Below are 40,881 nucleotides of genomic sequence, written 5' to 3'. Positions count from 1 at the left end.
CAACCCCGGCGGCCCCCGGCGCCCGGGGGGCCGGGGGCCCGGGGGGGGGGGGGGCCCCGGGGGGGCCCCCGCGGGGGGGGGGCCCCGGGGCGGGGGGGGGGGCCCCGGGGGGGGGGCCCCCGCCCCGCTGGTCACGGCCGGCCCTCTCGGACCGGGAGCGTCACAGGACTTCGTCCTGGAACACCTGCATGCAGGCGAGGCAGTGCCGGTCCGTCGATTCACCTCCGTGGACATCCTCCTGCTTCGCCATTCCGCACATCGTCCAGCTCTTGTCCGCCACCAGGACGTGCCACACCCAGGATCCCGAGGCGTCGGCGCCCCGCCACATCTCGTGCATGATCAACTCCCTCCAGGTCGACGCGGAGGACGCTTTCATGGGAGCACGGCGCGCGCGGGAGGGCCTGTGGGGGCGTCCGGCCGGGTGACCCGTCGCGGATTCGGGCAGGATGAGGCTTACGGCCGACGGGGAGGGTTCTGGCGTGAGTTACGGACTGCAGGCAGTGATCGCGGGAGAGGAGCTGCTGCGTGCCGGGGCACGGGACGTTCCCGGTGCGAAGGTGGCATCTCTTCGTCAGGGCCTGTCGCTGATGCCGATCACGGACGAGGTCTTCGACGCCGTCACGGACGGGAGCACCGAGCGGGCTCTGGGTTTCTGGCGGCTGCCGGGAGGATTCGAGGAACTGCTCGCCCGGTGGTCGGCCGCCGGTCCGGTCGCCTATGTGGAGGCGGACTATTTCGGCGGTGTCGGCAGGCAGCGGGCCGCCGTCTGGGCCGGCGGGGCCCTGGTGCTGGGCCCGCTGGACGTTCCGGCAAAGAAACGGTTCTCCCGGACCGTCAGCCCGATCTCGCAGGCGCTTCGGCGGCTCGGCGCGAGAAGGAGTCTGGGCGAGGACGAGTTCGACGCCGTGGGGCTGGACCGGCACCGGGCCAACGAGCACTGGATCGCTTCCGGGAGCCGCTGAGTCCGGGCGGAACCGCCCCCGAGGCGCCCGGTCCGCGACGCGGTGCGTACTGCCGGCACCGAGCGGACGGTGCCCCGGTCGACGGCATCCCAGTCGACGGCATCCCGGTCGACGATGCCGCGGTCGACGGCGTCCACGCAGGCGGGAGTCCGCCCGTTCGACGGCGGAGTCCGGGGGCTCGCGCGACACTCGCCGACATCGCGCGGCGGACCGGCTCCGCGCCCCAGGCTCCGGCCGTCAGGGCCGGAGCCGCTTGCGCAGTACGGGCTTCGAGGCGCGCTTCCACACCGCCGGCAGTTCCCGCTCCCTGTCGGCCGCGACGGCCTCCTGCCTGCCGTACAGCAGACCCCAGGTGAAGCCGGTCTCACTCGCCGTCCGGGCCGCCACGGCGAGGTCCCTGATCGTGTCACGGGCCACCACGCTGTCCTGGTGGTCGCCGAGCACCCGCTGCACCGACTTGGCCCGTTTACCCAGACGCTTCGCCGGTTTACCGAGGGCAGGGCGGGCCACCTCCGCCGCATAGCGCACCTTCTTCGCCGCCTTGCGGGCCTCGTGCAGGGCCGTGTCACGCCGGGGTCCGGGCGACAGGGCCAGGGCGGTGGTCATGCGGTCGGCCAGGCGGTCGAACTCCTTGAGGACGGCCCTGGCCATGACCTTGTCCGCCTTCCTGCCGGCCCCGGCCCGCAGCGGAGGCCGCTCCACGAGCGCGGCGAGGGCGTCGAGCAGCGCCCGGTAGCGACGCGAGCCCAGAGCGTCCAGAGTGCGCTGGTGCGCTTCGCTCATGCCGGCGACGTCCCACACCTGCAGCCGTGCGGTCACGGGGCCGAGGACCAGTTCCCCGGGCAGGGCATCGACGCCGTGGGTGAGACGTTTCATCAGCACTTCGTGATCACGCTCGACGCCCAGTTCACCGCCCAGCCACTTCAGCTCGTCACGGACGGCGTCGGTGACCTCGCGGTCGAGGACGGACCGGTAGGAGCGCAGACAGCTGCGCAGACGACGGCACGCGACGCGCATCCTGTGCACCGCGTCGGGCCGGTCGCGCCGTACGGCCGGGTCGAGGGCGGTGAGGGCTTCCACCTGTTCTCGCAGATAGGCGAGAACAGGCTCGCCCGCCGGACCCGCCTCCCCCGCGGACCCGTCCGCCCCGGCGGCCGGGGCGGCCCCGGTCTCGGCGAGCGCCCGGGCGAACTTCGACGACGACCGCACGAGGACGAGCCCCTTCCCGCGCAGCTCCGCGTCCACGGCGTCCAGGAGCGCCGCGTCAGCGGTCTCCTCGGCCAGTTCCACCTCCACCTCCCGCCACGCCGTCCGTGCGCCCTTCGCGCGCAAGGACTCCGCGCGGACCGCGTCGACGCTCAGTTCCGCGCGGCGAGCGCCCTGCGCGTCCATGAGATGCCACACCTCCCGGTGGGTGCGGACGCGGACCACAGGGGTCAGCTCCGCTCCACGGGTGCGGGACATGCTCAGGTCGAGCATCGCGCCCGGGACGTCGTCGGCCGGGGCGGACCGGATCTCCTCCCGACTGTCGCCCGGCAGGGGCAGCTTGAGATGCCATCCCGCGTCGGATCCGCCGCTCCTGCGACGCAGTGTCACCGAGGAACCGTGCAGGCGAAGGTCCTCGGTGTCGTAGTAGACCGCATCCAGTTCTCGCGCGCTCGGGCCGACGACCGACCTGACGCCGTCCACCCGCTCCAGCTCGGACAGCCAGGAGAAATCGGCTGAGGAAGGGACCTCGTACTTTCGCTCTGTCTCACGCATCGACCTGACCATGATGTACAGGTAGGCCCGACCCGCCGATCAAAACACCGCCCGGCGAAGACGCCCTTCTCCGTCCCGCCGCGCCCGCCCCGGGCCGAGCGCGGCGGAGAGCCCCTGCCGCGGCTCCCGCACCCGGCCGGGGACCCCCTCCGGGACAGGTGCGGTACCGCTCCTGTCCCTCGGCCGTACTCTCGTCACCGCCGGACGGGGCGAGCCGGACTGGGGGCGCCTCCGGGGTCGCCGAACGGGGCGGATCCCGTCGGCGGGCCGCGCGTCCTCGGGGTGGTGCGTCAGCACGGACGGCGGCCCCTGCCACGCGCCGCCGTGGACGCTGCCGGCCCGGACGACGGCCATGCGCAGGGCGATGACGGCAACCGGGCGGCGGGCCCGGCCGTCGTGCAGTGTGAGGGCCGGGCCCGCCGTCCGTGAGCGTGGGGCGATCCGTCCGGATCAGCCGGTCGTGTCCGGGCGGTCGAAGGTCTGCGTCAGGTGGGACACGGGCGTCCTGCTCGCCGCGGTCTCGACCTTCATGTCCGCCGCCAGGTCGACGGAGATGCAGTCGGTGGGGAGGGTGTAGGTGGTGTTCGGCTCGTCGCTCCAGACCCAGCCCAGATGGCCGGACCACGAGGTCCAGGCGCCGTCGGGCCGGGTGCACTTCACCGAGCCGCTGATCGACCATTCCACCGGCAGGCGCACTCCGGAGAGGGTCCAGCGCGGCGGGGTCATCACCAGGCTGCCGGTGGCGAAGTCGAAGCCGGCCGACGCCGCCGACGCCTCGACGGCCTTGGGCAGGGTGAAGGAGACCCGCGGGCCCGCCTTGGTGCTGATCGGGTTGGTCGTGGTGACCTGGACGGTGACCTTGACCGGGGTGGCGGGATCCACCTCCCGTGCCTCGGACAGCAGGCGGCTGAGCGACACCGAGACGCTGGTGGCCGTGGTGGGTCCGAGGTTCAGGGAGGAGCCGTCCGGGAGGCTGAGCGTGGTCCGGTAGGTGGGGCGGCCCGACGTGGCGGACGCCGCGGGCCAGGACACCTTGAACGTGGTGCCGGACAGGGCCGGGACAGGGGTGACCGGGGAGGCGTCGTTCAGGCAGCCGGCCGTTCTGCCGAGCTTCTGGAAGCCCGTGCGGTCTCCGGGGCTGAGCCTGGTCACGCCCAGGATCACCGGGTACATGACGGAACCCTTGTAGTTCACGTGGTCGAGGCCGAAGACGTGCCCGAGTTCGTGGAGGTACAGGCTGCTGCGCTTGGCGGCGGTCATCTTCACGACGTGGTTCTTGTCGAAGACCGCCGCACCCGCGTAACCGCGCAGGATCCGGTAGTTGTCGGGGACGCTCTGCAACGCGAACCCGCCCATGCCCGCGGTGCTGCCGCCGGGCAGCATCCGGGACTTGCCCTTGCCCGTGCCGGGAGTCGCGAACGCGAGCACGACCGAGGCACGCGAGGAGCCCACGTCGTCAGTGCGCTGCGGGATCGTGGTGGTCGTGCCGGCGTACTCGATGCGGGCTCCGCCCAGAGCGCTCGCGATCACCGCGGCCGCGGCCTTGACCCGGGTGAGTTCGGCGGACGGCATGCCGTTGAGGTTCACCTTGTAGGTCAGCCTGGCGCAGGGGTTCCAGCGTCCCGGAGGGTTGCCGGGAATCAGGAAACGGTAGGCGGAGCTCGGTGCGGTGACCTGGGGCGCGACGCCCTCCCTCGGCGTGGCGATCCGCACGCGCGGTACGTCGATGCCATGGATGCCGGCGACCGGAACGGGCCGGTGGGCCGGCGCGGTGGCCGCGGTCGCGGGCGCGGACGGCACCAGCAGGCCGGCCGCGGTGGCCGCGCTGAGTCCCGCCAGGGACAGGACGCGTATCAGGCGCATCGTGGGCGATCTCCTTGCATGGGAGGCCACAGATGAGTGGCAGTTACAACGATTTGGCGGGCGATCGGCCCGCGGCACTCCCGTGCGGAGGCACCGGCGGGCTGCCCGGCGATCGCACACCGGGCCTCCACATGTGATCAATCTGTGAAGGCGATCTTCATATCATGATCACGTGCGCGCGAGAAGTGGTCTGACCAGGAGAAACAGGCCGTGCTCGGCCGCCATCGCCCGGCACACCGCTCGACGTGTCGAGCGGTGTGCCGGGCGGGCGGGCCCCGGCGGACAAGGTCCTCGGGACCGAGGCGTCACGGGCACACCGGACTGCGCGAACGGTTCGCGGCCGGCCGGGGAAGACCAAGTCCCGGCGGACCGGCGCCCCTTGCGGTCAGGGTGACGCGGCGGATTCGCTGCCCGGAACGACTCGGGTCCGGCGGCTCGGCCGGCATCCGGACCGGGCCGCGGCGTGCGGATCGAGCTCGTCGGCGCATACGTCAGAGCGCCCCGGGGTACGGTGCCGGCTTCTCCTGTCGGCCCGTGTCCCCGGGGCGCCCCGTACGGGTGCCGCCGGATCAGACGTTGCGGCGGTACTGGCCTCCGACCTCGAAGAACGCGTCGGTCACCTGCTGGAGGGAGCAGACCCGCGCGGCGTCCATGAGGACCGCGAAGACGTTGCGGCCCTCCATGGCCGCGCTCTTGAGGGCCGCCAGGGCCTCGTGCGCGGGCTCCTGGTGGGCGGACTGGTAGCCGTGGACGCGGTCCAGCTGGGACTGCTTCTCCGCCTCGGTGGCGCGGGCCAGCTCGATGACACCCGGTTCGGCGGTGTCGGCATTCGGGTTGCGGAAGGTGTTGACGCCGATGAGCGGCAGGGTGCCGTCGTGCTTGCGCTGCTCGTACAGCATCGACTCGTCCTGGATCCGGCCGCGCTGGTAGCCGGTCTCCATGGCGCCGAGCACGCCGCCCCGTTCGCTGATCCGCTCGAACTCGGTGAGCACGGCCGCCTCGACCAGGTCGGTGAGCTCGTCGATGATGTACGAACCCTGGAGGGGGTTCTCGTTCATCGCCAGGCCCCACTCCCGGTTGATGATCAGCTGGATGGCGAGGGCGCGCCGGACGGACTCCTCCGTCGGGGTCGTGACCGCCTCGTCGTAGGCGTTGGTGTGCAGGCTGTTGCAGTTGTCGTAGATGGCGATGAGGGCCTGGAGCGTGGTGCGGATGTCGTTGAAGTCCATCTCCTGGGCGTGCAGGGAGCGGCCCGAGGTCTGGACGTGGTACTTGAGCTTCTGGGAGCGCTCGTTGGCCCCGTACTTCTCCTTCATGGCGACGGCCCAGATGCGCCGGGCGACCCGGCCGAGGACGGAGTACTCGGGGTCCATGCCGTTGGAGAAGAAGAACGACAGGTTCGGCGCGAAGTCGTCGATGTCCATGCCGCGCGCCAGGTACGCCTCGACGTAGGTGAAGCCGTTGGCGAGGGTGAAGGCGAGCTGGCTGATGGGGTTCGCGCCGGCCTCGGCGATGTGGTAGCCGGAGATGGACACCGAGTAGAAGTTGCGGACCTGGTTCTGGATGAACCACTCCTGGACGTCGGCCATCATGCGCAGCGAGAACTCGGTGGAGAACAGGCAGGTGTTCTGGCCCTGGTCCTCCTTGAGGATGTCGGCCTGCACCGTGCCGCGCACGCCGGCGAGGGCCCTGGCTCGCAGCCCGGCCGCCTCCTCTGCGGTCGGCTCGCGGTCCTCGGCGGCGCGGAAGGCGTCGAGCTGCTGGTCGATGGCGGTGTTGAGGAAGAACGCCAGGACGGTCGGGGCGGGCCCGTTGATGGTCATGGAGACCGAGGTGGTCGGGGCGACCAGGTCGAAGCCGTCGAAGAGGGCCTTCATGTCGTCGAGGGTGGCGACGGAGACGCCGGAGGTGCCGACCTTGCCGTAGATGTCGGGGCGCTCGTCGGGGTCGCGCCCGTAGAGGGTGACCGAGTCGAACGCGGTGGACAGGCGGGTCGCGGGCTGGCCCTCGGACAGCAGCCGGAAGCGGCGGTTGGTGCGGAACGGGTCGCCCTCGCCGGCGAACATGCGCGCCGGGTCCTCGCCGTCCCGCTTGAACGGGAACACGCCCGCGGTGAAGGGGAAGTGGCCGGGCAGGTTCTCGCCGCGCCAGAACCGCACGAGTTCGCCGTGGTCGGCGTAGCGGGGCAGGGCGACACGGGGGATCTTGTTGCCGGAGAGGGACTCGCGCACGAGCTTGGTGCGGATCTCCTTGTCGCGGACCTTCACGACGAGTTCGTCCTGGGCGTACGCCTCGACGACGGCGGGCCAGCCCTCGATCTGCTCGGTGACCTCGTGCGGGAGGGCACGGCGGGCGCCGTCGAGCAGGGACTCCACGCCGCTGTCGTCGGAGCCGGCCTCGACGAGTTCGTCGCGGACGGCGGCGAGGCGCTGGACGCGGCGGGCGGCCTCGGCCAGGACGAGGGTCTCCGAGTGGTACTTGCGGACGGTCTCGGTGATCTCGGCGAGGTAGCGGACCCGGTCGGAGGGCACGACCTGGCGGATGCCGGAGGAGTGCCGGACGTCGACCGCGGGCAGGGTGCCCTCGGACAGCGGCAGGCCCTTCTCGCCGAGCAGGGACCTGAGGTGCTGGTAGAGCGCGGTGACGCCGTCGTCGTTGAAGGTGGCCGCGGAGGTGCCGTAGACCGGCATCTGCTCGGGGCGCATGCCGAACGCCTCGCGGTTGCGGATGAGCTGGCGGGCGACGTCGCGCATGGCGTCGAGGGCGCCGCGCCGCTCGAACTTGTTGATCGCCACCACGTCGGCGAAGTCGAGCATGTCGATCTTCTCGAGCTGGGAGGCGGCACCGAACTCGGGCGTCATCACGTACAGGCTGGTGTCGACGAACGGCACGATGGCCGCGTCGCCCTGGCCGATGCCGGGGGTCTCGACGACGACCAGGTCGAAGCCGGCGGCCTTCACGACGTCGATCACGTCGGCCAGGTGCTCGGGCACCTCGCGGCTGCCGCGGGTGGCCAGGCTGCGGAAGAACACCTGACCGCCGTCGAGGGAGTTCATGCGGATGCGGTCGCCGAGCAGCGCGCCGCCGCCCCGGCGGCGGGTCGGGTCGACGGCGATCACGGCGATGCGCAGCTTGTCCTGCTGGTCGACGCGGAACCGGCGGACGAGTTCGTCGGTGAGCGAGGACTTGCCGGAGCCACCGGTGCCGGTGATGCCCAGGACGGGCACCTGCCGTGCCGCGCCGGCGGCGCGCAGCTCGTCGAGGAACGAGGCGGGCAGCTTGCCCAGCTCGGCCCCGGTGACGGCGCGGGCGACGGCGAACCGGTCGCCGGCGAGGACGGCGGCCGCCTCGGCGGGCTTGGTGTCCCACAGGTCGAAGTCGCAGTCGGCGACCACCGAGTTGACCATGCCGGCGAGGCCCATGCGCTGACCGTCCTCGGGCGAGAAGATCGTCACTCCGCTCGCGCGCAGCCGGGAGATCTCCTCGGGCACGATGACGCCTCCGCCACCACCGACGACCCGGACGTGGTCCGCGCCCTGGGCGCGCAGCGACTCCACCAGGTACTCGAAGTACTCCACGTGTCCGCCCTGGTAGGACGAGACCGCGACGCCGTGCGCGTCCTCCTCGAGCGCCGCGTCGACGACCTCCTTCACCGACCGGTTGTGCCCGAGATGGATCACCTCGACGCCCTGGGACTGGAAGATCCGCCGCATGATGTTGATCGAGGCGTCGTGGCCGTCGAACAGGGCCGACGCGGTGACCAGGCGAACGGGATGCACGGGGCGGTGCAGATCACTCATGGGGCCCTCCGGACCAGACACTGGAGCTGTAGCTACGAGAGATACTAGGACGTCCTACTAAATGACAAGAGGTCACCCCGGTGTGACCAGGAGCACAACAACGGCGCGGGATTCCGCCGGACCGCGCGGTTCCGCCCCGGCCGACCCTACGGCCGACGCCGGGGCGACCCGGGCAGCGCAACACCGGAGTCCCGGAACGCACCACGCGCTCCGGCACCCGGGGATCCGCGCCGGGGCGCGGGCGGACCCGGCTCCCCGGCGCCGCCCGCCGGGACCGGTCGGCGCCGCGCACGTCCGTGCGGGGAGGGCGGCACCTCGGACACCGCTTCGGCCGCGGACACGCGGGCACCCCCGCGGGTGACGCGGATCAGGGGTGACGGCCGGAACACGCCCGCGGGCCGCGGCGGGCCGCGCTCAGCGCGGCCCGAAGGTGAGCGCGGGAGTCGAGGGCCGGCTCAGACGGAAGCGGGCCGGGCGACGAAGGCACGCTCCAGGAGGGCGTAGAGGGTGTCCCGCTCCTCGCCGTCGAGCCTGTCCAGCCCGGCGCGGGTGGTGTGCATCTTCCCGCGGATCACGTCGATGACGTGTTCGCCCTCGGCGGTGAGGACGACGTTCTTGACGCGCCGGTCGGTGGGGCTGGGCTCGCGCCGCACCAGACCACGCTTCTCCAGCCGGTCGACGATCCCCGTCATGTTGGAGGCGTCGCAGGTCAGGACGGCCGCGAGGACGCGCATGGCGGCGGGCCCCCGGCGCAGCACATTGAGCGTCTTGCCCTGGCTGGCCGTGAGGTTCTCGCTCGCCGCGGCCGCCGTGAAGTCGCCGTAGTAGGCGGCGAGCGACACCGAGAGCAGCTCCATGAGCCGAGCCGTGTCGACACCGCTGGTTCCTGTCATACCGGTCACCCTACGCCCGGAAGCTTGACCATCTCAAGTATTGAGGTCTAACGTCAGGGCGATTACTTGAGGTTCTCAAGCATATCGATTCTCAAGGATCGCTGTTCTCAAGCATTGCCGTTCTCAAGCTTCGCGGTTCTCACACAGTTAGGGCAGAGCTTCCGTGTCTCACTCCCACCCCGCGGCGTCGTCCAGGTCCTCCGGGCACACCGGGATCGTCCTGGTGCTCGGGCTCGCCGCCATGGTCGTCTCGATGATGCAGACCCTGGTCGTCCCGATCCTGGGAATCATCCAGAGCGATCTGAAGGCCACCACGGCGAACGTCAGCTGGGTGACCACGGCCACGCTGCTGTCGGCAGCCGTGTTCACCCCGCTGCTCGGCCGCTTCGGTGACCAGCACGGGAAGAAGCCCACGCTCGTCGGTGTGCTGCTCGTGATGATCGCCGGTTCGGTGCTCGCCGCCACCACCACCTCCCTGACCTGGCTGATCATCGGGCGGGTGATGCAGGGCGCGGCGACCGCGATCTTCCCGCTCGCCCTCTCCGTGCTGCGCGAGGAGATCAGGCCGGAAAAGCTGCATGGAGCGATGGCCCTGGTCAGCGGCACGCTCGCGTTCGGCAGCGGGCTCGCCCTGGTCGGTGCGGGCCTCCTCACCCAGGGTTCCGACCCCGACTACCACAGGGTCTTCTGGCTGGCGGCCGCGCTCGCCGTGGTGGCGCTGGCGGGTGTGCTGTTCGTGGTGCCCGCCTCCCGCGCGAAGACGGGGGGCCGCACGGACTGGCTGGGCGCGCTGACCCTCGGGATGCTGCTGGTGCTTCTGCTGCTGCCCATCTCGCAGGGGCACGAGTGGGGCTGGACGTCCGGCCGTACCCTCGGCTCCTTCGCCGGCGCGGTCGTCATGACGGGCGTGTGGGTGCTCACCGAGAGCCGGGTCAAGGAGCCGATGGTGGACATGAAGATGTTCGTCCACCGGTCCGTCCTGTTCACCAACCTGGCGGGGCTGCTGCTGGGATTCGCGATGTTCACCCACTTCATCGGCGTCTCGTACCTGGTGCAGATGCCGGAGGACCTCGTCGGTTACGGCTTCGGCGCGTCGGTGCTCGCCGCGTCGGTCGTCTATCTGCTGCCGACCACGCTCGTCTCCCTCGTGGGCGCCCAGTTCGGCGGTGTGCTGGTGGGCAGGCTCGGCGCCCGCGTCACGCTGACCGCGGGCGCCTGCTTCGGGGTGCTCGGCTTCACCTGGCTGACCGCCGCGCACGACACCAGTGCCTCGGTCATCGGCGCGGGCATGCTCATCGGTCTGGCGATCAGCTTCGGTTACGCCTCGATGCCCGCGCTCATCGTCGCCAGTGTCCCGGCCGAGCAGACCGGCATCGCCAACGGCATCAACTCCATCTCCCGCTCCGTCGGCAGCGCCGTCGCGAGCGCCGTGATCACCTCGCTCCTGGCGTCGAAGACCGTCGCGCTGCCCGCCGGGATGCCCGCCCTCCCCCAGGAGGGCCAGTTCACCCTGAGCTTCGCCATCGCCGGAGCGGCGTTCGTCCTGGTCGCCGCCGTCGCCCTCGTCGGGCTCAGGAAGGCGCAGGTCTCCCGTACTCCCGCGCCGCGGAAGGCCGCCGTGTCCGAGCCCGCGGAACACGCGCAGACCGAGCCGCAGGCCGAGCCCGTGTGACCGGGCCGGCTGTTCGAACCCCGACCGGGGCGAGGCGGTCCGTACACACCGGTACGGACCGCCTCGCCCGCGGAATCCGCCACCAGCAGAAGGGCACACCCATGATGAATTCCCCGGACCGCAGCGGCGGACCGGCTCCGGTCGACCACCGCGCGGCGATCGCGGCGGAGACCGCCCGGTTCGTCGCGACGCTCAGGAACGCCGACCTGACGACTCCGGTGCCCACCTGCCCCGGCTGGACACTGGCCGATCTGGTCAGGCACACCGGCAGCGTCCAGCGCTGGTTCTCGGCGCTCCTGCACGCACGTGTCCAGGAACCTCCGCGAAGCCGTGAGGTGGACCTGGATCTCCCGGACCGGCAGGACGGATACGCCGACTGGCTGGCCGAGAGCGCGATCGTGGCCGGGAACGCCTTCGCGGCCACCGATCCCGGCCTGCCCATGTGGGCCTGGGGCGTCGACCAGCACGCCCGCTTCTGGGCACGCCGGATGCTCTTCGAGACCCTGCTGCACCGGGTCGACGCCGATCTGGCGCTCGGTCTGCGGCCCGTGATCGACCGGCCGGCGGCGGTCGACGGGATCGACGAGTTCCTCGTCAACCTGCCCTTCGCCGCCTTCTTCGCGCCCAAGGTCGCCGGCCTGCGCGGTCCCGGCCGCACCGTCCGTTTCCGGGCGACCGACGGCGACGGCGACTGGCTCGTCCGCCTGCGGCCCGACGGCTTCGGCCTCGACACGGCTTCCTCGGCGGCCGAGGAGGCCGACGCGACCGTCCGGGGAACCGCGGCCGATCTGCTGCTGCTCGTCTACGGCCGTCTGCGCCTCGACGCGGAGGCCGTCGCGCACGACGGGGACAAGGACCTGCTGGCCCTCTGGTTCGCCAACTCCGCGTTCTGAGTCAGTGCCGGTCGGGCGGGTCGGCACGGGTCCGGAGGAGCTGTCGGCAGTGGTGCACGTACCGCTCGGCCTCCCGCACGGCGGACGGGACGTCGTCGAAAGGCGCTGCCGCACGAGCGGGTGGCGGCGCGGCCCCGGCCGCGCCCCCCGGTGTGCGCCGGCGGCGCGGCGCGTGGGCGGCCCGTCCCCGGACGCCGTGGAGGACGGCCGCCCGGCCGATCAGGACGGCGGCGACGAGTGCTGCGGCAGCCAGTGCGGCGGCTGTGTGCTGGTCGGACATGGTTCTGATGCGCTTCCGTGCGGAGGGGACGGGGCGGGCTGGATCGAGGTCCCCCGAAAAGCGGATGTCACGCCTGCGGGGAGGCGAGTTCCACGACGGTGATGTCCGACGGGGCCCCGACCCGGACGGGCGGGCCCCAGGCACCCGCACCGCGTGTCACGTACAACTGCGTGTCGCCGTAACGGTCCAGACCGGCGACGGTCGGGTTGGTCAGCTCCGCGACGAGGTTCCCGGGCCACAGCTGGCCTCCGTGGGTGTGGCCGGAGAGCTGCAGGTCGACCCCGAACCTGACGGCCTCGTGGACCATGACCGGCTGATGGGCCAGAAGCACGGTGGCCCGGGACGGGTCCCGGTCGCCGAGCGCCCGGTCGTAGTCGGGGGCGTCGTGATGGTCCTCGCCGGTGATGTCGTTGACGCCGGCGAGGACGAAGCCGGGCATGCCGACGTGCTCGTTGCGCAGGGGGTGGACACCGAGCTCGCGCACGCGGTCCACCCACTCCTCGACACCCGAGTAGTACTCGTGGTTTCCCGTGACGAAGTACGAGCCGTCCCGCGCCCGGAGCCCGGCGAGCGGTTCCGCGGCAGCGCCGAGGTCACGCACCGAACCGTCGACGAGATCGCCGACCACGGCCACCAGATCCGGCTGTGCGGCGTTGACGGCGTCGACGATCCGCCGGGTGTGCGCACGGCCCAGGACGGGGCCGAGGTGGATGTCGCCGACGAGGGCGATGCGGTAGCCGTGGGCGCTGCGGGGCAGTTTGGCGAGCGGCACGGTGATCCGCTCGACCCTCGGCCCCCGCAGCACGCCGTGCATACCGGTGCCGACCGTACCGACCGCGGCGGCCGCCGCCGCGCCGCCCACCACCCGGGAGACGAACAGCCGGCGGCTCACGTCGGGGCGCCGGACGGGCTCCGCGGCGGTGGACGGTTCCTCGATGACGGCGGCGGGTTCCTCCGTCGCGGCGGACGGTCCCTGCTCGGCGGTACCGGCGTCGGCGGCCGGGGACCGCGGGCCCTCACGGCCGCTCGCACGGCGTTCCAGAGCCCGCAGCAGCAGCGGCCGGGCCGCCTCGCCCACCAGCAGGGCCAGCACCAGGTAGAGCAGAAGGGCCAGCCAGAGGTATCCGGGCCAGGCCAGGATCTGCTGGAGCCGGAACGGGGCGCCGGCCTGGCCCGCGACCAGGGCCCCGAGCGACACCAGGCAGAGCACGGCGACGGCGGCACCCGCCCGTCGGGCCGCACGGGACCGGGTCGTCATGTCCCGCACCAGCCGGCGCCATACGTACCAGTGCGCCCCGGAGAACAGAACGACGATCACCGCAGCCACGACCACCAGCACGACTCTGTCCTCATTCCGCGCACGACGCCCGCGAGGTACGTGTCTCAGGCGCACGTCCGCGGGAGATGAGGCGGACGAGCCTCATCTCCCGCGAGTCTGCAGCGGAAGGCCGGCGTGAGGCAGAGAAACCTTTTCCTGGTACCGGCGCCACCAGGCTGTCCCTGCCCCGGGAACCCGCCGGTCAGTAGTAGTGCTTGCGTCCGGCGACCGCGTGTCCCATGGAGCCCATGACCCACAGGACGGCGCCGACGACCGCCAGGATGAGGCCGATCGTCCACAGGATCGACACGCCCGTGAGGAATCCGATGATGAGCAGGATGACGCCGATGAGAAGCATGACAGCCTGGCCTTTCTCCTGGTCGGCCGCCGACGGACCTCGCTGACAGCAGTGCCCGCGACGGGAGGTGCACGAGCACCTGTGCACCGACTTCCCCGATCCGCCCGGACGACGCATGGTGGGCGGCTGTCACTCATACGGTCGTACCGGAGGACAGGACGGCCCACACGGTGTGACCCGTGCTGTCGTGCCGGTGGCCCCACTCGCCCGTGAGGGCGTCGATCAGCAGCAGTCCGCGGCCTCCCTCGCCGAAGGCGAAGGAGGGATGTCTCCAGTGAGCCCGTACCAGGTCGGCGTCGAAGCCGTGTCCCGCGTCCGTGACCTGGATCCTCAGCACCGGGTGGCCGGCCCGCTCACGCAGCGCGAGCGCGACCCCCACGGGTCCCCTCCCGTGGCCCAGCGCGTTGACCGACAGCTCACCGACGACGAGTACGGCGTCATCGGCGAGACGGCCCAGGCCCCACCGGCCCATCTGCTCGCGGACGTCGTGCCGTACGGCGCGGAGACTGCCGGCCGACGTGACGGCGAACATCACATCTGCGTACATGACGGTGTCTGGGCACATCATGGCGTGCCACCTTTCCGAACCCACTCCTTTCTTCGGCCGCGCAGCCGGGGACGGATGCACCCGTCGCGCCGGCCGAGCCGCAGGGCGAGCCGGCCGAGGAGGATCCGGACGCCGATGTCGCCCTCGTCGCCGCCGGCGAGCAGCGTCACCGTGCGGCCGGCCGGGTACCGGGAGGCGACGCCGTCCGAGCCCTGGTGGTGCCGGGTGTCCCAGCGGCTGACGGCGGGCCTGGTGCCCTGGAGCTGCCGGTACCGGTTCATGAAGCACCAGCCCGCGTCGGGTCCGAGGCCCTCGGCGGTGCGGCGCAGGGTGTTCCCGAGCAGCCCCGGGTCGGTGCAGATGCCCATGGCGGCGGAGTCCACGTCGTCACGGGCGAACTCCGCCCAGTGCTTGACCATGGCTCCGGGCACACCCTCGGACTCGCCGTCGCCCGGGCCGTACTCCTCGATCACCACCGGCCGCGGGGAGATGCCGAGTTCCCGTTCGAGGGGCCGGTGGAAGCGGGTGAGGCTCTCGGGCACGCCGCCGGGGCCGGGGCTGTGCCGGCCGATGACGTCCGGGAGGGTGCCGGTGTTCCTGGCGTCGACCAGGAAGGACCGCATCCGCGGCTGCCGGTCGGGGGACGGCGGCTGGAAGCGGCGGGCGCCGATTCGCGGTTTCCCTACGTTTCCACCGGTAAAAACCGGTAAAAAGAGAGGCTGTTTCGCGCCATGGCTCCATAGGCATCGACATGCGCCGACACCACACGGGCCCGAGGCCCGACCACCGACGCGCGCGGCGGCCGGCGGGCGCGGCAGGCGCGACGACCGGCGCGCGCGGCGCGGTCCGTGAGGCGCGGCGCCTCACGGACCGGGAACGGGGCGAGAGCCCCCGGGGCGCTCCCCTAGGGCGCGAAGTACTGCTCCAGCCGGCTGAGCAAGGCCGCGAACGCCGGTGTCATGGTCGTGTCCGACCGGGTGAGAACCGTGGAGCGACCGCCGTCCTCGACCGTGATCGTGTAGCTCATCGCGTCGCGGGCACGGCCCGGCCCCTGCTCCTCCCCCGCCTCCGCGGAGGCTTCCGCGACGAGCCGGGCCAGCTCCGCCGCGGCGGCCTCGGGCAGGTCGTCGCTGTCCAGCACCCGGGGCGGGAGGCCGAGATTGACCGCGGCCGCCTGCCCGCCGTGTTCCGCCAAGGTCACCTTCATCGTGCGCGTTCTCCTGACAGGCCGGACGGTTCGCCTCTTCGGCCCGGCGATCGTGCGGGGACGGGCCCGCGCCCTGTGCCGGTGGTCACCTGCGCGCCTTCAGCGAGGCCATCTCCTTGGCCAGCCCTGACATCTGGGTGTTCAGCACATCGACCTTCTTCGTCAGGGCCGCCACGCCGTCCCCTTGTTCCCCGTCGCCGTTCCAGCGGGGCGAGAAGCTGCGCGTACGGGCGACGCCGACCGGGACCCCGCTGATGTGGATGCCCACGTCCTGCCACGCCGCCAGCACCGCCGTCTGCTCCGTGCTGCCGGAACCGTACAGCTCTTCGGCCTTCCGGTAGGTGGTGTCGGCGAACTCCTGGAACTGGGTCTCCTGGCCCGACGCCTTCAGCGACTCGTACCAGATGAGCCCGGCGGCCTTCCACGCGTATCCGCCGATGCGCACCGCCGTGAGGTAGAAGGCCTTGTTGGGGATGCCGGAGTTGATGTGCACGCCGCCGTAGTCCCCCTCCTCCGTGTTCGGCAGATGCACGTAGTCGTTCATGTGGTCCGGCTGAGGGTCCTTGCCGTAGGGGATGTTGTCGTACGCCTCTCCCGGGGACTTCATCGACCTCAGAGCGTCCGCGCCGATCCCCGGGGTGAAGATCTCGGCCCCGATCAGCCAGTTCGCCGCCTCGGCCGACTGGTTCAGCGACCACTGCTCGACCAGTGACCCGAAGACGTCCGACATCGACTCGTTCAGGGCTCCGGGCTGATCGTGGTAGGAGAACCCGGCGGTGAAGTCGGTGACTCCGTGGGCCAGCTCGTGGGCGATCACGGTGAGCGATCCGGTGAAGTCGCTGAACTTCCTTCCGTCTCCGTCACCGAAGACCATCTGCCGTCCGTCCCAGAAGGCGTTGTTGTACTTCACGCCGAAGTGGATGTATCCGTCCAGACGCATCCCCCGGTCGTTGAGCGAATTGCGCCGGAACACCTGCTGGTAGAAGTCGCGGGTGGCCCCGAGGCCCTCGAACGCCCGGTTGGCGGACGCGTCGGACGCCTCCGGCCCGTCCTCCGACCTCACGATCTCGGCGAGGGGCAGGAATCTGGTCCTGTTGCAGTCGAAGACGGTCCGTCGGCCGTTGCCGGGGACGGCGGCGCCGGCGAGGGACGCCCAGACCGTTCGTTCGCCCCGCATCCGCGTCGTGGTCAGCAGGGTGTCGAGGGCGGCTTGGCGCACCTCACTGTCATCGCTCTTCAGGAGCTGGTGCAGGAGATGCGGGGGGAGGATGCAACTGACGCGGCCGGTCCTGTTCATGAGGTGCCTCCTGCGCAAGAGGAGCAGCGGCGTTTTCCGCACGTTCGAGGTCGGGGAGCCGGGCCGTGGCCGGACGTTCCGGGCCCGGCACGGCCCGCCCCCGGGAACCGCGGGCCTTCGTGTCCGGCGGCTCGCGGCGGTGTCCCTCCGCGGAAGACCTCGGGCAGCGCCTCCGGGGCCGCCCGGGCGAGCGGGACCGACGGTTCCGGACAGTCGTTCAGATCTCCCGGGATCACGAGGAGAGGGGATCCCGGGCCCGAACGGATCGGGTGGATACGTGGCCGGGCCGAAGGGACGGGAGGTGTGCACCGTGAAGAGGCTGCGCCCTGTGCGTCGGTGCCCACCGGCCCCCTTTGTCCAGCAGCAGGCCCACGCGTGTGTCTCCAGTCTCCCGCCGCCCGCAGCGGCTGGCAAACGCAGCGCGAACCACGCCCCGGCCGCTCCGACTTGGCACACCCGCCCCTGTCGCACGGAGCACCGGCCGCCCTGACCGTGCGTGTCCGCGGCGGCCGGAGCGGCGTGCTCCCCTGTCCCGGTGAGCTATCCCGACGAACGAAGTGCCGTGATGCTCTCGGCGAGGGTCCGGCGGCACATGGCGAGATGTTCGGCGCCGTAGCCGCGCGGACCGCACTCGACGACGAGCAGCAGCCCGAAGTAGAGCCGGTAGAGGGCCAGACGGTGCCGGAGGGCGTCGGTGAAGTCGAGGCTGCCGCCCGCTTCGGTGTACCCGGCCGCGAAGTCGCCGGCCGGGCCCGTGTCGCCGCCGAAGGCCAGGGAGACCAGTTCGGCGGCCGGGTCCGCCCACAACGCACGCTCGTGGTCGATGATTCCGGTGATGCGGGCGGGCCCGGCCCCGCCGGGGAGATCGATGAAGATGTTGCCCGGCCACAGGTCGAAGTGGACCAGCCGGGGCTCGGTGACCTCGTCCAGCGCGTACGCGCCGTCGGCGACCAGCTCCCGGACCGCGCCGGGGGTGACGCCGATCGGAGAGCCCCAGCGTGCGGCGTCCTCCAGAAGAGCCTCCACCATGGCGCCGAAAGCCGTTCGCCAGTCGGCGGCGGAGAGCGACGACTCCTTTGCCGGGTAGCCGAACCGGCCGTCGTCGGGGGCCAGCGTGTGCAGGCGCGCGGTGATCCCGCCCAGCTCCCGGCGCAGTGCCGACGCGCGGTCCGGGGAGAGCCGGCCGGCCGCCTTGTCCCAGGGCGTGCCGCCGAGGACCGACAGGACCAGGAGTTCCTCCCCGGCATGCAGCAGGGCGGGGGCCGGTACGCCCGGGCCCGGCAGGCCGGCGATCCGGTGGTAGACCATCGCCTCGGTCGCCATGATGCCCTGCTCGTAGCGCAGCACGGCGGCGTCGGCGGGCGGGGCGAGCTTCACTATCGCGGGGCGTCCGTCGTCGAGACGTACGCGGTACGCGGTGTTGAACCAGCCGTCGGTCAGCTCTCCCTCGACCCGGCATCCCGTGCCCATGGACGCGTGCAGCAGCGCGCCGAGTTCGTCCGGGGACATGCTGCGCTTGGTACGGCTCTGCATGGAGGCACTCTCAGGACGGCCGGCGATGGAAGCGCTCCCATGATGCCGGGAAGTCACCTCCCCGTCCAGGGATCAAGGGCGCGACGGCCGGGCGGACCCGCCGTACGCCGGTGCACGTCGGCACGGATGCCGGGGTGGCGCGCGGCTCCGCGAGCGGCGGGGCGGGCCGGCGGGGCAACCCCGCAAGGAGGCGGCGCCACTGACGCACCCTCACGTGATCTGCGCCTCACGGGCAACCCGGTCCGCACGGACGGCGTCTTGACCGACAGCAGGCGACGCCCTGACCCCTGGGCCAGGGCGTCTTTTCCGACGCACTAGACACACCGTGTATACACAATATGTATACATCTCGCGTATACATGCCCTGTATACGCGCGGTGTCGGCCCGGTGTGCAGCACGACCGAAAGGCATCGATGTACGGCAAGGCATTCGCCCCGGAGTACCAGGGCGCACTCACCTCCCTGTCCGTCAACTCCTCGCTGACCGACGTACTGGCCGCCGGAACCGAGCGGTTGAGAGCGGCGGAGCGGGACGGGCAGCCCGGCGAGGCGGCGCGTTCCGGGCTCGCGGTGGCCGAGGCGCACCGCAGGCTGGGCCGTGTCGAGGAGGCCGAGCAGGCGTGGAAGGCGAGTTACCGCGCGGCGCGCGAGGCCGGGGACGTGGCGGCGATGGCCTGGGCGCTGTGGAGCGGGGGCACCCTGGCCCGGCAGCGCGGGGCTCTCGCCCTGGCCCGGCGACTGCTCGGGCTCGCGGCCGACCTCGGCGAGCGTGGCGGCGACGTCGTCGTCCGCGGCTACTCGCTGGCGGGGCTGGCCGAGACCGGCCGCATCCAGGGCGACTACGAGGCCGTGGGCAGGCTGCACGAGCAGCTGCTGGCCGAGGCACGGCGACGCGGCGAGGCGCGGCACACGGTGTGGGCCCTGGAGGGCATCGCGCAGATGCACCGCAACACCGGCGGCTACGACACCGCGTACGACCTGTTCGAGGAGGCGGCGCGGATAGCCGAGGGGGCCGACGACCGGCGCGGCCACGCCTGGGCGCTGCGCGGACTCGCCGACGTGGTGTCCGTGCGCGACGGGGACGCCGAGCGCGCGCTGGCCCTGCTGTCCGAGGCCGAGACGACGTGCCGGGAGATGAAGCTGTCCAGCGCTCTGGCCTACAACCACAAGATGCGCGGCAACGTGCTGTACCGCGCCGGGCGGTACGCCGAGGCCCGCGCGCTGTACGAGCAGGCGCTGGCCGAGTTCCGTGCCATGCGCGAGCCGCGTGGGGAGGCCCTGTCACGGCTGGGACTGGCCAAGTCCCTGGCCCGGCTGGGCCGCGACCGCGCGGAGACCGCCGCCGAACTCGCCGACCTGGCGTCGACACTGGACCGCATCGGCCTCCGGCACGCCCGGGAGATGGTCGCGCGGGCGCAGGAGGAGTTCGGTGCGGGGCCGGACGGGGACCGGGCGGGGGACACGGACGCGGGCACGGATCCAGCTCCGGGCACAGGTGCAGGTACGTGCGCGGACGCCGGTGCGGATGCCGCTGCCGGCCCTCACTCCCCCGCGGAGGTCGCGCGGTGACGGCGGCCTCCTTCACGGCGTCGGCCGACGCTCCCGCCGTCCTGGACCGCTGCCGGACACTGGTGCGGCCCGCGCTGGCCGCGGCCGTCGCACGGCTGCACCCCTGGGTCGGCGAGATGGCCGCCTATTCGTTCGGCTGGTGCGAGGCGGGCGGTGCACCGGGTGTCGCGCAGGGGGCCGCGCCGGGCGGCAAGGGCGTACGGCAGGCGCTGGCCGTGCTGGGGGCCGAGGCGGCGGGTGCGCCCGGGCGGGCCGGAGTGGCGGCCGCCGTCGCGGTGGAACTGGTGCACGCCTTCTCCCTGCTGCACGACGACATCATGGACGGCGACGCCACCCGGCGCGGGCGTCCGGCCGTGTGGAAGGCATACGGCACCGGATCCGCGGTCCTCGCCGGAGACGCCCTGTTCGCCCTGGCCGTCGAGACGCTCGCCGCGGAGCCGGCCGGTCCCGGCGCGGTGCGGACCCTGTCCGCGGCATTGCGCGACCTGGTGTGCGGGCAGGCCGACGACCTGCTGTTCGCCGCGCGTCCGTGGACCGGGCCGGAGAGAGTGACGCCCGGGGAGTACCGGGTCATGGCCGAGCACAAGACCGGGGCGCTGCTGGGCTGTTCCGCCGCGCTGGGCGCGCTGCTCGGCGGTGCGGACCCCGGGACGGCCGCCGCACTGGACCGGGCGGGGCGTCATCTCGGGGTCGCCTTCCAGATCGCCGACGACGTGCTGGGGATCTGGGGCGATCCCGCCGTCACCGGAAAGCCCGTCCACGGTGACCTGCGGGAGCGCAAGAAGACCTTCCCGGTGCTGGTGGCTCTCGGCACGCCCGCGGCCGGCCGCCTCGCTCCCCTGCTGGACACCGACCCCCAGGGGGCCGCGGCACTGATCGAGGAGGCGGGCGGACGGTCGGCGGCCCTGGCCGAGGCACGGCGGCACCTCACGGCCGCGGAAACGGCACTCGCGGGGGTGCCGCTGCGGGCGACGACGGCCGACGAGCTGCGCTCTCTGATCGCCTTCCTGGTGAACCGGGAAGTGTGACGCGGCGCGGGCCGTCGCGAGCGGGTCCCGTCGCCCCGGGGTTCCGCGCCGGGTCGGGCTGAAAGAGCCGGGCCAGGCTGAAAGAAACGTGAGGGGTGCGGACAGGAAGGGGCGTGGAAGCGATCCAGGAACAGGAGCCTGCCCGGACACGGGAGAGGCGGTACGAGGCATTGGCGCGCGTGGTGGCGGCGCCGTTGCACCGCTATCTGCTGCGGCGGGCGGAGGCCGGGCAGGTCGACGACGTGCTCGCCGAGACGATGCTGGTGCTCTGGCGCCGTCTGGACGAGATGCCCGGCATGCCGGAGGGGGCCGCGCCGGGGGCGGACGACGTGCTGCCGTGGTGCTACGGCGTCGCCCGGGGCTGCCTGGCCAACGCCCGCCGGGCGGAGCGCCGTCGGCTGCGTCTGGTGGAACGGCTGACCCGGGCCGCGTCACCTTCCCCTCCGGCCGACCCGGGCGATCACGGGGAGCTGCACGACGCTCTCGGCACGCTGGGCGAGACCGACCGTGAGGTGGTGCTGCTGTGGGCGTGGGAGGAACTGAAGCCCCGTGCCATAGCCGAGGTGACCGGGCTGAGCCCCAACGCGGTGAGCATCCGCCTGCACCGGGCCAAGAAGAAACTGGCTGCGGCTCTGGAACGAAAGAACGGCGGGCCCGCCGGACAGGCAATGGGTGAAGGAAGGAGCGACCGGTGAACGAGGACGAACTGCTCGCGCGGCTCCGGGCCGCCGACCCGGCACTGGTGCACGAGGCTCCTGCGCCCGACGTCGACAGGCTCCTGGAGGCCACCATGACCACCTCGCACGTTCCCGCCGGACCCCGCGTCCGGCAGCCGATCCGGCGACCCCGCCTGCTGGCCGCCGCGGCGGCCGCGGTCCTGGCCGCGGCAGGACTCGCCGCCTGGCAGGCGGCGAGCGGGTCCCCCGGCTCCGCCCCGTCCGCCGCGCCGCTCGTCCTGACCGTCTCGGACACCGGCGGCGGCACGAAGTGCGCGGCGCCCACCGTCGGCCTCCTGCGCACCAGCACCACCGCGTTCGAGGGCACGGTCACGTCCGTCGCCGACGGACAGGTCACCCTGCGGGTGGAGCACTGGTACCGCGGGGAGGACGTCACCACCGTGACGCTGCGGCAGGCGCGGGAGACGGAGAGCGGCACGTTCACGGCCGGCGACAGCTACCTGGTCGCCGCCAGGGACGGCAGGGTCGAGATGTGCGGCGGGACCACCTGGGCGGAGCCGCAGATGCGTGACCTGTACCGGGAGGCGTTCCCGCCGCAGCGATGACCCGGAACGCCGGATCGATCGCCCCCTTCAGGGCCCGGCAGAGCGCGGCGTCCGGTGCCGGGCGCGACACCTGGGAGGCCGCCGACGAGGTCGCCCCGCCCGGGGCGCACGACCGCAACCGCCCCCGCCCACCGGCTGTGCGCGCTGGGCACGGTGCCTCCCGAGCCGGGCTCGGACCGGGCTCAGTCCGGGCTCAGTCCGGGCTCAGTCCGGGCCCGCGAGGGCGGCGGCGCGATCGCGGCCGAGGTGCGGCAGCCGCCGGCCGAGGGACGGGGCACACCGCTCGCGGACCTGCCCCGTCCCATGGCCCTCGACAGCGTGGAGCTCACGGACGGCACCTTCGTGCCCGGCCTCCTCCGCGAGCCCGGTGCCCTCGGCGGAGTCCGCGGGATCACCTCGTCCGGAGGCCGGCGCGCCGCCCGCCTCGCTTCCGCCAGCGCCGGTCAGACGAAGGAGGCGAGCCCGTCGAGGAAGCGGTCCACGTCCTCGGAGGAGTTGTAGGGGGCCAGTCCCGCGCGCAGGGCGGGGTCACGGAGCTTCAGCGCGGCGAAGGGTTCGTGGGCGTAGAACGACCCGGCCGGCGCCACCACGTCGCGCGCGGCCAGATGCACCTGGGCCTCGTGGGCGTCGCGGTCTTCGAGGGTCATCAGCAGGGTCGGGGTGCGGTCGGGGGCCTTCGAGTGCAGGGTGACGGCGTCGCCCAGGGACTCCAGGCCCTCCTGGAGCCGTGTGCGCAGTGCCAGTTCATGCGTGTGCACGGACTCCAGCGAGCGCGTCAGGCGCTCCCTGCGCGAGGTCCCGGTGCCCGGGTCCAGCGCGGCGAGGAAGTCGACGGCGGCGGTGGCGCCCGCGAGGATCTCGTACGGCAGCGTGCCGAACTCGAAACGCTCCGGCACGGCGTCGGAGGACGGCAGCAGCTTGTCCGGGCGCAGGGTCTCCAGGAACTCGGGGGCCGCCGTGAGAACCCCGCAGTGCGGTCCGAGGAACTTGTACGGCGAGCAGACGAACAGATCGGCCCCGAGCGCGGGCACGTCCACGAGATGGTGCGCGGCGTAGTGGACGCCGTCCACGTACACCAGGGCACCGGCCTCGTGCGCCCGGTCGGCGATCCGGCGCACGGGCGGCTTGGTGCCCAGCACGTTCGAGGCCGCCGTGACGGCGACCAGCCGGACCCGGGAGGTCAGGGCCCGCTCGTACGACGCGAGGTCGAGCTCCATGGTCTCCGGGTCGATCTCGATCCAGCGGACCGTCACTCCGGCCCGCTCGGCCGCCTGGATCCAGGGGCGGACGTTGGCGTCGTGGTCGAGGCGGCTGAGGACGATCTCGTCGCCCGGGTTCCAGCCCTTGGCCAGGTGGCGGGAGAAGTCGTACGTCAGCTGAGTGGCGCTGCGGCCGTGGACGACGCCGTTCGCGGGCATGTTCAGCAGATCGGCGTAGGCGGCGCGGAAGTCCGCGACGGCGCGTTCGGCGTTGAGCTCGGACCGGCTGACGGTCCCCCGGTTGGACAGCGGGGCGGTCATCGCCGCGGCGACGGCGTCCGCGACGGGCCGGGGGGTCTGCGTTCCGCCCGGCCCGTCGAAGAAGGCGAGGCCGGAGGCGAGGGAGGGGAAGTGCGCCCGCAGGGCGGCGAGGTCGAGGGCCATGGTCTCGGCTTTCTGTCGGGCGGGGTCTCCCGGGTCGTGGTGCCTTTACTCTGGCGTCCGCCTCGCTGCACGTAAAGCGACGGATCTTGAAGAGAGAGTTCAGGGATCATGAAGCCCCAGCCCGATCTGAAGCTCCTGGCCACCTTCCTGGCCGTGGCGCGCCACGGTTCCATGGCCGAGGCCGCGGCGGAACTCGGCTACGTGCCCTCGGCGGTGTCCCAGCACATCGCCGCGCTCGAACGCGAGACGGGCGTCGAGCTGATCGTCCGGCGCCCCGGCAGCAGGCTGGTCTTCACCGCGGCCGGCCGCTCCCTCGCCCGGGCGGCCAGGACGCTCTTCGACGCGACCGCGCGCTTCCAGGACACCGCGCACGGCATCGCGAACCGCGAGATCGCGGAACTGCGGGTGGGGACCTACCCCAGCGCGATGACCTACCTGCTGCCTCAGGTCCTGTCGGCCCTGAGGATCCGGCGCCCGGGGCCCCGTGCCCGTCTCGTCGTGGTGGAGACCGACGAGGGCGTGCCGAGGGTCACCTCGGGCGACATCGACCTGCTCGTCGCCTACCGCTATCTCCCCGAGGACCCGCCCGCCCCGTCCGAGGCACTCGCGATCACGGTCCTGGGGCGTGAACCGCTGCTCCTCGTCGCGGGCGCCGACCCCGGGCGAGGCCGTCCCGTGGAGCTGGCCGAGTGCCTGGAGCGGGAGTGGGTCTCGGGCCATGCGCACAGCCCCGACCGGCGGCAGTTGCACCGCTGGGCCGGAGAACTGGGCATCGCGCTCCAGGTGACGCTGGAGACCGAGGACCTGCACAGCATGCTCGCCATGATCAGGGCGGGCCTCGCGGTCGGACTGATCCCGGCCACGCTGCTCGGGCAGGGACACGGCTCCGGTGTCGAGCAGGTCGTCCTGCCGCCCGGGGTCGCGCCGCTCCACCGGGAGATCCTCGCCGTCAGCAGATCCGGCCCCCACCCTCCGGTCGTCGACGACCTGGTCACGCTCCTGGCCGAAGCCGTGGAGGACGCGCAGAGGCCGGAGGGCTTCGACGCCGGGTGATCACACGGCGGCCGCATGACGCGACGGGGCGGAGCGTCAGGACTAGCGTGGAAGCGAACGGGGACGAACCGACACGGCACCACGGACGGGACGCCTTCTCCCGTCCGGCCGAGGGGCCCCGGCGGTGCCGGACGGCAGGTGACGCCATGATGAGCACGGCCGGTTCGGCCGGCGCCGAGAACCATGACCACGACGTCGTCGTCGTCGGAGCGCGCTGCGCGGGCGCGCCGACCGCGATGCTGCTCGCCCGGTACGGACACCAGGTCCTCGTCGTCGACCGGGCCACGTTCCCGAGCGACACGATCTCCACCCACCTCATCCATCCTCCCGGCCTGGCGGCCCTGGACCGGTGGGGACTGCTGGAGAGGGTGGTGGACACCGGGTGTCCGCCCATCGACACCTACAGATTCGACCTGGGGCCGTTCGCCCTCACCGGGTCCCCGGCGGGCGAGGGTTTCGAGGCGGCCTACGCACCACGCCGTACGGTGCTGGACAAGCTCCTGGTCGATGCCGCGGCCGAGTCCGGTGCCGAGGTGCGCGAGGGGTTCACCGTCGAGGAGATCCTGTTCGACGGTGACACGGTGACAGGGATCAGGGGCCACGGCCGGGACGGCGGGTCGTCCGTCCATCGTGCCCGGATCGTGGTGGGTGCGGACGGCCTCCACTCCTCGGTCGCCAGGGCGACGGACCCGGTCGCCTACGCGGAGAAGCCGAAGATCAACGCGTACTACTACACGTACTGGGCGGGACTGCCCATGCGGGGCATGTTCGAGACGTACAACCGCGAGGACCGCGCCTTCGCCGCCTGGCCCACCAACGACGACCTGACCCTGGTCGTCTGCGGCTGGCCCATGCGCGACTTCGAGACCAACCGCTCCGACGTCGCCGGCAACTACCACGCCACGCTGAGCCGGGTACCGGACTTCGCCGAACGCGTCTCCACCGCCGCACAGGCCGAACGGTTCGTCGGAACAGCCGTGGCCAACCACTTCCACAAGCCCTACGGCCCCGGCTGGGTCCTGGTCGGCGACGCCGGATACCTCAAGGACCCCATCACCGCGCAGGGCATCCAGGACGCCTTCCGGGACGCGGAACGCTGTGCCCGCGCCGTCGACGACGTACTGACCGGGCGCCGGCTGTTCGACGAGGCCATGCACTCCGCCCAGGAGGCGAGGGACGCCGAGGTCATGGGCATGTACGAGTTCACGGCCCAGTTCGCCGTGCTGGAACCACCACCGCCCGAGGTGCTGCAACTGCTGGTCGCGACGTCCCGGAGCCCTGCCGCCCAGGACGAGTTCGTCAGAGTGACCGCGGGGGTGACGCCGCCCGAGGAGTTCTTCGCGCACATGCAGGCGCGGATGGCGGGCGAGGCACCCGCGCCTTCCTGATCCCCGGACCGCGACCCGGTCGGAGCGAAGGCGCGGGGCCGTCGGCCGATCAGGTCCTCACCGCTTGTCGGTCAGCCTCACCGGCAGTTCGAAGAGGTCGTTCTGGGTGACCACCGGCTTGTTCCTCAGTTCACCGGCCGGTACCGCCAGCTCCAGGCCGGGGAAGCGCTCGTACAGGGCGGGGAGCGCCACCCCGGCCTCCAGGCGGGAGAGCGCGGCGCCCGGGCAGACGTGGGGGCCGTGGCCGAAGGAGATGTGCCGGGTCGCCGGGGTGCGGGTGATGTCGAACTCCCCGGCGGTGGGGCCGTGCGCCTGCTCGTCCCGGCCGAGGGCGCCGTAGGAGACGATGAGCGCGTCACCGGCGGGCAGGACCTTGTCCCCGACCGGTACGTCCTCGGTGGCGAAGCGGATCAGCACGTGCGACGTGGGCGTGGAGAAGCGCAGCGTCTCCTCGACCACCGCGGACCAGTCCACGGCGCCGGACAGCACCAGGTCGCGCTGTTCGGGGTGGGCGGACAGATTGACCACGGCGTTGACGATCAGGGAGATGGTCGTCTCGTGGCCCGCCGCCACCATCAGCTGGAGGGTGGAGACGATCTCCTCGTCGGTGAGCCGGTCACCGTCCTCGGACGCGGCGATCAGCGCGCTGGTGAGATCGTCGCCCGGCCGCTCCCGCTTGCCGGCGACCGTCTCGGCCATGATGCCGGCGAGTTCGGTGAGGGTGGCGATGACCTCGTGCGGCGGGGTCTGCGTCGAGAAGAACTTCTCGAACAGCACCTTCAGCCGGGGCAGCCGCGCCTCCTCGATGCCCATCAGGTCGGCGATCACGTACATCGGCAGCGGGTACGCGAACGCAGCCTTGAGGTCGACCGCCTCCCCGTCGTCGGGCAGCTGGTCGAGCAGGGTCCGGGTGAGGTCCGTGATGCGTTCGCGCATCTGCTCCACGCGGCGCGGCGTGAGCGCCTGCGCCACCAGGGTCCGCAGCCTGCGGTGGTCGGCGCCGTCCACGGTGAGCATGGACCGGCCCGGGTTGGCCAGCCCGATGAGCGGCCAGTCGGCGGGGATCTCGCCGCGCTGCCAGGCTCCCCAGACGTTGATGTCCTTCACCAGGCGGGGGTCGGTCAGCAGCTGCCGGGCCTCGGCGTGGTGGGTGACCGCCCAGACCGGCACACCGCCGGGCAGCTCGACCGCGGCGAGCGGGCCCGCCTCGCGCAGGCGTGCGCTCTCCGCGTCGAGATCGGTGACGAAGGGGTCCAGGGCGATACGCGGCAGATCGGTGCCGGTGGTCATGCGGGGGTGCCTCCAAGCGCGGGGGTCGGGGTGAACCGCACAGGTAGTGCCGTGAGCCCTCGCAGCCAGGGCGAGGGGCGACGGGTCAGGGAGTCGGCGGGTACCGTCAGGTCGATGTCGGGCAGCCGGTCCAGCACCACCTCGATGGCGGTGCGGGCGATGACCTCGGCGACCTCCTGGGCGGGGAAGGGGCATCGGTGCTCGCCGTGGCCGAACGAGAAGTGGGCCTGGTTGCCGCCGGTCAGCGTGGCGCCGTCGGTGCGTACCTGCGGGTCGTCGTTGGCGCCCTGGAGGCCGAGCAGCAGCAGGTCGCCGGCGCGGATCGGCCGTCCGCCGAGCCGGGTGTCGCGGGAGGCCCAGCGGCCGGCCACGTTCTGGGTGGGCGTGTCCTCCCAGAGGACCTCGCTCATGGCCTCCGCGACGCTGTTGCGGCCGCCGAACAGGGACGCCGCGAAGCGTGTGTCGGTGAGCATCAGCCGCAGGGAGTTGCCGATCCAGTCGGCGGTCGGCTGATGGCCGGCCGCCATCATCACCATCAGGTCCTGCGCGATCTCCTCCGGGGTGAAGCCGCCCTTGTCGGCGAGCATCCGGGAGACGACGTCACGGGCCGGCGCGGCCTGACGCTCCGCCAGCAGGGCGGCCATCGACGCGGCCAGGTACTGCTGGCCCTCGATCGCCCGCTCCCGCCCGTCGATCATGTCGTTCAGCGCGGCGACCAGCGCGGGCCCCTCCTCCTCGGAGAAGCCGTAGAGCCGGGCCAGCACCCGTACGGGCAGCAGCATGGCGTACTCCCCGACCAGGTCGGCCTCGCCCTTGCCGCACAGCCCGTCGATCAGCTCGTCCGCGAACCGTTCGCAGTGGGAGCGCAGTTCGAAGGGGTCGACGGCCTCCAGGGCGTCGCTGATCATCCCGGCGCGCTCGCGGTGCCGTTCGCCGACGGTGTAGAGGATGGACGGCTGCTTGCGGCCGATCATCGGCAGCAGCGGCCAGTCGCCGGGGATCGAGTCCCACTGGTTCCACAGGTCGGAGTCACGGCTGAAGAGCACCGGATCACCGGTGACCTGGTGCAGTTCGCGGTACCCGACCACCAGCCAGGCGGGGACGTCGCCGTCGAGCAGCACCGGGACGACCGGCCCGTGCTCGCGGCGCATCTCCCGGTACAGCCGGGCCGGTTCGGTCTGGAACCGGGGCCCGCCCAGGGGGACGGGGGTGCTGTTCACGGGACCAGCTCCTGAAGGTGGTCGGGGTGCGGGGCTGCGTACTGGCTGCTGATGTGCTCGACGAGCGCGATGAGCACCTGCTTGCTGGACTCCCGGGAGCGGGCGTCGCAGTGCAGCAGGGGGACGTGCGGGTCCAGGTCGAGCGCGGCGCGGATCTCTGCCGGTGTGTGCGCGGGACCGCCGAAGTCGTTGCACGCCACGACGAACGGCGTGCCGTGGTGCTCCAGTCGGTCGATGGCGTACCAGGAGTCGTCGATCCGGCGGGTGTCCACGAGCACGACCGCGCCGAGGGTGCCCGAGAACAGGCGGTCCCACAGGAACCAGAAGCGCTCCTGGCCGGGAGCGCCGAACAGGTACAGCACATTGCGGGCGTCCAGGGTGATCCGGCCGAAGTCGAAGGCCACCGTCGTCGCGCTCTTGCCGCGCACGTCGCGGATGTCGTCGATGGCCTCGCCGGCCCGGGTCATCGTCTCCTCGGTGTTGAGCGGGCGTATCTCGCTCACCGAACGGACCATGGTCGTCTTGCCCACGCCGAAGCCGCCGACGATCACGATCTTGAGACCGTTGTCGGCGGAGGCAGCCAGCGGGGTGCGGGCGTCAGAGGTTGCGGAGTCCAACGAGCACCTGTTCCAGGATGTCGGGGGCGGGGAAGCCGGAGGACGCGGGCTTGCGGGGGTGGCGGGCGCTGACGCGGCCCTGGTCGAGGAGGTCGGTGAGCAGGATCCGGGTGATGCTCACCGGCAGTCGCAGCTCCGCGGCGATCTCGACCACGGCCGTGGGGCGTTCGGTCAGCCGCAGGATCGCCGCGTGCTCCGACTGCATGCCCACGACCGGCGCGGACTCGGCGACGACCAGCGTCACCAGGTCGAACGGGGAGTCCGGTGCGCTTCGGCTCCGGCCGCCGGTGACGGTGTAGAGCCGGTCGGGCGAGTCGTCCCGGCCTGGGCGGCTCATGACGTCCGCGGCTCGGCGCGCAGGTGTTCGCCGAGCTGCTCCACCAGCTCGTTCATGTGGTGGCCCACCAGGCCCGGATCGGCCTCCTCGGTGGTGACGACCGCGAGGTGGGCTCCCTCGCCGGCCTCCACGATGAACAGGACGCCGCCGTAGAACTCGGTCATCGCCGAGCGGACGCCTCCGCTGCCGTCGCCGAACTCCATCGAGGCTCCCTGGGACAGCGACTGGATGCCCGCGGCGATCGCTGCGAGCTGGTCGGCCTGATCGGTGGAGAGCTCCGGGGTGCGGCACAGTTTCAGACCGTCGCGGGAGAGCACGAGCGCGTGCCGTGCGCCCGGGGTGCGCTCCAGCAGGCCCTCGATCAGCCAGGTGAGTTTCTCGTCGGTGGTGGTGCCGGTCATGGGGTGGTATTGCCTTCCGGATACGAGGAGTGATCGGCGGCCGCCGGGGACGACGCCCGGCGGCAGGCGGTGTGCGGTGCCTATGCGGAGGGGGCGTCGGAGCCGGGCGCGGGCCGTGTCCCGGGCAGCGGGCCGGGCCGGGCCTCGGTGTGCGCCTCTGCCGGGGCGGGGCGGGGGCCGCCGGCGGTCCGGGAGTCCGTGCTTCCCCCGCGCACCGCCTGCCGGAAGCTGGTGAACCTGGCCGCCTGCGTCGGGATGTCGGTGGACGGCGCGCTCTGCTCCGCCGTCGGGGCGGACCGGGCGCGGGAACGCTCGGCCGCGGCGAGCGTGCGCCCACGGCTGCGCCGTGGCAGGCTCCCGGTCTCTCCGGTCCGCTCCTCGGGGCCGTCGGCCGCCGACGGCGTCCCCTCCGGGAGGGCGGGGCGCTCCGGGAAGCCGGCGGAGGCAGTGGTGTGGACGGGCGTGTCGTCCGGGTCGGCGGCGGTGGTCCCGGCGATGCCGTGGGACGCGCCGGGCACGGCCGCCGGCAGGGCCGGCAGCGGCTCGTCGGGGGCGGTGAGGATGTCCTGCGGCAGCAGCACCAGGACTCCCGTGCCGCCACGGGCCGACGGCCGGAAGGACACCTTCAGGCCGTGCTTGCGGGAGAGCCGGCCGACGACGGCCAGTCCCAGCCGGGTGCCGGTCAGACCGCCGAGCCCGGTGATGTCGCCGGAGACGGCGCGTTCGGCTCGCCGCAGCTGGACGTCGCCCATCACCAGTCCGCTGTCCTCCACGGAGACGAGGGCACCGGCCGGCACCTCTTCCACGTAGACATGGACCTCGGACGTCGGCGGGGAGAAGTTCGTGGCGTTGTCGAGCAGTTCCGCCAGGACGTGCATCACGCCCTCGGCGGCGTGTCCGACGACGGCGGTCTCGCTGGCCGAGTGGACACGCACCCGCTGGTAGCCGCCGATACGTCCCATGGCGCCCCGCAGGATGGACTCCATGGGGATGGGGCGGGCCCAGCGGCGGCCCGAGCGCGCGCCGGAGAGCACGGCGACGGAGTCGGCGACGCGGCCGGCCTGGGCCGTGCGGTGGTCCAGGTGGAGCAGGTCGGCCAGCACCTCCTCGTCGCTGTGCTTGTCCTCCATCGAACGCAGGTCGGCGAGGATGCCGTTGGCCAGGGCCTGGAGTCGCGCGGCTGCGTTGGCGGTGGCGGAGATCGCCGTCGCGCGTTCGGTCTCCGCCCGGCGGGCCCGCTCGGCCAGCCGGGCGTTGTCGCCGCGTACGCCTTCGAGGTCGTCGGCCAGCCGGCGCCGCTCCAGCGCCGCCTCGTCCGCGCGGCGCTCCAGCTCCTGGCCGAACTCCGCCTGCATCCCGGCCTTGTCCTGCAGAAGCCGGCCGAGGTCGCTGCTGACGGCGTCCAGCCGGCCGTGCAGCAGGCGGGCGGTGATGCGGTGGTGCGCGGCGACGGCCACGGCGGCGCCCAGCAGCACCGCGAGCGTTCCACCGCCCGAGGCGAACAGCATGCGCGCGTCCGGCGGGACGATCGTCGCCGCCGTACCGCCCACCACGGCGATGGCCGGCACGGCGGCGGCCAGGGCGGGCGGGAGCACCGTTCGTATGCCGGGGCGTCGGCCCGGCCGGCTGGGCGCAGTCATGAAGTGAGGTCCTCGACCGTGGCCCAGCGAGGGAACGGCGGCACATTTCCGCCGATTCGTCAACTGGTGTCCACAGTTGCTGAGTTGGTGAGAGGGGGCGAGTGGATTCTTTGTGCTTGTCATCAGTTATGTCAATCCACCGCCCATCTGGTGAACCCAGGGCGGAGATTCGTCGGCATTCGTGAGAAGTGACGCCGTCTTGCCCGGGTGTGACCGCCGCCGCCTCTTCCCCGCCCCGGATACGGACGGCGGCATTCCGGCCGAGAGGGCTCCAGGTCGCCGCGGCGGAAGGGACGGCGGGCCCCGGAGGCGAACCGGCCGTCCGGGCGGAGACGCCGGGGCGCCCGGCCCGTCACCACCGGTACGGGGCGACGGTCACCCCACGAGGCGGAGCCGTACAGTTGCAGGCCGGTGCGCGCCGGGTCGGGCCGCGCGGCGGCGACGGAGTCCTTGGGGGAAGAGTGCAGCCGAGCAGTGGACCGGGAGCGGGTCTCAGCCCGAGCGAGACGGCCGCACTCCTGCTGGACAAGATCCGGCAGGGCAACGCCTACGCCCGCAGCCGGAAGAGGCGGTTCCGCAGGAGCGCCTCGCTGATCAAGATAGTCACGCTGGCGCTGTCCGCCGCGTCCACGATCATATTGGGCCTGCAGAACCTCGACACATGGGCCGGTCTGGCCTTCGCGCTGGTGGCTCTGGGCACCTTGCTGGGGGCCGTCGAGCCGTTCTTCGACTGGCGTTCCCGGTGGGTGCTGATGGAGGAGGCCCAGTACCGGTTCCAGCGCCTCGCCGACGACCTCGAGTACCTGGTGGCGACCACTGCCGTGGAGGATCTCACCCACGACCGCCTCGGCGAGGTCTTCGGCAGGTACCAGGCGGTCTGGGACGACCTGAGTCGCACATGGCTGGAGAACCGCCGGGAGCCTATGCCGTCGACCGGCGCGTAGCGTCCCCGTCACAGGGTTCCCTCAGCGGGTGTGGGCTGCGGCGGCGCGGCGTAGTCGCGCAGCAGGACCGGGGTGGTGCGGGTGTTCTCGGGTGCCTGCGCGGCCAGCATGTCCAGGATCTCCTGGGTGGGTGCGGGCATGAAGAACCGTTCCGCGCCCTCGCGGCCCAGGGCCTGGTGCTCCGTCACATAGCCGCGCATCTCGCGCTCGTAGGCGGCGAAGGCCGTCGAGTGGTCACCGTCGGACGCGGCGAGTTCACCGGCGAGGACGTACGCGCCGATCAGTGCCTGGGAGGTGCCGCGGCCGGAGGTCGGGCCGGCGCAGTAGCCGGCGTCGCCGAGCAGCACGACCCGTCCCCTGGACCAGGTGTCCATCTCCACCTGGGCGTTGGCGTCGAAGAAGAAGTCCGTCGCCTGCGCCATCTCGTGGAGCAGACGCGGGATCTCCCAGCCGTCCTCCGAGAAGCGCTCGGCGATGAGGCGCCGCTGCCCGGCGAGGTCGTGGCGGTCGTACTCCACGTCCTCGGCGGCGAAGTGGAAAGCGGCGCGGGCCTCGGCATCGGCACGGGCGGTGAAGATGTTGGCGGCCCTGCCGGGGGCGGCGTAGAGGCGGCCCGTGTTCTTCAGGCCCAGGTAGTTGTCCAGGCTGAAGACGGCGGTGTAGATGCCGAGATGGCGCACGAACTGCTGCTCGGGGCCGAAGGCGAGCGCCCGGGTCCGCGAGTGCAGACCGTCGGCTCCCACGACCAGGTCGAAACGGCGGGGGGCGCCGCGCTCGAAGGTGACCCGGACACCGTGCTCGTCCTCCTCCAGGGTCGCGATCGAGTCCCCGAAGACGTACTCGACGTCGTCGCGGGTGGCCTCGTACAGCATCTTGGTCAGATCGCCCTTCAGGACCTCCAGATCGCCTGCGAAGACCACGGCGGGCAGGGTCGCGTACTGGCGGCCCTCGGCGTCCACCATCGCCGCATCGCCCATCTCGGTGTCCAGTTCACGGATCCGCTCCAGCAGGCCCATCCGGTCCAGCACGTCCAGCGCCTCGCCGCGGAAGTCCACCGCGTAGCCGCCCTCGCGCACAGTCTCGGCGCGCTCCACCACGGTGGGGACGAAGCCGTGGCGGCGCAGCCAGTAGGCGAGCGCGGGGCCGGCCACGCTGGCGCCGGAGATCAGCACGGTCCGGGCGGCGGCAGCGGCGGTCGTCGTCTCGGTCGTCTCGGTCATCTCGTGTTCCTCTCTCAGGTCGATGCGTACAACGTACGGACCTCAAATCGGCCTGTGAAGTGCAAAGTTGAGGAAGGCGCCCTAGTGCACTAGGTTCCGTGTACTAGTACACGGAGGGGTGCATCATGCCGGTAGAGCCGCCGTACGCCAGGATCGCCGCCGAACTGCGGCGGCGCATGGAGACGGGGGAGCTGCGCCCGGGTGACCGGGTGCCCTCCACACGGGCGGTGACCCAGCGGTGGGGGGTCGCCATGGCCACGGCGACCAAGGCGCTGGCCGTACTGCGGCAGGAGGGTCTGGTCAGGGCGGTGCCCGGGGTGGGAACCGTGGTCTGCGCCGTCCCTCGTGCGTCACGGGCGGCCGGAGCTGCGGCGGACCGGCGGACGACGGAGGAGTCGGCGGCGCGCCGGCGCCTGGTGCGGGCGGGGATCGCCATCGCTGACGCGGAGGGGGCGGCCGCGCTCACCATGCGCCGGCTGGCCGCCGAACTCGGCACCTCGGCGATGTCGTTGTACCGGCACGTGCAGAACCGGGACCAGCTCCTCGCGCTGATGGTCGACGCGGCCTACGGGGAGACGGAGCTGCCCGCCCGGGCCCCGTCGGGCTGGCGGCCCCGCCTCGAAGTCTCGGCCCGGGCCCAGTGGCGGCTCTACCAGGAACACCCCTGGCTGGCGGCCACGATGAACCTCGCCCGCCCGCTGCTCGCGCCCAACGGCATGCGCCACATCGAGTGGGCCCTGGCAGCCCTGGAGGGCCCCGGCCTCGACGCCGGCACCCGGATGCACGCGGCGGTCTCGCTGTTCGGGTTCGTCCGGGGCTGCGCGGTCGACCTCGCGGCGGAGCAGGAGGCGGGTCGGACCAGTGGTGTCACCGGGGACCAGTGGATGCAGGTCCAGGAGGCGCGGATGGCCGGGCTGCTGTCGGACGGCACTTTCCCGGCCTTCACCGCCGCCCGCAACGACCCCGGTCTGGACCTGTCCGGCGAGTCCCTGTTCACCTTCGGCCTCGACCGCCACCTCGACGGTCTGGCGGCGCTGATCGCCGCGGCAGGCGCTGCTGCCGAGCAGGAACCATCGCCCGAGCAGCAGGCGCCACCGGGCTGACGGCTTCCCGGCTGTCCGGCATCCGATACCGAAGGAAGGGCCGGTCCGGGCCGGTGCCTGAACGACCTGTTGCCGGTCCTGGTGTCACAGATCGGGCTGCCGCACAGTTCTCCACTATGGCGCGGGGTGCTCGTCCCCCCTACCCGCGACGCACCCCGCGCCGGCCCCCTCCCTCAGCAGTCCGCATCCCTCGTCGCGGGCGCCGACCGTGCGCCCTGCCGTGTCGAGCGCACCCCCCAAGAACACAAAAGCCCTGTCCGGGCGGAGGAGACACGCAATGACCAGCACAGCGGCAACACCGGCTCAGCCGGGAGCACCCATGGGCACCAGGTTCGTGCTGTACGCCTGTTTACCCGTCTCGCTCGGCGACGTCGCGGACGGCTCGCTCGACGCCGCACGGCGCTACGCCGGTGCGGCGGGCTACGAGGTCGTCGCCGAGTTCGTCGACCGGGCGGACCCTCTTGGCGGGAGGGACGGCTGTCCTCTCTGGCACCAGGCGCTCGGCGCCGTGGAGGAGGGCCGGGCCCAGGGCATCGTCACCCCGCTGATGGTGATGCTCGCGCGGGGGAAGGTCGGGCATCTGGCGGCATGGCAACGGCGCACGGGCGCGTACCTGCTGACCTCGTCCGCCATCGACACCCCTGCGGCGGCCGGGCTGCCCCCACGGGCAGCGGCGTGAGCCGACGCCGAAGCGAGCCGGGGGCAGGGCTGTCCGCGCCCCGCCCGCGGCCGAGGGGCGTGTCAGACGAGGTGGTCGGCGATCAGGGCGGCGAACTCGTCCTCGGTGAGGACTCTCGTGCCGAGCTGCTCGGCCTTGGCCAGTTTGGAGCCGGCGCCCTCGCCCGCGACGAGGATGGTGGTCTTCTTCGACACGCTGCCGGAGGCGATGCCGCCCGCCCGTTCGATGAGTTCGTTCATCTCGTTGCGGTTGCGGCCGGCCAGCGGCCCGTGCATGCCGCCCGTCACCACGACCGCCTCGCCGGCGAGCGGCTTGCTTCCCGGGCCCGCGTCGTCGGTGACGGGCTCGGTCATGTTCACCCCGGCCTCGGCCAGCTTGTCGATGACCGGGCCCAGTGTGGCGATGTGGGCCGCGATCTTCGGGGCGTTGGCCGCCGGGAGCTTGCGGACCTGTGCCAGTTCCTCCGGTGTGGCGGCGCGGACGGCGTCCATCGTGCCGAAGTGACGGGCGATCTCCCGCGAGAGCGTCCGGCCGGTGCGCACCACCCCCAGCGCGCAGAACACCCGGCTCAGCGGCTGCTCCTTGGCCTTGGCGAGCTGCACCAGGAGCGAGTCGGCGCGTCTGTCGCTGCCGGTCGCCCCGGCGAGCTGCTCGCGGGTGAGGAAGAACAGATCGGCGACGTCGTCGACCAGACCGGCCTCGACGAGGGCCTCCAGATAGGTCACGCCGAGACCGTCGATGTCGAGCTGGTCGCGGCCCACGGCGTACTTCAGGGACGGCAGCTTCCCGCAGCCGCCGCTCGCCCCGCCCGCGCACTCCCACCGCTCACCGGACTTGTCGATGTCTCCGCCGCATCCCGGGCACGCCTCGGGGAGGGCGATGTCGGTCTCCTCGCCCGTACGCAGCGCCACCACGGGCGCCTCCACACGCGGGATGATGTCGCCCGCCTTGTAGAGCAGGACCGTGTCGCCGACCTTCAGGCCGTTGTTGCGGATGAAGGCGGGGTTGTGCAGCGTCGCGTAGGTGACGGTGCTGCCGTCGACCTCCACCGGCTCCAGCACGGCGCGCGGGGCGATGTGACCGGTGCGGCCGACGTTCCACTCGACCGCGAGGAGCCTGGTCTGCGCCTCCACCGGAGGCAGCTTGTAGGCGACGGCCCAGTGCGGGTGGCGCGTGCCGGAGCCGGCGGACCGCTGCTCGGCGTGGTCGTCGGCCTTGACGACCACCCCGTCGATCCCGAACGGCAGCTCGGGGCGCAGACGCTGGATCTCCTCGACACGGGCCTGCGCCTCGGCGAGGGTGGCGTACACACGCAGCCCGACGTCGGTGGCGGAGGTGGTCTGCACGCCCAGCGCGGCGACCTGCTCCATGACGGCCTCGTGGCCGGTGCCGGTGAGGAAGTCGGCGCCGTCCAGCTGCACCGCCCCGTAGGCGAAGAAGGTCGTCTCGACGGTGTACGGCCGGTCCTTGGCCCGCAGGGTTCCGGCGGTGCCGTTGCGCGGGTTGGAGAAGACCTTCGCGTTGTGCGCGGCGCGGATCTCGTTCGCCTTCTCGAACTGGGCCCGGGTCAGCAGCACTTCACCGCGTATCTCCACAGTGGCGCCGCCGGGCACCTGGGTGGGAAGGCCCACGATCGAGCCGATCGCGTGACTGAGGTCCTCGCCGTGCGTGCCGTTCCCGCGCCCGACGAGCTGCACCAGGCGGCCGTCGCGGTAGCGCGCGGCCATCGCGGCGCCGTCCAGCTTCGGCTCCACCGCGTAACCGCCCTCGACCGGGTGGTCGATCCGCCGGGCCAGGGACGCGTCCCACTTCGCCAGGCCCTCCGCGTCGAAGACGTTGTCGAGGGAGAGCATGGCCACGGTGTGCGCCACCTCCCCCACCGGGGCCACCCCGCCGCCCACCTTGCCCGTGGGGGAGTCGGCCCGTACGTGGCCGGGGTGCGCCTGCTCGTAGGCGGCGATGCCGCGGGCGAGGGCGTCGTACGAGGCGTCGTCGAGGGTGGTGCTCCCGTCCCCGTAGTACGCCGCGCTCGCGGCGAGGGCCTGCTCGACCGCATGGTCGTAGGCGGCGCGGTCGGTCAGCGAAAGGGCAGGTGCGGCTGCTGTCGTCATGCGGTGATCCTTGCGCATGGGTCTGACAATCGGGTTCCGTGCGCCAGGCGCTCGGGCAGCGGGCGGGGCCGTTCCGTCCGCCGGGTTCAGCTCTCCCTGGTGCCCCGGTACATCTCGTCGACCTCCGCGGCGTACGTCCGCTCGACCACCGGGCGTCTGACCTTCAGGCTCGGCGTGAGTTCACCGTGCTCGACGTCCAGGTCGCGCGGGAGGAGGGTGAACTTCTTGATCGTCTGCCAGCGCTGGAGGTCACCGTTGAGGCGCTGGACGAAGCCGTCGACCAGGTGCCGGACCTCGGGCGTGGCGACCACGTCGGCGTAGGGTCTGTCCGACAGGCCGTGCCGGGCTGCCCACGGCATGAGGAGAGCCTCGTCCAGGGTGATCAGGGCGGTGCAGTAGTTGCGGCCGGCGCCGATCACCAGGACGTTGCTGACGAAGGGGCAGATCGCCTTGAATCCGGCCTCGATCTCGCTGGGCGCGATGTACTTGCCGCCGGAGGTCTTGAACAGGTCCTTCTTCCGGTCGGTGATCCGCAGGAAGCCGTCCCCGTCGAGCTCGCCGATGTCACCGGTGCGGAACCAGCCGTCCGCGTCCAGGGCCTCGGACGTCCTGTCGGGCAGGTGGTGGTAGCCGTGCATGACGCCGGGGCCGCGCAGCAGGACCTCGCCGTCGTCGGCGATCCGGATGTCGCAGCCGGGCAGTGCGGTGCCGACCGTACCGGTCCGCTGTCCGTGTTCACGGTTGACGGTGACCGGGCCCGTGGTCTCCGTCAGACCGTAGCCTTCCAGGACGGGCACGCCGACACCGGCGAAGAAGTGGGCGATCTCCGGCGCGAGCGCGGCACTGCCGGAGACCGTGCGGCTCAGCCGGCCGCCGAAGGCCGCGCGGATCCGGGCGTGGACGAGCCTGTCGGCGAGCGCGTGCCGGAGCCTGAGGGACAGCGGGGCGACGGCGCGTCCGGTGGCGACACGGTTCGCCTCGGTGGTCCGCGCGTACGCACGTGCCACCTCGGCGGCCCACAGGAAGATCCTGTACTTGACGCCGCCGTCGGCCCGGGCCCTGCCGGCGATGCCGTTGTAGACCTTCTCGAAGATCCGTGGCACGGCGGCCATGAGGGTCGGCCGGATGACGGGCAGGTTGTGCACGATCCGCTCCACGCGGCCGTCGACCGCCATGACATGACCGGTGTGGACCTGCCCGGAGATCAGGGTCTTGCCGAAGACGTGCGCCAGCGGCAGCCACAGGTACTGCACGTCGTCCGGGCCCATCCGCACCCCCTCGGCCTGTGCCGGACCCTGGTACGCCAGGCCGTCGTGCGACAGGCGCACTCCCTTGGGGCGGCCCGTGGTGCCGGAGGTGTAGACGAGGGTGGCGAGCCCGTCGCGGTCGATGGCGGCGACGGCCCGCTCCACCGCGTCCGGGTTCTCCTCCAGATGGCGGCGGCCCCGCTCCTCCAGCTCCGCCAGGGTGAGCACGGTCAGCCCCGCGGCTGCGGCGGCGGAGTCGTCGCCCGGCGCGTCGAAGACGACCACATGGGTCAGCCCGGGCGAACGGTCCTTGGCCCGCACGGCCTTGGCGAGCTGCACGGCGTCCTCGGCGAACAGCACGCGGCTGCCGGAGTCGGCGAGGATGAAGGCCGTCTCGTCGGCGTTGGTGCTGGGGTAGACGGTGGTGGTGGCGGCTCCGGCGCACAGGGTGCCGAGGTCGGCGAGGATCCATTCGACGCGGGTGGCCGAGGCGATGGCGACCCGGTCCTCGGAGCGGATCCCGAGGGCCATCAGCCCTGCGGCGACCGCTGTCACCCGCTGCGCGGTCTGCGCCCAGGTCAGCGAGCACCACTGCTCGGGCTCGGTGTCGGTGTCGGTGTCGGTGCGGGCGGAAAGGTCCGGGTACCGGTATGCCTCACGTTCCGGGGTGGCTTTCACCCTGTTGAGGAACGAGTGAGCCACAGAGGGCGGACGGTTCTCGATCGAGGACTGCACGGAACTCAACGGTGACCTCCAGGGCGGACAGCCGAGCGCGGAGAACGAGGGGATGGGACGGCTGCCGCCGCCCTCACCGGTCGACCGGTGACGGACGCCCCGTCGGGGCGGGCAGCCGTGCACGGCAAGCGGTGCCGGCCGGAGGGCCCGGCCGGTGCGGGAGAGGGGGAACGGGAGCGGCGGACGTTCACCCGCGAGGGGTGCCCGCACCTTGTCGGGCACCCCCGGGTCCGCACTTCCGGCCGCCCCGGAGAACGGCCCTACGACGCGTCGGTGAAGACCTCGCCGCGCTCGGCCTTCTCGACGAGCAGCGCGGGCGGGGTGAAGCGGTCGCCGTAGCGTGCGGCGAGTTCCCGCGCGCGGGCCACGAAGCCGGGCAGGCCCCCTTCGTAGCCGTTGACGTACTGGAGCACGCCACCCGTCCACGCGGGGAAGCCGATGCCCAGGATGGAGCCGATGTTGGCGTCGGCGACAGACGTCAGCACGCCCTCCTCCAGGAGGCGGACGGTGTCCAGAGCCTCGGAGAACAGCATGCGTTCCTGCATGTCACGGAACGGGATGGCGGCGTCGGGCCGGGTGAAGTGCTCGCGCAGGCCGGGCCAGAGCATGCCGCGGCTGCCGTCCTCGGCGTAGTCGTAGAAGCCGGCGCCGCCGCTGCGGCCGGTGCGGCCGAACTCGTCGACCATCCGGTCGACGACCTCGTCGGCGGGGTGACTGCTCCAGACGCCTCCGGCCTCCTCCACCGCCCGCCTGGACTCGCTCCGGATCTTGCGGGGCAGGGTGAGGGTCAGCTCGTCCATCAGGGACAGCACCCTGGCCGGGTAGCCGGCCTGGGCTGCGGCCTGCTCGACGGAGGCGGGCTCGGCGCCCTCGCCGACCATCGCCACGCCCTCGCTGATGAAGTGGCCGATGACGCGGGAGGTGAAGAAGCCGCGGGAGTCGCTGACCACGATGGGGGTCTTGTTGATCTGGCGGACCAGGTCGAAGGCG

37 protein-coding genes are annotated in these 40,881 nt (G+C 72.4%); 13 read left to right on the top strand and 24 right to left on the bottom strand.

Annotated features, from left to right (window positions below):
* Positions 1 to 160: 160 nt before the first annotated feature.
* Positions 161 to 337: a hypothetical protein gene (locus tag ACIQGV_RS08910; protein WP_402492509.1), complete on the bottom strand. Its 177-nt coding sequence runs from the start codon at positions 335 to 337 to the stop codon at positions 161 to 163.
* A 142-nt stretch (positions 338 to 479) separates the two neighbouring features.
* Here ACIQGV_RS08910 and ACIQGV_RS08905 point away from each other — a divergent pair, with 142 nt between their 5' ends.
* Entirely contained in the window at positions 480 to 962 is a 483-nt protein-coding gene (locus ACIQGV_RS08905; RefSeq protein ID WP_402492508.1) for a hypothetical protein, read from the top strand.
* 237 nt (positions 963 to 1,199) lie between these two features.
* On the opposite strand, the gene ACIQGV_RS08900 is transcribed toward ACIQGV_RS08905, so the two are convergent.
* From ACIQGV_RS08900 to ACIQGV_RS08885, 4 genes are all read right to left on the bottom strand, one after another.
* Positions 1,200 to 2,735 (bottom strand): CHAD domain-containing protein, encoded by a 1,536-nt coding sequence (locus ACIQGV_RS08900; RefSeq protein ID WP_402492506.1) that lies wholly within the window; start codon positions 2,733 to 2,735, stop codon positions 1,200 to 1,202.
* A 438-nt stretch (positions 2,736 to 3,173) separates the two neighbouring features.
* Positions 3,174 to 4,586 carry a matrixin family metalloprotease gene (locus tag ACIQGV_RS08895; RefSeq protein WP_402492504.1) on the bottom strand — a complete coding sequence of 471 codons (1,413 nt, stop codon included), beginning with the start codon at positions 4,584 to 4,586 and terminating at the stop codon, positions 3,174 to 3,176.
* A 569-nt stretch (positions 4,587 to 5,155) separates the two neighbouring features.
* Entirely contained in the window at positions 5,156 to 8,386 is a 3,231-nt protein-coding gene (icmF, locus tag ACIQGV_RS08890) for a fused isobutyryl-CoA mutase/GTPase IcmF (protein ID WP_402492502.1), read from the bottom strand.
* A 455-nt stretch (positions 8,387 to 8,841) separates the two neighbouring features.
* Positions 8,842 to 9,279, bottom strand: coding sequence for a MarR family winged helix-turn-helix transcriptional regulator (locus tag ACIQGV_RS08885; RefSeq protein ID WP_402492500.1), 438 nt, complete (start codon positions 9,277 to 9,279; stop codon positions 8,842 to 8,844).
* Positions 9,280 to 9,442: 163 nt separating this feature from the next.
* On the opposite strand from ACIQGV_RS08885, the gene ACIQGV_RS08880 reads away from it, so the two are divergent.
* Both ACIQGV_RS08880 and ACIQGV_RS08875 read left to right on the top strand, forming a co-directional pair.
* Entirely contained in the window at positions 9,443 to 10,951 is a 1,509-nt protein-coding gene (locus tag ACIQGV_RS08880; RefSeq protein ID WP_402492498.1) for an MFS transporter, read from the top strand.
* A gap of 101 nt (positions 10,952 to 11,052) precedes the next feature.
* Entirely contained in the window at positions 11,053 to 11,844 is a 792-nt protein-coding gene (locus ACIQGV_RS08875) for a maleylpyruvate isomerase family mycothiol-dependent enzyme (RefSeq protein WP_402492496.1), read from the top strand.
* A 1-nt stretch (position 11,845) separates the two neighbouring features.
* On the opposite strand, the gene ACIQGV_RS08870 is transcribed toward ACIQGV_RS08875, so the two are convergent.
* The 8 genes from ACIQGV_RS08870 to ACIQGV_RS08835 form a co-directional block, all read right to left on the bottom strand.
* The gene (locus ACIQGV_RS08870) at positions 11,846 to 12,124 is read right to left on the bottom strand and encodes a hypothetical protein (protein ID WP_402492494.1); all 279 of its coding nucleotides are present in this window, start codon (positions 12,122 to 12,124) and stop codon (positions 11,846 to 11,848) included.
* Between the two features lie 67 nt (positions 12,125 to 12,191).
* Entirely contained in the window at positions 12,192 to 13,463 is a 1,272-nt protein-coding gene (locus tag ACIQGV_RS08865; protein WP_402492492.1) for a metallophosphoesterase, read from the bottom strand.
* A gap of 181 nt (positions 13,464 to 13,644) precedes the next feature.
* Positions 13,645 to 13,800 carry a DUF6131 family protein gene (locus tag ACIQGV_RS08860; RefSeq protein ID WP_402492490.1) on the bottom strand — a complete coding sequence of 52 codons (156 nt, stop codon included), beginning with the start codon at positions 13,798 to 13,800 and terminating at the stop codon, positions 13,645 to 13,647.
* A 133-nt stretch (positions 13,801 to 13,933) separates the two neighbouring features.
* A complete protein-coding gene (locus tag ACIQGV_RS08855) occupies positions 13,934 to 14,368 on the bottom strand; it encodes an ATP-binding protein (protein WP_402492488.1) in 435 nt (144 codons plus the stop codon).
* A complete protein-coding gene (locus ACIQGV_RS08850; protein ID WP_402492486.1) occupies positions 14,365 to 14,970 on the bottom strand; it encodes a hypothetical protein in 606 nt (201 codons plus the stop codon). Before ACIQGV_RS08850 ends, ACIQGV_RS08855 begins: the two co-directional genes overlap by 4 nt.
* 281 nt (positions 14,971 to 15,251) lie before the next feature.
* Complete coding sequence (locus ACIQGV_RS08845; RefSeq protein ID WP_402492484.1) at positions 15,252 to 15,554, bottom strand: protealysin inhibitor emfourin; 303 nt, start codon at positions 15,552 to 15,554, stop codon at positions 15,252 to 15,254.
* A gap of 85 nt (positions 15,555 to 15,639) precedes the next feature.
* Positions 15,640 to 16,851: a M4 family metallopeptidase gene (locus tag ACIQGV_RS08840; RefSeq protein ID WP_402492482.1), complete on the bottom strand. Its 1,212-nt coding sequence runs from the start codon at positions 16,849 to 16,851 to the stop codon at positions 15,640 to 15,642.
* Between the two features lie 540 nt (positions 16,852 to 17,391).
* Positions 17,392 to 18,384: a phosphotransferase family protein gene (locus tag ACIQGV_RS08835; RefSeq protein ID WP_402492480.1), complete on the bottom strand. Its 993-nt coding sequence runs from the start codon at positions 18,382 to 18,384 to the stop codon at positions 17,392 to 17,394.
* A 414-nt stretch (positions 18,385 to 18,798) separates the two neighbouring features.
* Between ACIQGV_RS08835 and ACIQGV_RS08830 the strand changes: the two genes are divergently transcribed.
* From ACIQGV_RS08830 to ACIQGV_RS08810, 5 genes are all read left to right on the top strand, one after another.
* A complete protein-coding gene (locus ACIQGV_RS08830; RefSeq protein WP_402493178.1) occupies positions 18,799 to 19,953 on the top strand; it encodes a tetratricopeptide repeat protein in 1,155 nt (384 codons plus the stop codon).
* Positions 19,950 to 20,981, top strand: coding sequence for a polyprenyl synthetase family protein (locus ACIQGV_RS08825; protein WP_402492478.1), 1,032 nt, complete (start codon positions 19,950 to 19,952; stop codon positions 20,979 to 20,981). The genes ACIQGV_RS08830 and ACIQGV_RS08825 overlap by 4 nt, the downstream gene beginning before the upstream one ends.
* 113 nt (positions 20,982 to 21,094) lie before the next feature.
* A complete protein-coding gene (locus tag ACIQGV_RS08820; protein WP_402492476.1) occupies positions 21,095 to 21,676 on the top strand; it encodes an RNA polymerase sigma factor in 582 nt (193 codons plus the stop codon).
* Positions 21,673 to 22,263, top strand: a complete 591-nt coding sequence (locus ACIQGV_RS08815; RefSeq protein WP_402492474.1) for a hypothetical protein — start codon at positions 21,673 to 21,675, stop codon at positions 22,261 to 22,263. The genes ACIQGV_RS08820 and ACIQGV_RS08815 overlap by 4 nt, the downstream gene beginning before the upstream one ends.
* Positions 22,264 to 22,317: 54 nt before the next feature.
* The gene (locus ACIQGV_RS08810; protein WP_402492472.1) at positions 22,318 to 22,764 is read left to right on the top strand and encodes a hypothetical protein; all 447 of its coding nucleotides are present in this window, start codon (positions 22,318 to 22,320) and stop codon (positions 22,762 to 22,764) included.
* Here the strand turns inward: ACIQGV_RS08810 and ACIQGV_RS08805 are convergent.
* Positions 22,707 to 23,906 (bottom strand): cysteine desulfurase-like protein, encoded by a 1,200-nt coding sequence (locus tag ACIQGV_RS08805; RefSeq protein ID WP_402492470.1) that lies wholly within the window; start codon positions 23,904 to 23,906, stop codon positions 22,707 to 22,709. The genes ACIQGV_RS08810 and ACIQGV_RS08805 overlap by 58 nt on opposite strands.
* A 108-nt stretch (positions 23,907 to 24,014) precedes the next feature.
* On the opposite strand from ACIQGV_RS08805, the gene ACIQGV_RS08800 reads away from it, so the two are divergent.
* Both ACIQGV_RS08800 and ACIQGV_RS08795 read left to right on the top strand, forming a co-directional pair.
* Positions 24,015 to 24,959, top strand: coding sequence for a LysR family transcriptional regulator (locus ACIQGV_RS08800; RefSeq protein ID WP_402492468.1), 945 nt, complete (start codon positions 24,015 to 24,017; stop codon positions 24,957 to 24,959).
* A gap of 146 nt (positions 24,960 to 25,105) precedes the next feature.
* Positions 25,106 to 26,347: an NAD(P)/FAD-dependent oxidoreductase gene (locus ACIQGV_RS08795; RefSeq protein ID WP_402492466.1), complete on the top strand. Its 1,242-nt coding sequence runs from the start codon at positions 25,106 to 25,108 to the stop codon at positions 26,345 to 26,347.
* Between the two features lie 57 nt (positions 26,348 to 26,404).
* Here the strand turns inward: ACIQGV_RS08795 and ACIQGV_RS08790 are convergent, their stop codons facing one another.
* From ACIQGV_RS08790 to ACIQGV_RS08765, 6 genes are all read right to left on the bottom strand, one after another.
* Positions 26,405 to 27,637, bottom strand: coding sequence for a cytochrome P450 (locus ACIQGV_RS08790; protein ID WP_402492464.1), 1,233 nt, complete (start codon positions 27,635 to 27,637; stop codon positions 26,405 to 26,407).
* A complete protein-coding gene (locus tag ACIQGV_RS08785; protein ID WP_402492462.1) occupies positions 27,634 to 28,857 on the bottom strand; it encodes a cytochrome P450 in 1,224 nt (407 codons plus the stop codon). The genes ACIQGV_RS08790 and ACIQGV_RS08785 overlap by 4 nt, the downstream gene beginning before the upstream one ends.
* Positions 28,854 to 29,474 carry a GTP-binding protein gene (locus ACIQGV_RS08780; protein ID WP_402492460.1) on the bottom strand — a complete coding sequence of 207 codons (621 nt, stop codon included), beginning with the start codon at positions 29,472 to 29,474 and terminating at the stop codon, positions 28,854 to 28,856. The genes ACIQGV_RS08785 and ACIQGV_RS08780 overlap by 4 nt, the downstream gene beginning before the upstream one ends.
* Positions 29,455 to 29,811 (bottom strand): DUF742 domain-containing protein, encoded by a 357-nt coding sequence (locus tag ACIQGV_RS08775; protein WP_402492459.1) that lies wholly within the window; start codon positions 29,809 to 29,811, stop codon positions 29,455 to 29,457. The genes ACIQGV_RS08780 and ACIQGV_RS08775 overlap by 20 nt, the downstream gene beginning before the upstream one ends.
* Positions 29,808 to 30,212 carry a roadblock/LC7 domain-containing protein gene (locus tag ACIQGV_RS08770; protein WP_402492457.1) on the bottom strand — a complete coding sequence of 135 codons (405 nt, stop codon included), beginning with the start codon at positions 30,210 to 30,212 and terminating at the stop codon, positions 29,808 to 29,810. The genes ACIQGV_RS08775 and ACIQGV_RS08770 overlap by 4 nt, the downstream gene beginning before the upstream one ends.
* A gap of 80 nt (positions 30,213 to 30,292) precedes the next feature.
* Positions 30,293 to 31,852: an ATP-binding protein gene (locus ACIQGV_RS08765; RefSeq protein WP_402492456.1), complete on the bottom strand. Its 1,560-nt coding sequence runs from the start codon at positions 31,850 to 31,852 to the stop codon at positions 30,293 to 30,295.
* A 461-nt stretch (positions 31,853 to 32,313) separates the two neighbouring features.
* On the opposite strand from ACIQGV_RS08765, the gene ACIQGV_RS08760 reads away from it, so the two are divergent.
* Positions 32,314 to 32,796, top strand: coding sequence for a DUF4231 domain-containing protein (locus ACIQGV_RS08760; protein ID WP_402492455.1), 483 nt, complete (start codon positions 32,314 to 32,316; stop codon positions 32,794 to 32,796).
* Between the two features lie 8 nt (positions 32,797 to 32,804).
* Here ACIQGV_RS08760 and ACIQGV_RS08755 read toward each other — a convergent pair whose 3' ends face one another.
* On the bottom strand, positions 32,805 to 34,016 hold the full coding sequence (locus ACIQGV_RS08755; protein WP_402492453.1) for an FAD-dependent monooxygenase: 1,212 nt from the start codon (positions 34,014 to 34,016) through the stop codon (positions 32,805 to 32,807).
* Between the two features lie 125 nt (positions 34,017 to 34,141).
* Between ACIQGV_RS08755 and ACIQGV_RS08750 the strand changes: the two genes are divergently transcribed.
* The gene (locus ACIQGV_RS08750; protein ID WP_402492451.1) at positions 34,142 to 35,119 is read left to right on the top strand and encodes a TetR/AcrR family transcriptional regulator C-terminal domain-containing protein; all 978 of its coding nucleotides are present in this window, start codon (positions 34,142 to 34,144) and stop codon (positions 35,117 to 35,119) included.
* Between the two features lie 277 nt (positions 35,120 to 35,396).
* On the top strand, positions 35,397 to 35,798 hold the full coding sequence (locus tag ACIQGV_RS08745) for a hypothetical protein (RefSeq protein WP_402492449.1): 402 nt from the start codon (positions 35,397 to 35,399) through the stop codon (positions 35,796 to 35,798).
* 62 nt (positions 35,799 to 35,860) lie between these two features.
* Here the strand turns inward: ACIQGV_RS08745 and ligA are convergent, their stop codons facing one another.
* The 3 genes from ligA to ACIQGV_RS08730 all read right to left on the bottom strand — a co-directional run.
* Positions 35,861 to 37,909: an NAD-dependent DNA ligase LigA gene (gene ligA, locus ACIQGV_RS08740; protein WP_402492447.1), complete on the bottom strand. Its 2,049-nt coding sequence runs from the start codon at positions 37,907 to 37,909 to the stop codon at positions 35,861 to 35,863.
* An 86-nt stretch (positions 37,910 to 37,995) separates the two neighbouring features.
* On the bottom strand, positions 37,996 to 39,900 hold the full coding sequence (locus ACIQGV_RS08735; protein WP_402492445.1) for an AMP-dependent synthetase/ligase: 1,905 nt from the start codon (positions 39,898 to 39,900) through the stop codon (positions 37,996 to 37,998).
* Positions 39,901 to 40,151: 251 nt separating this feature from the next.
* The coding region (locus ACIQGV_RS08730; protein ID WP_402492443.1) for a 3-hydroxyacyl-CoA dehydrogenase family protein at positions 40,152 to 40,881 on the bottom strand (730 nt) is incomplete at its 5' end.

This window comes from Streptomyces sp. NPDC093094 (assembly GCF_044754345.1).
In the GTDB taxonomy this organism is placed as follows: Bacteria; Actinomycetota; Actinomycetes; order Streptomycetales; family Streptomycetaceae; genus Streptomyces.
Note: the sequence above shows the minus strand (reverse complement) of the source record. Positions and strands in the feature narration are given on the sequence as shown.

What these genes read in the sequence shown, in the direction of transcription:
- ACIQGV_RS08870 (WP_402492494.1), bottom strand. Translation starts at nt 12,124, where the DNA reads ATGTCCGACCAGCACACAGCCGCCGCACTGGCTGCCGCAGCACTCGTC.
- ACIQGV_RS08790 (WP_402492464.1), bottom strand. Translation starts at nt 27,637, where the DNA reads ATGACCACCGGCACCGATCTGCCGCGTATCGCCCTGGACCCCTTCGTC.
- ACIQGV_RS08830 (WP_402493178.1), top strand. Translation starts at nt 18,799, where the DNA reads ATGTACGGCAAGGCATTCGCCCCGGAGTACCAGGGCGCACTCACCTCC.
- ACIQGV_RS08900 (WP_402492506.1), bottom strand. Translation starts at nt 2,735, where the DNA reads ATGGTCAGGTCGATGCGTGAGACAGAGCGAAAGTACGAGGTCCCTTCC.
- ACIQGV_RS08800 (WP_402492468.1), top strand. Translation starts at nt 24,015, where the DNA reads ATGAAGCCCCAGCCCGATCTGAAGCTCCTGGCCACCTTCCTGGCCGTG.
- ACIQGV_RS08850 (WP_402492486.1), bottom strand. Translation starts at nt 14,970, where the DNA reads ATGCGGTCCTTCCTGGTCGACGCCAGGAACACCGGCACCCTCCCGGAC.
- ACIQGV_RS08875 (WP_402492496.1), top strand. Translation starts at nt 11,053, where the DNA reads ATGATGAATTCCCCGGACCGCAGCGGCGGACCGGCTCCGGTCGACCAC.
- ACIQGV_RS08910 (WP_402492509.1), bottom strand. Translation starts at nt 337, where the DNA reads ATGCACGAGATGTGGCGGGGCGCCGACGCCTCGGGATCCTGGGTGTGG.
- ACIQGV_RS08755 (WP_402492453.1), bottom strand. Translation starts at nt 34,016, where the DNA reads ATGACCGAGACGACCGAGACGACGACCGCCGCTGCCGCCGCCCGGACC.
- ACIQGV_RS08745 (WP_402492449.1), top strand. Translation starts at nt 35,397, where the DNA reads ATGACCAGCACAGCGGCAACACCGGCTCAGCCGGGAGCACCCATGGGC.
- icmF (WP_402492502.1), bottom strand. Translation starts at nt 8,386, where the DNA reads ATGAGTGATCTGCACCGCCCCGTGCATCCCGTTCGCCTGGTCACCGCG.
- ACIQGV_RS08765 (WP_402492456.1), bottom strand. Translation starts at nt 31,852, where the DNA reads ATGACTGCGCCCAGCCGGCCGGGCCGACGCCCCGGCATACGAACGGTG.
- ACIQGV_RS08860 (WP_402492490.1), bottom strand. Translation starts at nt 13,800, where the DNA reads ATGCTTCTCATCGGCGTCATCCTGCTCATCATCGGATTCCTCACGGGC.
- ligA (WP_402492447.1), bottom strand. Translation starts at nt 37,909, where the DNA reads ATGACGACAGCAGCCGCACCTGCCCTTTCGCTGACCGACCGCGCCGCC.
- ACIQGV_RS08805 (WP_402492470.1), bottom strand. Translation starts at nt 23,906, where the DNA reads ATGGCCCTCGACCTCGCCGCCCTGCGGGCGCACTTCCCCTCCCTCGCC.
- ACIQGV_RS08750 (WP_402492451.1), top strand. Translation starts at nt 34,142, where the DNA reads ATGCCGGTAGAGCCGCCGTACGCCAGGATCGCCGCCGAACTGCGGCGG.
- ACIQGV_RS08840 (WP_402492482.1), bottom strand. Translation starts at nt 16,851, where the DNA reads ATGAACAGGACCGGCCGCGTCAGTTGCATCCTCCCCCCGCATCTCCTG.
- ACIQGV_RS08835 (WP_402492480.1), bottom strand. Translation starts at nt 18,384, where the DNA reads ATGCAGAGCCGTACCAAGCGCAGCATGTCCCCGGACGAACTCGGCGCG.
- ACIQGV_RS08845 (WP_402492484.1), bottom strand. Translation starts at nt 15,554, where the DNA reads ATGAAGGTGACCTTGGCGGAACACGGCGGGCAGGCGGCCGCGGTCAAT.
- ACIQGV_RS08770 (WP_402492457.1), bottom strand. Translation starts at nt 30,212, where the DNA reads ATGACCGGCACCACCACCGACGAGAAACTCACCTGGCTGATCGAGGGC.
- ACIQGV_RS08775 (WP_402492459.1), bottom strand. Translation starts at nt 29,811, where the DNA reads ATGAGCCGCCCAGGCCGGGACGACTCGCCCGACCGGCTCTACACCGTC.
- ACIQGV_RS08855 (WP_402492488.1), bottom strand. Translation starts at nt 14,368, where the DNA reads ATGATGTGCCCAGACACCGTCATGTACGCAGATGTGATGTTCGCCGTC.
- ACIQGV_RS08895 (WP_402492504.1), bottom strand. Translation starts at nt 4,586, where the DNA reads ATGCGCCTGATACGCGTCCTGTCCCTGGCGGGACTCAGCGCGGCCACC.
- ACIQGV_RS08795 (WP_402492466.1), top strand. Translation starts at nt 25,106, where the DNA reads ATGATGAGCACGGCCGGTTCGGCCGGCGCCGAGAACCATGACCACGAC.
- ACIQGV_RS08885 (WP_402492500.1), bottom strand. Translation starts at nt 9,279, where the DNA reads ATGACAGGAACCAGCGGTGTCGACACGGCTCGGCTCATGGAGCTGCTC.